Annotated in this window: 51 protein-coding genes (2 of these 51 running past the window's edge); 21 read left to right on the top strand and 30 right to left on the bottom strand. The window is 67.6% G+C overall.

Features of this window, described 5'->3' with window-relative positions:
- Positions 1 to 734, bottom strand: partial view of an electron transfer flavoprotein subunit alpha/FixB family protein gene (locus tag ABGB19_RS02460; RefSeq protein ID WP_347683620.1) — the 5' portion only. Its footprint begins 223 nt before the window's first position; only the first 734 of its 957 coding nucleotides appear in the window; its start codon is at positions 732 to 734; the stop codon falls past the left edge of the window.
- 29 nt (positions 735 to 763) lie between these two features.
- Positions 764 to 1,555 carry an electron transfer flavoprotein subunit beta/FixA family protein gene (locus ABGB19_RS02455; RefSeq protein ID WP_347683618.1) on the bottom strand — a complete coding sequence of 264 codons (792 nt, stop codon included), beginning with the start codon at positions 1,553 to 1,555 and terminating at the stop codon, positions 764 to 766.
- A gap of 196 nt (positions 1,556 to 1,751) precedes the next feature.
- Here ABGB19_RS02455 and ABGB19_RS02450 point away from each other — a divergent pair, with 196 nt between their 5' ends.
- From ABGB19_RS02450 to ABGB19_RS02440, 3 genes are all read left to right on the top strand, one after another.
- Positions 1,752 to 2,555: a class I SAM-dependent methyltransferase gene (locus ABGB19_RS02450; RefSeq protein WP_347683616.1), complete on the top strand. Its 804-nt coding sequence runs from the start codon at positions 1,752 to 1,754 to the stop codon at positions 2,553 to 2,555.
- Entirely contained in the window at positions 2,552 to 4,066 is a 1,515-nt protein-coding gene (locus ABGB19_RS02445; protein ID WP_347683614.1) for a glycoside hydrolase family 57 protein, read from the top strand. The genes ABGB19_RS02450 and ABGB19_RS02445 overlap by 4 nt, the downstream gene beginning before the upstream one ends.
- Positions 4,067 to 4,157: 91 nt before the next feature.
- Positions 4,158 to 5,399: a glycosyltransferase family 4 protein gene (locus tag ABGB19_RS02440; protein WP_347684674.1), complete on the top strand. Its 1,242-nt coding sequence runs from the start codon at positions 4,158 to 4,160 to the stop codon at positions 5,397 to 5,399.
- A gap of 68 nt (positions 5,400 to 5,467) precedes the next feature.
- Here the strand turns inward: ABGB19_RS02440 and ABGB19_RS02435 are convergent, their stop codons facing one another.
- Together ABGB19_RS02435 and ABGB19_RS02430 are read right to left on the bottom strand one after the other, a co-directional pair.
- Positions 5,468 to 6,445 carry an IniB N-terminal domain-containing protein gene (locus ABGB19_RS02435; protein ID WP_347683612.1) on the bottom strand — a complete coding sequence of 326 codons (978 nt, stop codon included), beginning with the start codon at positions 6,443 to 6,445 and terminating at the stop codon, positions 5,468 to 5,470.
- Between the two features lie 263 nt (positions 6,446 to 6,708).
- A complete protein-coding gene (locus tag ABGB19_RS02430; RefSeq protein ID WP_347683611.1) occupies positions 6,709 to 7,446 on the bottom strand; it encodes an acyltransferase in 738 nt (245 codons plus the stop codon).
- Between the two features lie 81 nt (positions 7,447 to 7,527).
- On the opposite strand from ABGB19_RS02430, the gene ABGB19_RS02425 reads away from it, so the two are divergent.
- On the top strand, positions 7,528 to 8,835 hold the full coding sequence (locus tag ABGB19_RS02425) for a PQQ-binding-like beta-propeller repeat protein (protein ID WP_347683609.1): 1,308 nt from the start codon (positions 7,528 to 7,530) through the stop codon (positions 8,833 to 8,835).
- On the opposite strand, the gene ABGB19_RS02420 is transcribed toward ABGB19_RS02425, so the two are convergent.
- The 7 genes from ABGB19_RS02420 to ABGB19_RS02390 form a co-directional block, all read right to left on the bottom strand.
- Positions 8,832 to 9,527 (bottom strand): esterase, encoded by a 696-nt coding sequence (locus tag ABGB19_RS02420; RefSeq protein WP_347683607.1) that lies wholly within the window; start codon positions 9,525 to 9,527, stop codon positions 8,832 to 8,834. The genes ABGB19_RS02425 and ABGB19_RS02420 overlap by 4 nt on opposite strands.
- A 68-nt stretch (positions 9,528 to 9,595) precedes the next feature.
- The gene (locus tag ABGB19_RS02415; protein ID WP_347684672.1) at positions 9,596 to 10,834 is read right to left on the bottom strand and encodes a class I SAM-dependent methyltransferase; all 1,239 of its coding nucleotides are present in this window, start codon (positions 10,832 to 10,834) and stop codon (positions 9,596 to 9,598) included.
- Positions 10,762 to 11,766 carry a methyltransferase domain-containing protein gene (locus tag ABGB19_RS02410; protein WP_347683605.1) on the bottom strand — a complete coding sequence of 335 codons (1,005 nt, stop codon included), beginning with the start codon at positions 11,764 to 11,766 and terminating at the stop codon, positions 10,762 to 10,764. The genes ABGB19_RS02415 and ABGB19_RS02410 overlap by 73 nt, the downstream gene beginning before the upstream one ends.
- Positions 11,767 to 11,777: 11 nt before the next feature.
- The gene (locus ABGB19_RS02405; RefSeq protein ID WP_347683603.1) at positions 11,778 to 12,425 is read right to left on the bottom strand and encodes an enoyl-CoA hydratase; all 648 of its coding nucleotides are present in this window, start codon (positions 12,423 to 12,425) and stop codon (positions 11,778 to 11,780) included.
- Positions 12,422 to 13,273, bottom strand: a complete 852-nt coding sequence (locus ABGB19_RS02400) for an NUDIX hydrolase (RefSeq protein WP_347683600.1) — start codon at positions 13,271 to 13,273, stop codon at positions 12,422 to 12,424. The genes ABGB19_RS02405 and ABGB19_RS02400 overlap by 4 nt, the downstream gene beginning before the upstream one ends.
- Entirely contained in the window at positions 13,270 to 14,112 is an 843-nt protein-coding gene (locus tag ABGB19_RS02395; protein ID WP_347683597.1) for an ABC transporter ATP-binding protein, read from the bottom strand. Before ABGB19_RS02395 ends, ABGB19_RS02400 begins: the two co-directional genes overlap by 4 nt.
- Positions 14,113 to 14,181: 69 nt before the next feature.
- Positions 14,182 to 14,337 (bottom strand): hypothetical protein, encoded by a 156-nt coding sequence (locus ABGB19_RS02390; protein WP_347683595.1) that lies wholly within the window; start codon positions 14,335 to 14,337, stop codon positions 14,182 to 14,184.
- 63 nt (positions 14,338 to 14,400) lie between these two features.
- On the opposite strand from ABGB19_RS02390, the gene ABGB19_RS02385 reads away from it, so the two are divergent.
- On the top strand, positions 14,401 to 15,843 hold the full coding sequence (locus tag ABGB19_RS02385) for a PLP-dependent aminotransferase family protein (RefSeq protein ID WP_347683593.1): 1,443 nt from the start codon (positions 14,401 to 14,403) through the stop codon (positions 15,841 to 15,843).
- 11 nt (positions 15,844 to 15,854) lie between these two features.
- On the opposite strand, the gene serB is transcribed toward ABGB19_RS02385, so the two are convergent.
- Positions 15,855 to 17,090, bottom strand: a complete 1,236-nt coding sequence (gene serB, locus ABGB19_RS02380) for a phosphoserine phosphatase SerB (protein ID WP_347683591.1) — start codon at positions 17,088 to 17,090, stop codon at positions 15,855 to 15,857.
- 43 nt (positions 17,091 to 17,133) lie between these two features.
- Positions 17,134 to 18,864 (bottom strand): cytochrome c oxidase subunit I, encoded by a 1,731-nt coding sequence (gene ctaD, locus ABGB19_RS02375; protein WP_347683589.1) that lies wholly within the window; start codon positions 18,862 to 18,864, stop codon positions 17,134 to 17,136.
- A gap of 162 nt (positions 18,865 to 19,026) precedes the next feature.
- Between ctaD and ABGB19_RS02370 the strand changes: the two genes are divergently transcribed.
- From ABGB19_RS02370 to ABGB19_RS02360, 3 genes are all read left to right on the top strand, one after another.
- Entirely contained in the window at positions 19,027 to 20,121 is a 1,095-nt protein-coding gene (locus ABGB19_RS02370) for an iron-siderophore ABC transporter substrate-binding protein (protein WP_347683587.1), read from the top strand.
- 70 nt (positions 20,122 to 20,191) lie between these two features.
- Positions 20,192 to 20,467, top strand: a complete 276-nt coding sequence (locus tag ABGB19_RS02365; protein WP_347683585.1) for a YciI family protein — start codon at positions 20,192 to 20,194, stop codon at positions 20,465 to 20,467.
- 112 nt (positions 20,468 to 20,579) lie between these two features.
- Complete coding sequence (locus ABGB19_RS02360) at positions 20,580 to 21,629, top strand: NAD(P)-dependent alcohol dehydrogenase (protein ID WP_347683583.1); 1,050 nt, start codon at positions 20,580 to 20,582, stop codon at positions 21,627 to 21,629.
- Between the two features lie 4 nt (positions 21,630 to 21,633).
- On the opposite strand, the gene ABGB19_RS02355 is transcribed toward ABGB19_RS02360, so the two are convergent.
- Entirely contained in the window at positions 21,634 to 22,083 is a 450-nt protein-coding gene (locus ABGB19_RS02355) for a hypothetical protein (RefSeq protein WP_347683581.1), read from the bottom strand.
- Positions 22,084 to 23,907: 1,824 nt separating this feature from the next.
- Here ABGB19_RS02355 and ABGB19_RS02350 point away from each other — a divergent pair.
- Positions 23,908 to 27,936, top strand: coding sequence for an Ig-like domain-containing protein (locus ABGB19_RS02350; protein WP_347683579.1), 4,029 nt, complete (start codon positions 23,908 to 23,910; stop codon positions 27,934 to 27,936).
- A gap of 628 nt (positions 27,937 to 28,564) precedes the next feature.
- Here ABGB19_RS02350 and nrdF read toward each other — a convergent pair.
- The 3 genes from nrdF to ABGB19_RS02335 form a co-directional block, all read right to left on the bottom strand.
- Positions 28,565 to 29,539, bottom strand: coding sequence for a class 1b ribonucleoside-diphosphate reductase subunit beta (gene nrdF / locus ABGB19_RS02345; protein ID WP_347683577.1), 975 nt, complete (start codon positions 29,537 to 29,539; stop codon positions 28,565 to 28,567).
- A 188-nt stretch (positions 29,540 to 29,727) separates the two neighbouring features.
- Positions 29,728 to 31,269, bottom strand: a complete 1,542-nt coding sequence (locus ABGB19_RS02340; RefSeq protein WP_347683575.1) for an NAD(P)/FAD-dependent oxidoreductase — start codon at positions 31,267 to 31,269, stop codon at positions 29,728 to 29,730.
- A 103-nt stretch (positions 31,270 to 31,372) separates the two neighbouring features.
- Positions 31,373 to 32,110 carry a TetR/AcrR family transcriptional regulator gene (locus ABGB19_RS02335; protein WP_347683573.1) on the bottom strand — a complete coding sequence of 246 codons (738 nt, stop codon included), beginning with the start codon at positions 32,108 to 32,110 and terminating at the stop codon, positions 31,373 to 31,375.
- Positions 32,111 to 32,263: 153 nt separating this feature from the next.
- Between ABGB19_RS02335 and ABGB19_RS02330 the strand changes: the two genes are divergently transcribed.
- Positions 32,264 to 33,448 carry an NAD(P)/FAD-dependent oxidoreductase gene (locus tag ABGB19_RS02330; RefSeq protein WP_347683571.1) on the top strand — a complete coding sequence of 395 codons (1,185 nt, stop codon included), beginning with the start codon at positions 32,264 to 32,266 and terminating at the stop codon, positions 33,446 to 33,448.
- Positions 33,449 to 33,450: 2 nt separating this feature from the next.
- Here ABGB19_RS02330 and ABGB19_RS02325 read toward each other — a convergent pair whose 3' ends face one another.
- The gene (locus tag ABGB19_RS02325) at positions 33,451 to 33,792 is read right to left on the bottom strand and encodes a cupin (protein WP_347683569.1); all 342 of its coding nucleotides are present in this window, start codon (positions 33,790 to 33,792) and stop codon (positions 33,451 to 33,453) included.
- Between the two features lie 398 nt (positions 33,793 to 34,190).
- Between ABGB19_RS02325 and ABGB19_RS02320 the strand changes: the two genes are divergently transcribed.
- On the top strand, positions 34,191 to 34,481 hold the full coding sequence (locus ABGB19_RS02320; RefSeq protein WP_347683567.1) for a hypothetical protein: 291 nt from the start codon (positions 34,191 to 34,193) through the stop codon (positions 34,479 to 34,481).
- An 81-nt stretch (positions 34,482 to 34,562) separates the two neighbouring features.
- Here ABGB19_RS02320 and nrdE read toward each other — a convergent pair whose 3' ends face one another.
- From nrdE to ABGB19_RS02300, 4 genes are all read right to left on the bottom strand, one after another.
- Positions 34,563 to 36,740: a class 1b ribonucleoside-diphosphate reductase subunit alpha gene (nrdE, locus tag ABGB19_RS02315; protein WP_347683565.1), complete on the bottom strand. Its 2,178-nt coding sequence runs from the start codon at positions 36,738 to 36,740 to the stop codon at positions 34,563 to 34,565.
- The gene (gene nrdI, locus ABGB19_RS02310; RefSeq protein ID WP_347683563.1) at positions 36,707 to 37,159 is read right to left on the bottom strand and encodes a class Ib ribonucleoside-diphosphate reductase assembly flavoprotein NrdI; all 453 of its coding nucleotides are present in this window, start codon (positions 37,157 to 37,159) and stop codon (positions 36,707 to 36,709) included. The genes nrdE and nrdI overlap by 34 nt, the downstream gene beginning before the upstream one ends.
- Before the next feature lie 36 nt (positions 37,160 to 37,195).
- Positions 37,196 to 37,447 (bottom strand): redoxin NrdH, encoded by a 252-nt coding sequence (locus ABGB19_RS02305; RefSeq protein WP_347683561.1) that lies wholly within the window; start codon positions 37,445 to 37,447, stop codon positions 37,196 to 37,198.
- A 461-nt stretch (positions 37,448 to 37,908) separates the two neighbouring features.
- Positions 37,909 to 38,460, bottom strand: a complete 552-nt coding sequence (locus ABGB19_RS02300) for an NADPH-dependent FMN reductase (RefSeq protein ID WP_347683559.1) — start codon at positions 38,458 to 38,460, stop codon at positions 37,909 to 37,911.
- Positions 38,461 to 38,549: 89 nt separating this feature from the next.
- Between ABGB19_RS02300 and ABGB19_RS02295 the strand changes: the two genes are divergently transcribed.
- From ABGB19_RS02295 to ABGB19_RS02285, 3 genes are read left to right on the top strand one after another with little or no spacing between them, the layout of a single operon-like run.
- Positions 38,550 to 39,158: a helix-turn-helix domain-containing protein gene (locus ABGB19_RS02295; protein WP_347683557.1), complete on the top strand. Its 609-nt coding sequence runs from the start codon at positions 38,550 to 38,552 to the stop codon at positions 39,156 to 39,158.
- Positions 39,155 to 40,222: a DNA polymerase IV gene (locus ABGB19_RS02290; RefSeq protein WP_347683555.1), complete on the top strand. Its 1,068-nt coding sequence runs from the start codon at positions 39,155 to 39,157 to the stop codon at positions 40,220 to 40,222. The genes ABGB19_RS02295 and ABGB19_RS02290 overlap by 4 nt, the downstream gene beginning before the upstream one ends.
- 2 nt (positions 40,223 to 40,224) lie before the next feature.
- A complete protein-coding gene (locus ABGB19_RS02285; RefSeq protein ID WP_347683553.1) occupies positions 40,225 to 41,421 on the top strand; it encodes an AAA family ATPase in 1,197 nt (398 codons plus the stop codon).
- On the opposite strand, the gene ABGB19_RS02280 is transcribed toward ABGB19_RS02285, so the two are convergent.
- The gene (locus ABGB19_RS02280; protein ID WP_347683551.1) at positions 41,418 to 42,275 is read right to left on the bottom strand and encodes an SDR family oxidoreductase; all 858 of its coding nucleotides are present in this window, start codon (positions 42,273 to 42,275) and stop codon (positions 41,418 to 41,420) included. The genes ABGB19_RS02285 and ABGB19_RS02280 overlap by 4 nt on opposite strands.
- A 14-nt stretch (positions 42,276 to 42,289) precedes the next feature.
- Positions 42,290 to 42,922, bottom strand: a complete 633-nt coding sequence (locus ABGB19_RS02275; protein WP_347683549.1) for a TetR/AcrR family transcriptional regulator — start codon at positions 42,920 to 42,922, stop codon at positions 42,290 to 42,292.
- 118 nt (positions 42,923 to 43,040) lie between these two features.
- Between ABGB19_RS02275 and ABGB19_RS02270 the strand changes: the two genes are divergently transcribed.
- Positions 43,041 to 44,525: a cytochrome P450 gene (locus ABGB19_RS02270; protein WP_347683547.1), complete on the top strand. Its 1,485-nt coding sequence runs from the start codon at positions 43,041 to 43,043 to the stop codon at positions 44,523 to 44,525.
- 22 nt (positions 44,526 to 44,547) lie between these two features.
- On the opposite strand, the gene ABGB19_RS02265 is transcribed toward ABGB19_RS02270, so the two are convergent.
- Positions 44,548 to 45,045: a homocitrate synthase gene (locus tag ABGB19_RS02265; protein ID WP_347683545.1), complete on the bottom strand. Its 498-nt coding sequence runs from the start codon at positions 45,043 to 45,045 to the stop codon at positions 44,548 to 44,550.
- Between the two features lie 342 nt (positions 45,046 to 45,387).
- Between ABGB19_RS02265 and ABGB19_RS02260 the strand changes: the two genes are divergently transcribed.
- Positions 45,388 to 46,140 carry a sulfite exporter TauE/SafE family protein gene (locus ABGB19_RS02260; RefSeq protein ID WP_347683543.1) on the top strand — a complete coding sequence of 251 codons (753 nt, stop codon included), beginning with the start codon at positions 45,388 to 45,390 and terminating at the stop codon, positions 46,138 to 46,140.
- Here ABGB19_RS02260 and ABGB19_RS02255 read toward each other — a convergent pair.
- The 3 genes from ABGB19_RS02255 to ABGB19_RS02245 all read right to left on the bottom strand — a co-directional run bounded on the left by ABGB19_RS02255 (position 46,134) and on the right by ABGB19_RS02245 (position 48,508).
- Positions 46,134 to 47,201 (bottom strand): phosphotransferase family protein, encoded by a 1,068-nt coding sequence (locus ABGB19_RS02255; protein WP_347683541.1) that lies wholly within the window; start codon positions 47,199 to 47,201, stop codon positions 46,134 to 46,136. The genes ABGB19_RS02260 and ABGB19_RS02255 overlap by 7 nt on opposite strands.
- A 12-nt stretch (positions 47,202 to 47,213) precedes the next feature.
- Positions 47,214 to 48,041, bottom strand: coding sequence for a methyltransferase domain-containing protein (locus ABGB19_RS02250; protein WP_347683539.1), 828 nt, complete (start codon positions 48,039 to 48,041; stop codon positions 47,214 to 47,216).
- A gap of 86 nt (positions 48,042 to 48,127) precedes the next feature.
- A complete protein-coding gene (locus ABGB19_RS02245) occupies positions 48,128 to 48,508 on the bottom strand; it encodes a hypothetical protein (protein ID WP_347683537.1) in 381 nt (126 codons plus the stop codon).
- Between the two features lie 170 nt (positions 48,509 to 48,678).
- On the opposite strand from ABGB19_RS02245, the gene ABGB19_RS02240 reads away from it, so the two are divergent.
- Complete coding sequence (locus ABGB19_RS02240) at positions 48,679 to 49,353, top strand: winged helix-turn-helix transcriptional regulator (RefSeq protein WP_347683535.1); 675 nt, start codon at positions 48,679 to 48,681, stop codon at positions 49,351 to 49,353.
- Between the two features lie 26 nt (positions 49,354 to 49,379).
- Here ABGB19_RS02240 and ABGB19_RS02235 read toward each other — a convergent pair whose 3' ends face one another.
- Together ABGB19_RS02235 and ABGB19_RS02230 are read right to left on the bottom strand one after the other, a co-directional pair.
- Entirely contained in the window at positions 49,380 to 50,738 is a 1,359-nt protein-coding gene (locus ABGB19_RS02235) for a neutral zinc metallopeptidase (RefSeq protein WP_347683533.1), read from the bottom strand.
- 58 nt (positions 50,739 to 50,796) lie between these two features.
- A complete protein-coding gene (locus ABGB19_RS02230; RefSeq protein WP_347683531.1) occupies positions 50,797 to 51,564 on the bottom strand; it encodes an SDR family NAD(P)-dependent oxidoreductase in 768 nt (255 codons plus the stop codon).
- 98 nt (positions 51,565 to 51,662) lie between these two features.
- Between ABGB19_RS02230 and ABGB19_RS02225 the strand changes: the two genes are divergently transcribed.
- From ABGB19_RS02225 to ABGB19_RS02210, 4 genes are all read left to right on the top strand, one after another.
- The gene (locus tag ABGB19_RS02225) at positions 51,663 to 53,201 is read left to right on the top strand and encodes a molybdopterin-dependent oxidoreductase (protein ID WP_347683529.1); all 1,539 of its coding nucleotides are present in this window, start codon (positions 51,663 to 51,665) and stop codon (positions 53,199 to 53,201) included.
- A 96-nt stretch (positions 53,202 to 53,297) separates the two neighbouring features.
- Entirely contained in the window at positions 53,298 to 53,666 is a 369-nt protein-coding gene (locus ABGB19_RS02220) for a hypothetical protein (RefSeq protein WP_347683527.1), read from the top strand.
- Positions 53,667 to 53,687: 21 nt separating this feature from the next.
- Positions 53,688 to 55,235: an ATP-dependent DNA ligase gene (locus ABGB19_RS02215; RefSeq protein WP_347683525.1), complete on the top strand. Its 1,548-nt coding sequence runs from the start codon at positions 53,688 to 53,690 to the stop codon at positions 55,233 to 55,235.
- A gap of 48 nt (positions 55,236 to 55,283) precedes the next feature.
- On the top strand, positions 55,284 to 56,482 hold the 5' portion of the coding sequence (locus ABGB19_RS02210) for a carbon starvation CstA family protein (protein WP_347683523.1). Its footprint extends 1,093 nt past the window's final position; only the first 1,199 of its 2,292 coding nucleotides appear in the window; its start codon is at positions 55,284 to 55,286; its stop codon lies off the right edge, out of view.

The raw sequence follows: 56,482 nt of genomic DNA, 5'->3' as shown, positions 1-56,482 counted from the left end.
TGGAACTGACCCGGGTAGTAGCCCGAGTCGACCGCGGCACGCGACGCACCGACGGCGCCGTTCAGCGAATCCGCCAGTTCCTCGACCACGCTGAAGTTCTCGGCGCTGCCGACACCGCGACCCCCGGACACCACGACCGTCGCCTCGGTCAGCTCCGGACGGTCACCCTGCACCGCGGGCTCGCGCTTGGTGATCTTCGTCGCATTCTCGGCCTGACCGGGCACCTCGACGTTGACGACCTCGCCGGCACCGTCGGCGGGCTCGGCGTCGACCGCACCGGCGCGCAGCGTGATGACCGGCAGCTCGCCGGTCGACTCGGCCTCGACGGTGTAGGCACCGCCGAAGATCGAGTGGATGGCCTTGCCGCCGTCCTTGACCTCGACGACGTCGGTCAGCACGCCCGAGCCGGTGCGCGCCGCCAGGCGTCCGGCGATCTCCTTGCCGTCGGCGTTCGCCGCCAGCAGGACACCGGCGGGCGAGGCCGACTCCACCAGCGACGCCAGCACGTCGACCTGCGGGGTGATCAGGTAGCCCTCCGCGTCCGCGGACTCGGCAACGTAGATCTTGGCCGCGCCGGCTGCCTTGAGGCCATCGATGAGCGGTTCGGCGGTGCCGGGCGCACCGACGACGACGGCCGACGGCTCGCCCAGCTTGCGCGCCGCAGTGATCAGTTCCGAGGTGACCTTCTTCAGCGCACCTTCGGCATGCTCAACGAGCACGAGTACTTCAGCCATGAGTGTTCTCTCGTCCTTTGTGTCGTCGACTAGATGATCTTTTGGGCGACCAGGTACTCGGCGACCTTGGTGCCGCCGTCGCCCTCGTCGGTGACCTTCTCGCCCGCGGTCTTCGGCGGCTTCGGAGTCGACGAGAGCACCTTCGTGCCGGCGTTGGGGCCACCGACTTCGTCGCTCTCGACGCCGATCTCGGCGAGCGTGAGCTTGGTCACTTCCTTCTTCTTGGCGGCCATGATGCCCTTGAACGACGGGAAGCGTGGCTCGTTGATCTTCTCGTTGACGCTGACCACGGCGGGCAGCGGCGCCTCGACGAAGAACACGCCGTCGTCGGTCTCGCGCTCACCGCTGACCTTGCCGCCCTCGACGGTCACCTTGCGCAGGTGGGTCAGCTGCGGCAGGCCGAGGTACTCGGCGATGATCGCCGGCACCGCACCGCCGGTGCCGTCGGTCGCCTCGTTGCCCGCGATGACGAGCTCGGTGCCCTCGATGGTGCCCAGCGCACGGGCCAGAGCCCAGCCGGTCTGCACCATGTCGGATCCGTGCATGCCCTCGTCGACCAGGTGAACGGCCTTGTCGGCGCCCATCGACAGGGCTTTGCGGATGGCCTCGGTGGCGCGCTCGGGGCCGGCGGTCAGCACCGTCACGGTGCTGTCGCCGCCCTCGCGCTCCTTGATCAGCAGCGCTTCCTCGACGGCGCGCTCGTTGATCTCGTCGAGCACCGCGTCGGCGGCCTCGCGGTCGAGCGTGAAGTCGCCGTCGGACAACTTGCGCTCCGACCAGGTGTCAGGGACCTGTTTGATCAGGACCACGATGTTCGTCATGAGTTCGGTTCGTCCTCCTCGAAGAGGCCGGCCGGCCGGCCTGCCTTACCACGTCTGAAGCAACTACCACCATGTTACTCGTCGGTAACTTTCAGCGGTTCGCAGGAACACCATAGCTGGTCGAAGTTTGCGTTCTAGCAGCCCGTAGGCGGTGAACCGTTCGCCATGGGGCCGATCCGCGTTAGCCTGCCTTGCAATGAGCGCCTCCTTCGTTACCAACGGTCCGCTTGGGTCGGACGACGATGCCGCGTTGCCACTCACCGGCGAACGCACGGTCCCCGGGCTGGCGGAGGAGAACTACTGGTTCCGCCGCCATGAGGTCGTCTACGCGCGCCTGGCGGACCGCTGCGTGGGTCGCGACGTGCTCGAGGCGGGCTGCGGCGAGGGCTACGGCGCCGATCTGATCGCCCAGGTGGCGCGCCGGGTGATCGGCCTGGACTACGACGAGGCGACGGTCGCGCACGTGCGGGCCCGCTACCCGCGGGTCGAGATGCGGCACGGCAACCTCGCGGCGTTGCCGCTCGACGACGGCACGGTCGATGTCGTCGTCAACTTCCAGGTGATCGAACATCTGTGGGACCAAAGCCAGTTCGTCGGCGAGTGCCTGCGGGTGCTGCGGCCCGGCGGGGTGCTACTGATGTCGACGCCGAATCGGATCACCTTCTCCCCCGGCCGCGACACCCCGATCAACCCGTTCCACACCCGCGAGCTCAACGCCGTCGAGCTGACGGAACTGCTTGTCGAGGAGGGGTTTTCGGTGGTGGCGATGCTCGGCGTCTTTCATGGGCCACGACTTGCCGAACTGGACGCTCGCCACGGCGGCTCGCTCATCGACGCCCAGATCGCGCGTGCGCTGGCCGACGCGCCGTGGCCGCAGGACCTGCTCGCCGACGTGGCGTCGGTGACGACCGACGACTTCGACCTGGTGGACGCGGCGGACCGCGACAGCCGGGACATCAATGACAGCCTGGACCTGGTGGCGATCGCGGTGCGCCCGTGACTTCCGTTCCCGGGCTCTTCACGCTCGTCCTGCACACGCACCTGCCGTGGCTGGCGCACCACGGTCGCTGGCCGGTCGGCGAAGAGTGGCTCTACCAGTCGTGGGCCGCGTCGTACCTGCCGCTGATGCGGGTCTTGCGCACGCTGGCCGCCGAGGACCGTCACCATCTGCTGACGCTCGGCATGACGCCGGTGGTCACCGCGCAGCTCGACGACCCGTACTGCCTGTCCGGCATGCACCACTGGCTGGCCAACTGGCAACTGCGCGCACTCGAGGCGACGACGCTGGCAGAGCCGTTGCGGCAGTTCGGCGTTCGCGAACACGCCGAGGCCGGCCAGGCGCTCGACGACTTCGCGACACTGTGGGCGCACGGCGCGAGCCCGCTGCTGCGGCAGCTGATCGACGCCGACACCATCGGACTGCTCGGCGGGCCGCTGGCGCATCCCTTCCAGCCGCTGCTGCATCCGCGGTTGCGAGAGTTCGCTCTGCGCGAGGGACTGGCCGACGCGCGGGCACGGTTCGCGCATGCGCCCACGGGCGTCTGGGCGCCGGAGTGCGCCTACGCGCCGGGGATGGAAAGCGACTATGCCGCAGCGGGTGTGGGGCATTTCATGGTCGACGGTCCGTCCCTGCACGGCGACACTGCCCTGGGACGGCCGGTCGCGTCGTCCGACGTCGTCGCATTCGGCCGCGACCTGCAGGTCAGCTATCGCGTGTGGTCGCCGAAGTCGGGCTATCCCGGCCACGCCGCATACCGCGACTTCCACACCTACGACCACACCACCGGCCTCAAACCCGCCCGCGTCACCGGCCGCAACGTGCCGTCGGATGCCAAGGTGCCGTACGACCCCGAACGTGCGGACCGCGCGATCGACGGGCATGTCGCCGACTTCGTCGGTGTGGTGCGCCAGCGGCTGTTCGACGAGAGCGCCCGCATCGGCAGGCCCGCACACGTCATCGCGGCCTTCGACACCGAATTGTTCGGGCACTGGTGGTACGAGGGGCCCGTGTGGCTCGAGCGGGTGCTGCGGGCGCTGCCGGAGGCCGGGGTGCGGGTCGGCACGCTGTCCGACGCCAAGGCCGACGGTTTCGTCGGCACCCCCGTCCAATTACCGCCCAGCTCTTGGGGTTCCGGTAAGGACTGGCAGGTGTGGGCCGGCGAGCAGGTCGCCGATCTCGTGCAGTTGAACAGCGAGGTCGTGGACACCGCGCTGACCACCGTCGACAAGGCGCTCGGCGAGACCGACGCCCCGCCCGCCCGCAACTTCGTCGCTGACCAGATCCTGCGCGAGACCTTGCTGACCGTGTCCAGCGACTGGCCGTTCATGGTCAGCAAGGATTCCGCGGCCGACTACGCGCGCTACCGCGCGCATCTGCATGCGCACGCCACCCGCGAGATCGCCGACGCGATGGCGTCGGGCCGTCACGAGCACGCCCGCCGGCTCGCCGACGGCTGGAACCGCGCCGACGGCCTGTTTGGCGCCCTCGACGCCCGGCGGTTACCGCGGTGAGCGTCCCCAATCACCGCGTGGGTGCGTGTTTGCAATCGACACGCCGCGGAATCACGGCACTTTGCGCACGCTCGGCGGTGGTGAAAGTGCATTGAAGGTACTGATGGTGTCGTGGGAATACCCGCCGGTGGTCGTCGGCGGGTTGGGACGACACGTCCATCACCTGGCCACCGCGCTGGCCGAGGCCGGCCACGAGGTCGTCGTGCTGAGCCGTCGGCCCACCAACACCGACCCGAGCACGCATCCGTCCACCGACGAGATCGCCGAGGGCGTGCGCGTCGTCGCGGCGGCGCAGGATCCGCACGAGTTCGACTTCGGCAGCGACATGATGGCCTGGACCCTGGCGATGGGTCACGCGATGGTCCGCGCCGGCCTGGGCATCCGGGGTCGACGCGACCGACCGTGGCGCCCGGACGTGGTGCACGCCCACGACTGGCTGGTCGCCCACCCCGCGATCACCCTCGCCGAATACTTCGATGTGCCACTGGTTTCCACCATCCACGCCACCGAGGCGGGCCGGCATTCCGGGTGGGTGTCGGGTCGCATCAGCCGGCAGGTGCACGCACTGGAGTCGTGGCTCGTTCACGAATCCGACTCGCTGATCGCGTGTTCGAGGTCGATGAGCGACGAGATCACCGAGCTGTTCGGCCCCGGCCTGGCCGAGACCCGCGTCATCCGCAACGGAATCGACGCCGCGCGTTGGCCGTTCGCCGAGCGCAGGCCCCGGTCGGGTCCCGCGCAGCTGCTGTACCTGGGTCGCCTCGAGTACGAGAAGGGCATCCACGACGCGATCGCGGCGCTGCCCCGCATCCGGCGTACGCATCCCGGGACGACGCTTACCGTCGCCGGTGAGGGCACCCAGCTGGACTGGCTCGTCGAGCAGGCGCGAAAGCACAAGGTGCTCAAGGCAACGTCGTTCGTCGGTCACCTCGATCACGACGCGCTGGTGCGCATGCTGCACTCCGCCGACGCCGCCGTGCTGCCAAGCCACTACGAGCCGTTCGGCATCGTCGCGCTCGAAGCCGCTGCGACGGGGATCCCGCTGGTGGTCGCCAACGTCGGCGGGCTCGGCGAGGCGGTGATCAACGGCCACACCGGCGTGTCGCATCCGCCCCGGGACGTGGCGGCGCTCGCGGCCGCCGTGCGTTCGGTGCTCGACGACCCGCAGGCTGCGGAACGGCGCGCCGCCGCCGCCCGTGAACGGCTGACGTCGGACTTCGAATGGCACTGCATCGCAGGCGAAACCGCGCAGGTGTACCTGGCGGCCAAGCGGGGCGAACGCGAACCGCACCGGCGGCGGGTCATCGTCGAGCACGCGCTGCCGGGTCGTTAGACGTGCGAACTGGCGGGGATCGAGTTTCGATCCCCGCCAGCTGCGCTGTTTTCGATGGTGCCCTCGGGTCAGAAGATGCCGACGTCGTTGGTGACGTTGACGTCGGTATCGACCGTCTGGGAGTTGTCCACCGAGTTGTCCTGGTTGGAGTTGTCCACCGAGTTGTCGACGGAGTTGTCGTCGTGGCTGGCGTCGACGCCGCCGGAGATGTCGCCGCCGCCGGTGTCGACGGTCGTGACGTCGCCCCCACCGGTGTTGGTGGTCTGGCTGTCGTTGTCGTTGATGACGATCCCGCCACCGGAGCCACCGGCGCCGCCGGTCGCGTTGCCGCCGTCGTTGCCGACCCCGATCAGGCCGCCGCCACCGGAACCACCGGCCGCGCCGCCACCGTTGCCGCCGCTCATGTCGACGTCGTTGATGACCGGGCCCTCGTTGTCGGAGATGATGTCGCCGCCGGCGGTCTGGTCGCCGCTGTCGTCGATCTCGTTGTCCTCGCCGATGTTGACGTTGGAGTCCTCGATGTCACCGGTGTTGACGTTCTCGTTGTCGTCGCCGACGACGTTGCCGTCACCCTCGACGTTGGTGGTGTCGATGTCGCCGGCGGTGCCGGTGTTGACCACGCCGCCGTCGGTCGCGGTGTTGGTGGTCTTGTCGCCGAAGGTGATGTCACCGAAGTCCAGGTCGAAGTTGCCGACGCCCTGCTGCTGATCCTCACCCGCGGAGTTGACGACGTTGGTCTCCGGGCTCAGCAGCCGGGTGTCGTTGTGGCTCAGCGTGTCGTTGTTCGACAGCAGGTCGGTCTGGCGCTGCGGCACGAAGGCGATGCCGTGGGTGTTGGCCACCGCCTGCTGCAGGCCCACGACCGGGTTACCGCCGCCATGCATGACCGCAGCCGGAGCCACCGCTGCCGCGGCCTGCTGCAGTTGCGCCGCCGGGACGTTCTGCACGCCGGCACTGCACATGGCGCGATCCGGATCGTCGAGGAAGGCCTGGGCCGAAACCTCGTCGCGGAACAGGTTCAGAATCCAGTCGATTACGTTCGTCATCTCTGTGGTCCTTTCGAATGTGTCGCTTGGCTGGTCGCCGGGCCGTCCGGCGGACTGACCGAAACGCTATGGACCCGCGAACTCCGCGGAAACGGGTCGCCGCCCCGTCTGTGCGGCGCACCTGTGCAGGCGTGACGACCTGTCCCCCTTAGGGGATTAGGGGGTCGTTACCGGCGGCGCCGGGGAGGGCGCGAAGGTGCGCAATCTGCCGTCGATTCCGCGGCGAGTCGTGTGCGAACACGCACGCTTGCGCGAAGCTGGACCTAGCGGGAGGCCTTCTTGCGCTCGATGTCGGCCAGCGCCGCGGCCAACTCCGCGCGCTGGGCCGCCGATGTCTCCCAAGCCAACTGGCGGTTCTTGACCACCTTCGCCGGCGCCCCGACCGCGATCGAGTAGTCCGGGATGTCGCCGCGCACCACCGCATGCGAGCCGAGCACGCAGCCCCGCCCGACCGTCGTGTCGCGCAGAACCGTCGCTTTAACGCCGACCCACGTATCCGGGCCGATCCGCACCGGGCCCTTGACGATGCCCTGGTCCTTGATCGGCAGGTTGATGTCGTCCATGCGATGGTCGAAATCGCAGATGTAACACCAGTCGGCCATCAACACCGAGTCGCCCAACTCGATGTCGAGATAGGTGTTGATGACGTTGTCGCGGCCGAGCACCACCTTGTCGCCGAATCGCAGCGACCCTTCGTGACAGCGGATCGTGTTCTTGTCGCCGATGTGCACCCAGCGACCGATCTCCATCGTCGACAGCTCCGGCGTCGCCTCGATCTCGACACCCTTGCCGAGGAACACCATGCCGCGGGTGATGATGTGCGGGTTGCGCAGCTTGAACTTCAGCAACCGCCAGTAGCGCACCAGGTACCACGGCGTGTAGGCGCGGTTCGCCAGCACCCACTTCAGCGAGGCCGGCGTCAGGAACTTCGCCTGCCGCGGATCGCGCAGTCGCGACCCCCGCCAGCGCTTGTGCAACGGTGCGCCCCACATCGTCGTCATGGCCGCAAAGCCTACGCGAGCCCGCGAGACTCGAGCGGTTACCCTCACGTGGACAAAAGACGAGGAACGGGAAAGGATCGCGTGTTCCGGCGATTGACCGTGCTGGTACTGACAGCACTGATCACGGCGTTGCTGGCGGGTTGCGGGAACACCGATTCATGGGTCCGGGCGCGTGCCGCCGACGGCTGGGCAGCCCAGTACGGCGACGCCGGCAACAGCAGCTACGAACCGACAGCCGGCGCCGAGAAGCTGCGCCTCGAGTGGACCCGGTCGGTCAAGGGTGAGCTCGCCACCGCGGTCGCGCTGGGCTCCGGCAGCTACCTGGCCGTCAACGCGCAGACCGACGCCGGCTGCTCACTGATGGTGTGGGAGGCCGACAACAACGCCCGGCAGCGGTGGTGCACCCGGCTGGTGCAGGGTCCGGGACCTGGAGGCCCGTTGTCCAGCGCCCTTTTCGATGGCTTCGACAACCTCTACATCGGCCAGCCCGGCGCCATGCTGTCGTTCCCGCCGACGCAGTGGATCCGCTGGCGCCGACCGGTGATCGGGATGCCGACCACCCCGCGCATCCTCGACCCCGGCCACCTGCTGGTCGTCACGCACCTGGGCCAGGTGCTGGTGTTCGACGCCCACCGCGGCGTGGTGGTGGGCAGTCCGCTGGACCTGGTCGCAGGCGTCGACCCCAGGGACTCCGAGCGGGGCCTCGCCGACTGCGGCCCCGCCCGGGCGCGCTGCCCGGTGGCCGCCGCACCGGCCTTCTCCGGCGCCACGGGCATCGTCGTGCTCAGCCTGTGGGAGCCGGACGCCGACGCGCCCATCCTGGTCGGGTTGCGCTACAAACCCGGCCAGACGCCGCTGCTCACCCGCGAGTGGACCAGCGACGCGGTCGGCGGCGGGCCGCTGGCGAGCCCGGTGCTGTCTGCCGACGGGGCCACGGTGTACGTCAACGGCCGCGACGACCGGCTGTGGGCACTCAACACCGCCGACGGCACCGCGAAGTGGTCGGTTCCGCTGGACTACCTCGCGCAGACCCCGCCGTCGGTCTCGCCGGACGGGCTGATCATGGCGGGCGGCGGGCCCGGCGCGAAACTGGTCGGCGTGAAGGACAACGGCGACGACGGCGAGGTGCTGTGGACCCGTGACGACGTCACCCCGTTGTCCACCTCGAGCCAGTCCGGCGCCGACGTCGCCTACACCGTCACCCGCGACGGCACCGGGGAGAACGCAGGCCAGGCGCTACTCGTCTTCGATCCCGCCGACGGGCGCACGGTCAACTCCTATCCCCTGCCCCGGGCGACGGGCTGGCCCGTCGGCGTCTCCATCGGCCACGACCGCCGCGTCGTGACCGCTACCAGCGACGGCCTGGTCTACGGATTCGCGCCGGCTTAGAGCGCCAGCAGCGGGGCCACCGCCGCACGCGGCACCGTCGCCTGGACCGGCCCTGCGGCTCCGGCGAACAGCTCGCCCTGGCTGAAGAAGAAGATCAGCGAGTCGTCGGTCAAGGCGAAGTTCTGGTAGTTGGCCGGATCGAGGCCGACGCCCTTGGGCACCGGGTCAGCCAACCCCCGCTCCTTCTGCAGGTAGCTGTTGACCTCGGGATAGATCACGTCGAGCGGCTTGGTACCCGGCCGAAACAGCGTGTCGAAGGTGATCGGGGCCTTCTTGCCGACATTCCAGTTGAACGCTTGGTAGAAGGTCTGCGGGCGCGCCCCGCCGACGTTCTGCCACACCGTGAACACCACGCTGCGGGTGCCGCCCGCCGGTGGCCCGGAACGGTATCCGACGCCGTCGGCGTCGAGTTCGTAGGGCACGTTGTAGGCGTCGGGATCCTGCGCGACGTTGACGAAGCCGTCGCGGGCCTGGGTCAGGTAGGCGACCACCGGCTGCGGGTCGGGATAGTCGTTGGGAAAGCTCATGTCCATGGTGTACGTCGCGTTCTGCACCTGCACCCGGCAGATCCCGTCGGGTTCGACGACGCCCTGCAGGTCCAGGCATGCCGTCTGCGCCGCGGCCACCGGAGTGCCGGTCGAGCCGGCGACTACGGCGGCTGCCAGCAGAGCAGCCCACCGGAGAATGCGCACGTCGAACGTCCTCACTGCCCGCACCGGTTTCCGATACCGGCGCGCCACCGCCAAGCGTACGTGGCCGGTTAGCGCGACGGGTGGCAAATGAATGCCGTTGCCTTGCTTGCCGCCCCGGCTCCGATGCGTGCGACGACCACCGACGCCCGCTGCGATCCACGCAGCCGCAGCCGCGGCCGCAACACATCCGGATCCACGGCCACACCGCGCACCAGGATCTCGACGCTGCCGACGTCACGGGCCGAAAGCGCCTGCCGCAACCGGCGTTCGCTGTAGGGGAGCTGCTCGAGCACCTCGAAACCGCGCACGCCGTCGGGCAGGCGGTCCCCCGACAGGTAGGCGATGTCGCGGTCGAGCTGCCACATGCCGTGGCGGGCGGCGTACTGGCGCACCAGGCCCGCGCGCACGACGGCACCGTCGGGGTCGACGATCCACCGGCCGGCCGGCGCCACAGGGCACTCGCCGGGCTCGGCGTCGGTTATGGCCTCGCCGGTGTCGAGCACCGTGGCACGGCGGCGCACACCACGGTCGGCGAGGCCGGCCGACCACAGACACGCCTCCCGGACGCTGCCGCCCAGCGACGTGATCTCGATCTCGCCGGTGAAGCCGAGCCGAGTCACGGCATCGAAATCGATTCCTGGAGCCGACTTCACGACCACATCGCGGTCCCGGTACACCTCGAGCAGGGCGTCGAGCGCCGGGGTGTAGTCCCGCGGGTCGAACCGGCGCCGCCCGCCGCTGCGCCGCGCCGGGTCCAGCACGACGACGGCGTCGCGGGTGACCGGACGCAGCGCATCGGCCCGGCAGACATCCACGCCGGCGACGTTGTGTCGGGCCATCGCCAGCCGGACGGGATCCACGTCGCTACCCACCAGGAGTTCGACCGAATCACGAAGGCTCGCAAGCTCGGTGCCGATCGAGCACGTCGCATCGTGTACACGGGCGCCGGCCAACCGCCGGGCCCGGTGGCGCGCAACCGGTTCTGCGCTGGCCTGCTGCAACGCCTCGTCGGTGAACAGCCAGCCGTCGGCACGCGGCAACTTCGCCGACGCCTTGCGGCGCAGCACTGTCGTCTCCACCAGCACGGCGGCCCGATCACCGAATCGCGCACGCGCCCAGCCGATATCGGCCACCAGGCTGGCGTCGGTCAGCCCGAGCGCGGCGGCTTCGCGCAACGCGTGCGCGCCGGCCTCGCTCCGCAGATAGCCGACGTCGTCGACGGAGAAGGCAAGGGTCATCTCCCGGCCGGCTTGACCCCCGTCACCATCACGTTGTAGAACCAGCCCTTCGGCACGACCTGCCGCCAGATGTTGTGGTCCACCCACGACAACGCGATCCAGCTGTTGAACGCGAACTTCGCCCAGCCCCAACCCAACCGGCCCGGCGGCACCGCCGCCTCGAACGTGCGCAACGGCCACCCGAGCATCGCGGCGGTGAACTCGGTGGTGGCGGTCGAGACCTCGACGGCGCCGGCGTTGGTCGCCATGCGCTCGAGATCGCCCGGCGAGAAGGTGTGCAGGTCGACGATCGCCTCCAGCGCCGCGGCCCGAGACGACTCGTCGAGTTCGGCCTGCGGGCGGCGCCAACCCGACAGGCCCGGCAGTCGTGTCACGTTCGTCACCGCCCGCCACGTCCAGGTCGACAGCGGGCGGGCGTAGTTCTCACCGGCGTTCGTCGGCTCGCCGGCGAAGATGAACCGTCCGCCGGGCTTGAGCACGCGCACCACTTCGCGCAGCGAAAGTTCGACGTCGGGAATGTGGTGCAGCACCGCGTGCCCGACCACCAGGTCGAAGGTGTCGTCGTCGTACGGGATGCCCTCGGCGTCGGCCACCCGGCCGTCGACCTGCAGACCCAGGTTCTCGCCGTTGCGGACGGCAACCTTCACCATGCCCGGAGACAGGTCGGTGACCGAACCGCGCCGCGCGACACCGGCCTGGATCAGGTTCAGCAGGAAGAAGCCGCTGCCGCAGCCCAACTCCAGCGCCCGGTCGTAGGGCAGGTTGCGTTGTTCGTCGAACGGCACCGTCGCGTCGAAGAGGTCGCGGGCGTAGTCGACGCAGCGCTTGTCGTAGGAGATCGACCACTTCTCGTCGTAGCTTTCGGCCTCCCAGTCGTGGTACAGCACCTGGGCGAGCTTGGAATCGTGGCGGGCCGCCTCCACCTGTTCCGCGGTGGCGTGGGGGTTGGGAGCCGGCTCGCCGACGACATCGGACACCGCGCCGGGTTCCTTCAAATCCATAACAGGGCAGCCTAGAGGTCGAAGGTGGCCTTGGCGGCAGCCAGTACCTGCGGCGGATGCTCGACGAATCGCCGCGCCCAGGCCACCGCCGCGTCGTACACCGCGTCGGGCGCCACCATCTCGTCGATCAGGCCGAGCGCCAGCGCCTCCTTCGCGTCGACGAACCGGCCACTGAACACCAGGTCCTTGGCTCTGCTCGGGCCGACGGCGCCCGCCAGCCGCGACGTCCCGCCCACGGGCACGAGCCCGGCGAGAATCTCGGTCACGCCGAACTTGACGTTGTCGCCGGACACCCGCCAGTCGGCCGCCAAGGCCAACGTCAAGCCGCCACCCAGCGCATAGCCGGTGAGGGCGGCGACGGTCGGCCTGGGAATGGCGGCGACGGCGCCGATCGCCTCGCGGGCGTCCCGTGCGGCCGCGGCGGCCTCGGCGGCGTTCAGCGTGCGCAGTTCGGGAACGTCGTCGCCGGCGCAGAAGATCTCGTGCCCACCGAACACGATCACCGCATGGATGTCGTCGCGACCGCCGAGCGAGGCCGCAGCGCCGGCCAGCTCGCGGTACACCTGCCGGGTCAGCGCGTTGGTCGGCGGTCGCGACAGCAGCAGCGTGGCGATGCCGGGCTGCTCATCGCTGGTGTGGACGGAGACGAACTCGCTCATGCCTGACGCGCGTCGGGTCCGTAGCCCTCGGGTGCGCGGCGGTTGCGGGCGGCGTTGTACAGGTCGCTGTTGAAGAACTCGATCTCCCAGTTTCCGGTGTCCTTGTTCGCTGCCAGATGCGGTTCGACCGCGACGATCCGGCGTTCCACCGCGAGCACTTCGGCGACGGTGCGGCCGTTGAGCGAGTCGAGTTGCGTCCATGTGGGCGGCAGCAGGAAGGTGCGCCCGTCGGCGAAGTCGTCGAGGCCCTGCTGCGGGGTGATCCAATCGGCCTTGTCGGTCTCGGTGTTGTCGCCGTCGGCCCGTTGGCCCTCCGGCAGCGCACCGACGAAGAAGTAGGTGTCGTAGCGGCGGGTGCGCTCCTCCTTCGGCGTCACCCAATTCGCCCACGGCCGCAACAGATCCGCGCGCAGTAACAGGTTCTCGCGACGCAGGAAGTCGGCGAACGACAGCGACCGGTTGACCAGCGCAGCGCGTGCCTCGTGATAGACGGCGGCGTCGTCGACCAGCACATCGGGGTCGTCGGCAGCGCCGGCGAACAGCACTCCGCACTCCTCGAACGTCTCGCGCGCCGCGGCGCACACCAGCGCCTGGGCCAGATCGGGCTCGACACCGAAACGTTCCGCCCACCATGCCGGTTCGGGACCGAACCAGGCGATGTCGGCGTTGCGGTCGCGGTCGTCGACGCCACCACCGGGAAACACCATCACCCCGGCGACGAACTCCATCGCCGAGTGCCGCCGCATCAGGAACACTTCGAGCCCGGGGTGCTTGTCGCGGATCAGCATCACGGTCGCGGCGGGCCGCGGCGTCAACGGCTCCTCGGCCGGTTCCTCGGAATTGCTCATGCTCGCCTCCTGTGCGCAGCCCTGCTCCTGGCCCGCCGCGCGAAGTAGCGGCCGTCGGAGACCTCGAGCGTGATCGCCTGACCGAAAGCCTTCGACAGGTTCTCGGCGGTCAACACGTCCGGCAGCAGACCGGAGTCGACGGCCTTGCCCTCGGAGAGGATCAGCGCGTGCGAGAAGCCGCGCGGGATCTCCTCGACGTGGTGGGTGACCAACACCATCGCCGGCGAATCCGCGTCGGCGGCCAGGTCCTCCAGCCGCGCCAGCAGTTCCTCGCGACCGCCGAGGTCCAGGCCCGCGGCGGGTTCGTCGAGCAGCAGCAGTTCGGGGTCGGTCATCATCGACCGCGCGATCAGCACCCGCTTGCGCTCACCCTCGGACAGGGTGCCGTAGGTGCGCTCGGCCAGATGCTCGGCGCCGACGCTTTCCAGCATGTCGATGGCCTGCTCGTAGTCGACGTCGTCGTACCGCTCGCGCCAGCGGCCCAATACGGCGTAACCGGCGGAGACCACCAGGTCGCGCACCACCTCGCCGTCGGGGACCCGCTGCGACAGCGCCGAGCTGCTCAGCCCCACCCGTGCGCGCAGTTCGGACATGTCGGTGCGGCCGAGCCGCTCGCCCAGCACGTACGCGGTTCCCGACGACGGATACTCGAGCGCCGCGGCGATGCGCAGCAGTGACGTCTTGCCCGCACCGTTGGGTCCGATCACCACCCAGCGCTCGTCGAGTTCCACCGACCAGGTGATGGGGCCGACGAGGGTCTGTCCGCCGCGCCGCAGGGACACCCTGGCGAAGTCGATCAGCAGGTCGGGGTCGACTGCATCTCCTTCGGCGACGGGCACCCGCCCATCGTAGCCAGGCGATTTCGGGGCGCCTGCGGTCGCCCGGCGACTGTTCGGGCACCCGAGTCACTACGCGTGGTGCGGGAACCGCATCCGGATCAGATCCAGTTCCCGGGCCATGCGTTCGGCGTCGCGGTCTAGGCAGTCGATGTAGGCGTCCGGCGCCTGCCAGGTGAACAGCCGGCTCAGACGGCGGCTCAGGCGAGGTATCCAGTTCGTGCTCATGGCATCGATCGTGGCCCCTGACTGGCTTGCTCCTCAATAGCCAGTTAGCGCATACTGGCTTCAATGACCATCGACACCGCGGCCCGAGCACTCGATGTGGACCTTTTGGCTCGGGAGCTGGGCAACTGGCGAACGTCCAGTCGCACCGGTCCGGCATACCAGGGTTTGGCCGACGCGATCCGACTGCTGATCGTCGACGGTCGCCTGCCGGTCGGTGCCCGACTGCCCAGCGAGCGCGCACTCGCCGACGTGCTGCGGGTGTCGCGGACCACTGTCACCGCCGCCTACACCCAGTTGCGCGAGGACGGTTACCTCAACGCCCGCCGCGGTGCGCGCAGCACCACGGCGTTGCCGATTGCACCCACGCTGCACCCGGACTCCGCGCCTGCGTCGGTGAGCCTGGCCGCCGCGGCGCTGTCCGCACCCGCGGCCGCGGTGATGGAAGCGTTCGGCGAAGCGACCCAGGACCTGACGCCCTATCTGCACGCCCCCGGCCATGAACTCGTCGGGGTGCCGGCGCTGCGCCAGGCGATCGCGCAAAGGTATTGCGAGCGCGGCCTTCCCACCGAGGCCGACGAGGTGATGGTGACGACGGGCGCGCTGCACGCCGTCGGATTGATCCTCGCCACCTACGTGCAGGCCGGCGATCGGGTCCTGGTCGAGCAACCGACGTATCACGGTGCGCTGTCCGCGATCACGACCTGTGGCGCGCGGCCGGTTCCCGTGGCGATGACCGAGGACGGCTGGGATCTCGACGCGCTGCAGGCCGCGGTGCACCAGCTGTCGCCGAGCCTGGCGTACCTGATCCCCGACAACCAGAACCCCACCGGGATGACGATGCCCGCGCAGGACCGGAAACGGTTGGCGCGCATCATCTCCGACACCCGCACGCGCACCATCGTCGACGAGACGATCCTCGACATGTGGCTCGACGGACCCATGCCCGGACCCGTCGCCGCAGAGGTCGCGTCGCGGCGCGACCTCGTGCTGACGGTCGGATCCATGTCGAAGTCGTTCTGGGGCGGCCTGCGCGTCGGGTGGATCCGCGCCGAGCGCGCGACGATCGCGACCATCGCCGCGCTGCGCCCGTCCATAGACATGGGTACGGCAGTGCTCGAACAGTATGCTGCCGCAAGGCTTCTCGCCCGCCGCGACGAGCTGCTGCCCGAGCGGCGCGAGATTCTGCGCGACCGTCGTGCCCATCTGCAGTCACTGCTGAGCGAACATCTGCCCGACTGGCAGCCCGGGCCCGGCGTCGGCGGGATGTCGTTGTGGGTGCGGCTACCCGCACCGATGAGCACGGCGCTGTCGGCGGCCGCCTCCCGGCTCGGACTGGATCTTCCCGCCGGTCCGCGCTTCGGCGTGGACGGCACCCTCGAGCGATTCGTCCGGGTGCCCTACGCCCTACCCGAGGACCAGTTGACCGAAGCGGTGGAACTGCTGGCGCGGGCCTGGCACAACGTCACCGGCTCGTCGGCGCCGGAACCGACGACGGTGGTGGTCTAGTCCAGCTCGCCCTAGTCGGGGATCTCGACGCGGCGCACCACACCGTCGACGGCGTCGGCCGCCTCGATCTCGCCGCGGGTGATGCCCAGCAGGAACAGCACCGTGTCCAGATACGGGTGGCTCAGTGACGCATCGGCGACCTCGCGCAGCGCCGGCTTGGCGTTGAACGCGACCCCGAGGCCCGCCGCGGCGAGCATGTCGATGTCGTTGGCGCCGTCACCCACCGCGACGGTCTGCTCCATGGGCACGCCCGCCTGTTGCGCGAAGTCGCGCAGCGCCTTGGCTTTTCCGGGCCGGTCGATGACGTCGCCGATCACCCGGCCGGTCAGCTTCCCGTCCACGATCTCCAACTCGTTGGCCGCGACGAAATCCATCATCAGCTCGTGTGCGAGCGGCTCGATGACCTGGCGGAAGCCGCCGGAGACGATGCCGCAGTGATAGCCCAGCCGGCGCAGTGTGCGCAGCGTGGTGCGGGCGCCGGCGGTCAGCTCGATCTGCTCGGCGACGTCGTCGAGCACCGACGCCGGCAATCCCGCCAGTGTCGCCACCCGGCGGTGCAGCGATTCTGCGAAGTCCAGCTCGCCGCGCATCGCCGCCTCGGTGATGGCGGCCACCGAGGCTTCCATGCCGACCCGCTTGGCCAGCATCTCGATCACCTCGCCCTGGATCAACGTCGAGTCGACGTCGAACACGATGAGCCGCTTCGCCCGTCGCGACAGGCTGTAGTCCTCGAGCGCGATGTCGATCTCCTCGGCCACCGCGACGCGGGCCAGCGTCTTCTGCAGCTGCTCGTAGTCGGCGCCGGCCGGCACGGACACCCGCAGTTCCAATCCCGTTACCGGATAGTCGGATACGCCGCGGATGGTGTCGATGTTCACGCCCAGTTCGGCGACCTCGTGGGCCACCACCCCGAACGCCTCGGCGGTGATCGGGCGGCCCAGCACGACGATCGTGTGCGTGGACGGCTCGCGCAGCACCGGCATGCGGTCGCTGGGCTCGATCGTCACGTCGAGGCCGACGCTGTTGATGGCCGCAGTGACCTCGTCGCGCAGCTCGGCGCCACCCGCGACCTCCGCCGGGCCGGCGACCAGGACACCCAGTGTCAGCCGGCCGCGGATCACGACCTGTTCGACGTTGAGCAGTTCGACCTTGTGCCGCGACAGCACCTCGAACAACGCCGAGGTGACACCCGGCTGGTCCCGCCCGGTGACCGTGATCAGCAGCGACGAACGGTCCCGCGAGGTCATGCCGACACCTTCGGCATGTTCACCCCCCGTCGGCCGCCGACCGTCAGCTGGACTGGTCGACGGGCTGGGCTTCCGCCGTGTCATGTTTGCGTCCGACGTGCGCCTCGACGCGCATCCGATCGATCATGTGCGGGTAATGCAGCTCGAATGCCGGCCGCTCCGAACGGATCCGGGGCAGCTCGGTGAAGTTGTGCCGCGGCGGCGGGCAGGATGTCGCCCACTCCAGCGAGTTGCCATAACCCCACGGGTCGTCGACGGTGACCGGCTCGCCGTAGCGCCAACTCTTGAACACGTTCCACACGAACGGAATCGTCGAAATGCCCAGGATGAAGGCACCGATCGTCGAGACGATGTTCAGTGTGGTGAACCCGTCGGAGGCCAGGTAGTCGGCGTAGCGGCGCGGCATGCCCTCGTCGCCGACCCAGTGCTGCACCAGGAACGTGGTGTGGAAGCCGATGAAGGTCAGCCAGAAGTGCAGCTTGCCCAGCCGCTCGTCGAGCAGTCGGCCCGTCATCTTCGGGAACCAGAAGTAGATGCCCGCATACGTGGCGAACACGATCGTGCCGAACAGCACGTAGTGGAAGTGCGCGATGACGAAGTAGCTGTCGGTGACGTGGAAGTCCAGCGGCGGGCTGGCCAACAGCACGCCGGACAGGCCACCCAAAAGGAACGTCAACAGGAAGCCCACCGAGAACAACATCGGTGTCTCGAAGGTCAACTGCCCCTTCCACATCGTGCCGATCCAGTTGAAGAACTTGATCCCGGTCGGCACCGCGATCAGGAACGTCATGAAGGAGAAGAACGGAAGCAGCACCGCGCCGGTGGCGTACATGTGGTGCGCCCACACCGCCACCGACAGCGCGGCGATTGCCAGCGTCGCGTAGATCAGCGTGGTGTAGCCGAAGATCGGCTTGCGCGAGAACACCGGGAAGATCTCGGACACGATGCCGAAGAACGGCAGCGCGATGATGTAGACCTCGGGGTGGCCGAAGAACCAGAACAGGTGCTGCCACAGCAGCACGCCCCCGTTGGCCGGGTCGTAGATGTGCGCGCCGAGGTGGCGGTCGGCGGCCAGGCCGAACAGCGCGGCGGTCAGCAGCGGGAAGGCCAGCAGCACCAGGATCGAGGTCACCAGGATGTTCCAGGTGAAGATCGGCATCCGGAACATCGTCATGCCGGGCGCGCGCATGCACACCACGGTGGTGATCATGTTGACCCCGCCCAGGATGGTGCCCAGGCCGCCTACGGCCAGGCCCATGATCCACAGGTCACCACCGGCGCCGGGCGAATGGATCGCGTCGGTCAGCGGCGTGTAGGCCGTCCAGCCGAAGTCGGCGGCACCGCCGGGGGTGATGAAGCCGCCGATCGCGATCAGCGCGCCGAACAGGAACAGCCAGAAGGAGAACGCGTTCAGCCGCGGGAAGGCGACGTCGGGCGCGCCGATCTGCAGCGGCAGCACCAGGTTGGCGAATCCGAACACGATCGGGGTGGCGTAGAACAGCAGCATCACCGTGCCGTGCATGGTGAACAGCTGGTTGTACTGCTCGTTGGAGAGGAACTGCAGGCCCGGCAGCGCCAGCTCGGTGCGCATGAACAGCGCCATCAGCCCGCCGATGAAGAAGAAGATGAAGCAGGCGACGCAGTACATGATGCCGATCAGCTTGTGATCGGTGGTGGTGATGAGCTTGTAGACCAGGTTGCCCTTGGGGCCGAGCCGGGCCGGGAACGGACGCCGTGCCTCGAGTTCTCCGATCGGGGGCGCTTCGGCTACCAACAGGTCCTCCAAACATCCAGTCGGGACATCCCGGCAAGTCTTCTCCACGAATCCTAGCCTTCGTAGTACTCGGGAGTCGTTGGCGGTCCTACAAACGGTCGTATTGGCGTCGCTGGTGCGGGCTGACCGGCTCGGAGCTGGCCGGATGTTACCGTCGGCGGCGTGCTGACCAGCGGACCGCGGAGGCGTCTCGCCGCCGCCCTGGCCGCCGTCGTGACCGCCGTGGTGGTGACCGTGCTCAGCGGCTGCGGCTCCCTCGGCGAAGACCCGCCGTCGGCTGACGGTTCGCAACCCGTCGTCACCAGCACGACGCGGATCGCCGGGGCCGGCGTGCTGGGCAATCAACGCCGCCCCGACGAGTCGTGTGCGCCCGAGCCGACTCCCGTCGACCCGGGTCCGCCGGAGCGGGCGGTCCGCCATGCCGCCGGTGAGACCCAGGTGCGTGCGGATCCGCAGCGCATCGTCGTGCTCTCCGGCGACCAGCTCGACGCGCTGTGCGCGCTCGGCCTGCAGTCGCGGATCGTGGCCGCCGCGCTGCCGGACGGTTCGGACGCCCAGCCGTCGTATCTGGGACGGGTGATCCATGAACTGCCCGCGGTCGGCACCCGCAGCGCACCGGATCTCGACGGGATCAGTCAGGCCGAGCCCGATCTGATCCTGGGTTCGCAGGCGTTGACGCCCGAGGAGTTCGGGCCGCTGTCAGAGATCGCGCCGACGGTGTTCACCGGCCCACCCGGTGCGGCGTGGCAGGACAACCTGCGCACCGTCGGGGCGGCGACCGGCCGGCTGGACGCCGCGAACGGTTTGATCGAGGGCTTCCGGGGCGCCGCGGACAAGACCGGCGCCGACAACGACGCCCCGCACTTCCAGGCGTCGGTCGTGCAGTTCACCGACACCACCGCCCGCGTCTACGGCGTCGACACCTTCCCCGGCAGCGTGCTTGCCGACGTCGGCGTGGATCGCCCTGCGGCGCAACGGTTTACCGACAAGCCCTACATCGAGATCGGTATCACCGATCTGGCCGACGCCGACTTGTCCGCCGCCGACGGCGACATCGTCTACCTGTCGTTCGACTCACCCGCTGCCAGGGATCGCGCCCCCGCGGTGTTGGAGAGCGATGCGTGGAAGAAGTTGAGCGCCACCCGCGACGGCCGCGTATTCGCGGTCAACAACGAGGTGTGGCAGAGCGGGGAAGGCATCGTCGCCGCCCGCGGCGTACTGGCCGACCTGCAGTGGATCAACGCACCGATCAACTAGCGCGATGGTCGGACTCCTCACCGCGGCTCGTCCCTCGCCGCTTGATCGTCGTCCAACTAGTCTCGGCCGGGTGTTCCACGTCCTCAAATCGACCTACCTGCAACCACCCGACGTCGTCAACGAGACCCGGCCCGCCCATCTGGAGTGGCTGCAGGGCGAGGTCGCGGCCGGGCGCATCGTGCTGGCCGGCCGTTTGGACGACGAGTCCGGGGCGGTGCTGCTGACCGGGGACATCGACGCGGACGAGGCGCAGGACATCGTCGACCGCGACCCCTACACGGCGGCCGGAGTGGCGCGATACGAACGGCTGTCGTTCAACGGTGCCTTCCGCGCGGCCGGCCTGTAGGACTCACGTCACACCCGGACCCGGGAAGACGGCCGCCGCACGTGCGGTTGACTGCGATGGGCCGCACCGTCGCGGCGATTCTCCGATTCCCGATGTGAAGTAGAAGGCCGTCGTGAGCACTGTCACCGCGTATGCCGCACCGTCGGCGACCGAACCCCTGGTCAAGACCACCATCACCCGCCGCGGCGTCGGGCCGCACGACGTCGCATTCGACATCCACTTCGCCGGCATCTGTCACTCCGACATCCACACCGTGCGCGACGAGTGGGGCAGGGCCAACTATCCGGTGGTGCCCGGGCACGAGATCGCCGGCATCGTGACCGAGGTCGGTTCTCAGGTGACGAAGTACAAGGTGGGCGACCGCGTCGGCGTCGGCTGTTTCGTCGACTCGTGCCGGGAGTGCGCCCAGTGCCGTGCCGGCGAGGAGCAGTACTGCACCAACTCCGGAATGGTCGGCACCTACAACGCCGTCGGTCGCGACGGGCAGCCCACGCAGGGCGGCTACAGCGGGGCCATCGTGGTCGACGAGAACTATGTGCTGCGCATTCCCGACAGCCTGCCGCTGGACGCGGCCGCGCCGCTGCTGTGTGCCGGGATCACGCTGTATTCGCCTCTGCGCCACTGGAATACGGGCCCGGGCACACGGGTCGCCGTGATCGGCCTCGGTGGGCTGGGCCACATGGGCGTCAAGCTCGCACACGCGATGGGCGCGCACGTGACGGTGCTGAGCCAGTCGCTGAAGAAGATGGAGGACGGCATTCGGCTCGGCGCCGACGAGTACTACGCCACGTCCGATCGGGAGACGTTCGCCAAGCTGACCGGCTCGTTCGACCTGATTCTCAACACCGTGTCGGCCAACGTGAACGTCGGCGCCTACCTGCAACTGCTCAGGCTCGACGGCACGCTCGTCGAACTCGGGATGCCGGAGAAGCCGATGTCGGTGCCCGCGGGCGCACTGATCTTCGGCCGCCGCCGTATCGCCGGCTCGCTGATCGGCGGCATCCGTGAGACCCAGGAGATGCTCGACTTCTGCGCCGAGCACGGGGTGCGCCCCGAGATCGAGGTCATCACACCCGACTACATCAACGAGGCCTACGAGCGGGTGCTGGCCAGCGATGTGCGCTACCGGTTCGTGATCGACACGAGAACGCTGCGCGGCTGACCGGTCAGAACTGGCGGACGTCACCCTCGGTGACGAAAATCCCGTGCCGGGTTGCGTCGTTGGTGATGCGGGTGCGGAAGCCGTCGTAGGTGGCCGTCCAGCCGTCGGCCTGGTAGGGCTGGCCTGCGGTCACCGCCAGTCCGCCGGCGGCGTTCGACGCGCTGATCGTGCCGCGTTCCCAGTACATCTCACCGGTTCCCCGAACGATCGCGAGGTTGAGGCGCTGGTTGTACTTCGACGTCTCCCACGGCGACATCCCCCAGGCCTGGCCGTTGGCCCGCTCGCACACCGCCATCGGTCCGCCGCCGCGGTCGACGTTGTCGGCGCTGAGCGCGCAGCGCACCGTGCCGCCCTGCAGTATCAGAACCCGGCCGTCGTCTGCCGCGGCGGGCGGGGCGAATAGCACAGCCAACAAAAGCATCAGCGCGGCCGAAGCGGCGGTCATCCGGGCCATGAGTCTCCTCACCTGCACGAAAACGAGTGAATGCGGGGATGCTCTCACGTCAGCGCACCCCAGTGACCGGTTTCGGTGAAGTGACCAACCTGCGCGCTGGATGTTCCGACACTTGCTTCGGTGTTGGCTTCGCCATGTCCGCCTGGCCCCAGTGCAGACTCGGCCGACCGGGGAGCGGGCGCCCTGCTTCGTGGCTGGTTTACCGAATCGACTCGAACGGGTCCGCATTTCCGACGCCCTTCACCGGCGGAAGCCGACGAGCCCCACTCACCGTCTGTGCGGCGATGACCCTCAAACGGTCGACATCGACGCCCGCCGGACAAAACCTGGAGCGTGCGCCACGTCGCGCGAGAGATGTCAACTTGCTTGGCAGAACGCGGCTCGTTCAGGACCGAAGCCATCGTGCATGGCAACCACTCGCGGTACGGCAGAAACGTTGCTGGGGTCGTACGCGGCGCGAGGGTGGCAGCTTGTCTAAGTGCAGCGCCTCAGAAAGCTGACGCAGCGAGCTTGTCGCAGACTGCGGGCATGTGGAGTGCAGGCGTCACCTTGCGAAAGGCTCGAGTCGTCCGCCGGTGGGCGGAGGTCAAGGATCGCGTTGCTCACAATGCTCGGGTTAAGGATGGAGCCACGGCGAGATCAGTGAACGGCCCTCCATCAGGTTCAGCGCGGCCGGCCCATCAGCCGCGCTTCTGATGGCGCTGAAGAAGCGACTCGTATAGGCAATAGGTCTTCCGTTTGCCGGTCGAAATAAGAGGTGCAAACAGCAAATACTTCCCCGGCAGCGCTCTTCCGGGAGTTCGCTCGACGACATCCGAACTCTTAAAATCCGCGCCGCATCGATATCAGCCGTTGTGGCTTTTGGTCCTTGACGAAAGGTAGTTAACCAGCGAAGAATCTATCAGGGGGTCAGGCGTAGACAGCAAACGGAAGAACGCCCGTATCCGGGCTACCGATGCCGCTTGTGAATGCGTAGGCCGATTAAGATCGATTCGTATCAGAAGGCCAGCCATGATGCCTGATTGCAGCTCAGCAAACGAATCAATATGCTTCGAGCACTCCTCGCGGCGCATCAGCGATGATTCGGGCCCGGCTAGGAAACAACAGGCTCGATATGCTAGGTACATCGGGCGGACGGGCGCTCTGGCAATCGTATTGGGAATAGGGACGGCGGCGGCTGTTCCCGGCTTGGCATTCGCCACGACGGAGACGCAGTCCGATACGACGCCAGCATCGGCAGACCCAACGCCAACTGACGTAGCAGGAACGGTCACAACGACGGACGTCGATGGAAGCTCCTTCACCGAGAATGGCGCCACAGCGATCCCTTCGGACGCAAGTACACCGCCGACGATCCAGGAAACGAGCTCGACGACTCGGACGGAGATCGTCGGCGCCAGTGGCTCACCGACTGTGGTTGTCAGTAGCTCCGGCGGCTCGTTGAAGTCCGCGACTGCCAGAGATCAGGAGCAGACAACGTTAACTGCTCCTCCCCCCACCCCCGGTTCGCCGGTCGCGACGACCCCATCCAAGAGATCCAGGGTGCAGCCCGAACTGCAGCAGCGCAAGCCGGCGCCGCAGAGCCTCGCCCGTGCGTCGACACCGACAGACAACGGAACGGCCACTATCCACGAGATGCCGTCGTCGGGCCTGTCGCAGATCGTCGCGCGACGTACGCGGAGCGCGCCGGAGGCGGGTGACTTACCGGAGCCAAAGTCGGCGCCCATGCAAACCCCGTCCAGCCGGTTGACGTTGCCGACAGGCAGACCGATTCCGGAGACAGCGACAGCCTTCGGCCACCCAACGGCGCCACTCAGGATGGTAGTGAACGCCCTGTCGCGGGTGCTGTCGATGGTGGGACTGGGCGCCATCGCCGGCGACATTCCGGCTGGCCCGGGGGAGTCGCCGCTGCTGCTCGCGCTATTGGGCTGGGCTCGTAAGCAGAGTGAATACAACCTTACCGAGGATGAGGCGACTGAATCGCCCTTAGCCGCAACCTCAACAGACGACATTGATGACGCCCCGACGACCTCGGCCGCCCTGGGCGCCGACTCGACCTTGGGTACCACGCCGATGGCGACCCCCGCCGCACCGGCTGAATCCCCTGGCGGCCCACTCGCGCCCGACGACACCACTGGCATGTACTCGGTCGCCTCAAATCAAGTCGCGGACGATGCGGGCATGTCGACAGCAGCCCTCGATCCAGAATCTTCGACCGCGGCCGTCAGCGACAGCCAAGTCGCCGCGACGGCGGTCTTCGAGACGGAATCATTCTTGCCGGCACCCAGTGCGAACCAGGCACCGGCGGTAGGGGATACGACGCTCAGCACGCCGAATCAAGCCACGGGTGTGATCACGGGCTCGGTGACCGCGACGGACCCGGACGGCGATTCGTTGACCTACACAGTGCCCACACAACCCTCCCTCGGCGTGGTGTCGGTGAATGCCGATGGCACGTTCACGTTCACGCCCACCGTGGCGGCGCGGTTAGCGGCAGCGCAAACCGTTGGGGCCGACACCGATTCGTTCACGGTGGCAGTCGGTGACGGCACAGCGATCACCACGACGACGGTGACGGTGGCGGTGTTGCCGGCCAATATCGGATCATCAATCGCTTCAGCGACAACCGGCACCACCCCGATGGGGGTCGCGGTGGTCGCCGATCGGGCCTATGTGGCCAACCAGGGTGCCTCGACCGTATCGGTGATCGACACCACCACCAACACGGTGGTCAAGACCATCGCCGTGGGAACACGGCCCACCGGGGTGACGGTCAGCCCGGACCAAACCAAAGTCTATGTGGCCAACAGCTGGTCGAATACCGTGTCGGTGATCGACACCACCACCAACGCGGTCACCGCCACCATCGCAGTCGGGTCGGGCCCGGTGGCACTCGCAGTGAGCCCCGACGGCACGCGGCTATATGTGGCCAACATCAGCGCCAACACGGTGTCGGTGGTCGATACCGCCACGCGCACCGTGATCAGCACGGTACGCGTTGGTTCATATCCGAATGGAGTTGCGGTCAGCCCCGACGGAACCCGGGTCTACGTCACCAACAAGTACTCCTACACGGTGTCGGTGATCGATACCTCCACCAACACAGTGGCGGCCACCGTGCGGGTCGGCTACACACCCTCAGCGGTAACCGTGGGCGCCACTCGCGCAGTGGTGACCAACCAGAGCGGCAACTCAATAACAGTAATCAACACCACCACTGCCACACCAACGGTGATCACCACGATCACCTTGCCCACTGGCGCAGCACCGACGTCGGTGGTGTTGAGCAAGGACAACACGCTCGCCTACGTAGCCAACAGCAACGACACCATCTCGGTAATCGACCTGACCACGGCCACCCCAAAAGTGGTACGCACCATCAAGACAGACCCAACCGCCGAAAACAGCTCCCACACCCTCACGCTCAGCCCCGACGGCACCCGCCTCTACCTCACCGACGCATACGACAAAACACTGCGATCACTGTCGCTGGTGCGCGGCAACACCCCGCCGGTTGCGGACGCACCGTCGCAGACCAGCGTGGATTCGGCTACCGGTGTCGTGACGGGTCGGCTGAATTTCACCGATACCGACGGGGATCCCCTGTCTTATACCGTTCTCACGCCGCTGACCAGCGGCACAGTTACGGTGAACCCGGCTACCGGCACCTATACGTTCACACCCACGGAGGCGGCCCGTGATGCGGCCGCGGCGACGCCGGGCACGGACTCGGTGACGTTCTCCGTGACAGCCAACGACGGCACCGCTACCTCGGTCCCGGTATCGGTGACCGCCCCGGTCACGCCCCTTCAACCGGGTGACAACCGTGCGCCTGTCGTGGGCACGCCGACAGTGACGTCACAGGATCCAATCACCGGTATGGTCACGGGCCTATTGAATTTCACTGACCCAAACGGGGATTCGCTGACCTACGCCGTGCTCACCCAACCCCCCAGCGGCTCAGTCACAGCGGACGACACCGCGGGCACGTTCACTTTCACACCGACTCAGGCCGCCCGTGACGCGGCTGCGGCGACACCAGGTACGGACTGGGTGACGTTCACAGTGGCTGCCAACGACGGCAAGGCTGCGCCGGTCACGCAGTCGATCACTACCCCGATTCTGCCGACACCGGGCGCCAATCAACCTCCGGAAGGTACGCCCTCGGTGACATCGCAGGATCTCATCACCGGTGTGGTCACAGGTCAATTGAACTTCACTGATCCGAACGGCGATTCGTTGACCTACACAGTGCCCACACAACCCTCCCTCGGCGTGGTGTCGGTGAATGCCGATGGCACGTTCACGTTCACGCCCACCGTGGCGGCGCGGTTAGCGGCAGCGCAAACCGTTGGGGCCGACACCGATTCGTTCACGGTGGCAGTCGGTGACGGCACAGCGATCACCACGACGACGGTGACGGTGGCGGTGTTGCCGGCCAATATCGGATCATCAATCGCTTCAGCGACAACCGGCACCACCCCGATGGGGGTCGCGGTGGTCGCCGATCGGGCCTATGTGGCCAACCAGGGTGCCTCGACCGTATCGGTGATCGACACCACCACCAACACGGTGGTCAAGACCATCGCCGTGGGAACACGGCCCACCGGGGTGACGGTCAGCCCGGACCAAACCAAAGTCTATGTGGCCAACAGCTGGTCGAATACCGTGTCGGTGATCGACACCACCACCAACGCGGTCACCGCCACCATCGCAGTCGGGTCGGGCCCGGTGGCACTCGCAGTGAGCCCCGACGGCACGCGGCTATATGTGGCCAACATCAGCGCCAACACGGTGTCGGTGGTCGATACCGCCACGCGCACCGTGATCAGCACGGTACGCGTTGGTTCATATCCGAATGGAGTTGCGGTCAGCCCCGACGGAACCCGGGTCTACGTCACCAACAAGTACTCCTACACGGTGTCGGTGATCGATACCCTCCACCAACACAGTGGCGGCCACCGTGCGGGTCGGCTACACACCCTCAGCGGTAACCGTGGGCGCCACTCGCGCAGTGGTGACCAACCAGAGCGGCAACTCAATAACAGTAATCAACACCACCACTGCCACACCAACGGTGATCACCACGATCACCTTGCCCACTGGCGCAGCACCGACGTCGGTGGTGTTGAGCAAGGACAACACGCTCGCCTACGTAGCCAACAGCAACGACACCATCTCGGTAATCGACCTGACCACGGCCACCCCAAAAGTGGTACGCACCATCAAGACAGACCCAACCGCCGAAAACAGCTCCCACACCCTCACGCTCAGCCCCGACGGCACCCGCCTCTACCTCACCGACGCATACGACAAAACACTGCGATCACTGTCGCTCACATCGACGGTGACAATCTCTCACGCTGCTCTTGTCATTCCGGGCGGCAACGGGTACACGGTCGACGCCACGTGGTACTTCCCGAATCAGACAGAACCTCCGGTGGGGTTGATCTACCTTCAGCACGGCTTCACTCGCACCAGCGCCAATGCGACTGCGTTGGCTCAGGATCTTGCCGAACGTACCAACAGCATTGTGGTGGCGCCGAATCTCTCGTCGACTTCCGGCGATCCCTATTACATTTGGAACACTTCAACGGCTCATGCGGTCGCGAGATTGTTCGAAGGCGACCGAGCAGAACTCACCGCCAGCGCAAGCGCGGCTGCCGGACAATCGATAGTGCTCCCTCAACAATTTGTGATGGGCGGAGGTTCCGCCGGAGGCAATCTCGTGGCGGCGGCCGCGGAGTACCTCGCAGACAACGGCGCGACCGGCAACCTGAAAGCCGTCATCCTGTTCGATACCACCAACGCCGACAGCGTCAATGCCGGCCTGGTCAAACTGAATGGCGCTGATCCCGTTCCGGTCATGCTGATCGCGGCGCCGCCGTGTTCCTGCAACAACTTCGGGCGCCACACGCAAAACGTCATCAACAACGCTCCTGAGCAGTTCATCGGCGTCATCCTTGACAACGGCAGCCATCTCGACGCAGAAGGCACCACCACGGACGCAGCGGTCGTGCGGGTCTGCGGGGGCCCCGTCCTACCGCAGAACGCGACGGCGGTGCAGGTGATCACCGCGGCATGGATCAACGACGTGTTCACCGGTTCCCGCAACGGCATCTATGGGCCGTACGGGGCAGTGATCTCGGTCGGCAGCGCGACCACCCGAGTCATTGGCGTGGGTGACCAGCCAATCTCTCTCTAGAGTACCGTGCTGCGCGATCCGTTCACTGGAGTTCGCAGCCACGCATTCCCCTGCTGTGCAGAACGAGGCGATCACCGAGTTCGTCCCGCGGGCATGGCAATTGATCATACCGAGATGCAAGTCGTCCTCGGCATGACGGAGCAACGAGAGTGCTCGGACCTCGTGCCTCACGGTAATTCAACCTCCGCGCTGTGGGCAGGATGGAGACACCGGGTGGCGGACCTCGAACCGCCGGGTCTGTCAAGCCGTCCAAGGCAGTTGGCTGTCGCGGCAGAACTAGAAGTCCCAGTCCTCGTCTTCGGTGTTGACGGCCTTGCCGATGACGTAGCTGGACCCCGAACCGGAGAAGAAGTCGTGGTTCTCGTCGGCATTCGGTGACAGCGCCGACAGGATCGCCGGGTTGACGTCGGTCTCGTCGCGCGGGAACAGCGCCTCGTAGCCGAGATTCATCAACGCCTTGTTGGCGTTGTACCGCAGGAACTTCTTGACGTCCTCGGTCAGCCCGACCCCGTCGTAGAGGTCCTGGGTGTACTCGACCTCGTTGTCGTAGAGCTCGAACAACAGCTCGTAGGTGTAGTCCTTGAGCTCGGCCTGCTTGGCGGGATCCTCGAGCGCGAGACCCTTCTGATACTTGTAACCGATGTAGTAGCCGTGCACGGCCTCGTCGCGGATGATCAGCCGGATCATGTCGGCGGTGTTGGTCAGCTTGGCCCGGCTGCTCCAGTACATCGGCAGGTAGAAGCCGGAGTAGAACAGGAAGCTCTCCAGGAGCGTGGAGGCCACCTTGCGCTTGAGCGGCTCGTCACCCTTGTAGTACTGCATGACGATCTCGGCCTTGCGCTGCAAGTTCGGGTTCTCCTCCGACCAGCGGAACGCGTCGTCGATCTCGGCGGTCGAGCACAGCGTGGAGAATATGTTGCTGTAGCTGCGCGCGTGCACCGACTCCATGAACGCGATGTTCGTGTAGACGGCTTCCTCGTGCGGGGTCAGCGCGTCGGGGATCAGGCTGACCGCGCCGACAGTGCCCTGAATGGTGTCGAGCAGCGTCAGGCCGGTGAACACCCGCATCGTCAGCTGCTTCTCGTGGTCGTTGAGCGTGCCCCACGACGGGATGTCGTTGGACACCGGCACCTTCTCCGGCAACCAGAAGTTGCCGGTGAGCCGGTCCCACACCTCGGCGTCCTTCTCGTCCTGGAGACGATTCCAGTTGATGGCCGACACACGGTCGATCAGCTTGATGCCATCACTCACGAGAACCCCATTTCACCTGGTCATTTAGGTCGGAGCTATAGGGCAGCTATAGCGCTTCCAACACTACAACTGGGGTCCGACTTTCGACTGCAACACAACATCATGTGTTGGAGCGTGTCGGCCGCCTAGTGCGCAACCGGATCGCAGAACCGTCCGAAATTCGCGCGAATCGCCGAACTCAGCGCACACTAGGCGGCGTTGCGCCGCGTGTCGCGCTTCCCGCCGAGGAACCGGTACTCGGAGGCGTCGAATCGGCGGGTCGCCAGCCAGTACTGCCACGTCATCCCGCTCCACAGCGTCCGGTTCACGCCGTGCTCGTCGAGATACCAGCTCTGGCAACCTCCGGTGCTCCACACCGTGCCCGCCAGCTCGCGCTGCAACTCGTCGTTGTAGCGGTCCTGCGCCTCGCGGGTCGGCGCCAGCGCCTCGGCCCCCTGCTTGTCGACCGCGGCGATCGCCTGGGCGGCGTAGCGGATCTGGGACTCGATCATGAACACCACCGAGTTGTGGCCGAGCGCCGTGTTCGGTCCGAGCAGGAAGAACAGGTTCGGCATATCGGCGACGGTGATGCCGCGCAGCGCCGCGATGCCCTCGCGGTTCCACCGGTCCACCAGGTCCTCGCCCTTCGGGCCCTTGATGTGGACGTAGGTGTAGGAGTCGGTGACGTGGAACCCGGTCGCGAATACGACGACGTCTGCTTCTCTTTCAATCTGACGACCGTGCTCGTCGGCGGTGACGATCCCGGTCGGGGTGAACCGCGCGATCCGGTCGGTGACCACCTCGGCCTTCGGGTTCGCGATCCCCTTGTAGTAGGTGTCGGAGTTCAGGATGCGCTTGCAGCCGGCGCGGTAGTCCGGGGTGAGCTTGCGCCGCAGCTCGGCGTCCTTGATCGACCGGTGGATGTTCCACTTGCCCAGCAGCTCACCGATTTTCAGCAGGCGGGGCTGGCGCGTCATCGCGAAGCCGACGCCTTCGTGGATCCAGTAGATGCCCGCGCGCATCAGCGCCCGCGTGCCCGGCACGGTGGTGAACACGTTGCGCATCCACTCCGGGATCGGATTGTTGGGCCGCGGCATCACCCACGCCGGCGTGCGCTGGTAGAGCTGCAGCGCGGCGACGTCATCGACGATCTCCGGCACGATCTGGATCGCGCTGGCGCCGGTGCCGATCACCGCGACCTTCTTGCCGGTCAGGTCGACGCTGTGGTCCCACTCCGCGGAATGGAATGCGGCGCCGCGAAATTCGTCGAGCCCGTCGAACTCGGGGACGAGCGGGATGTGCAGGCCGCCCGCACCCGAGATGACGAACTGCGCGACGAACTCGCGGCCATCCTTGGTGAAGACGTGCCAGCGGCTCTCGTCGTCGTCCCAGTGCGCGCGGTCGACGTGAGAGCCGAAGCGGATATAGCGCCGCAGCCCGTACTTCGCCGTGACGCCCAGCAAATAGTCCTGGATCTCCGGCTGGAACGACCACATGTGCGTCCAGTCGGCCTTCGGCTCGAACGAGAACGAGTACATGTGCGACGGGATGTCGCAGGCACAACCCGGATAGGTGTTGTCGCGCCAGGTGCCGCCGATCTCGTCCGCCTTCTCCAGGATCAGGAAGTCGACGTTTTGTCGCTGCAGCGCGATCGCCATGCCCAGGCCCGAGAAGCCCGTGCCGATGATGAGCGCACGGATGTGCACGGGTTGTTGGGCAGCGGTGTCTGCCGTCTGCTCGGCAACGGTCATGACCGGGGTCTCCCCTAACTTCGTTGCGGCCCCATCCTGGGAACGCCGGTACCGGGTACCTGAGCCCAGTCTCCGGAACGGAGGGGAAGGTGTCAACGCGCCGTCAGGCGACGGGCTGCTGCTTGCGCACCGCGGTGTGGATCGGCTTGTCGGCGTCGATCTGGATGCCGAGCAGCTCGGCGGTGCCGTTGATGGCGCCCACCATGATCGTCGTCATGTGCGCGATGAATTGGTCGGCGGGCATCCGGCGGGGACTGTCGTCGCCCCCCAGCCACCAGTCGGTGGCCGACGCGGCGGTCCCGAAGATCGCGTACGCCGCCAGTTCGAACGCCGCAGGTTCCGACGCCAGGTCCTCGAGCTGCGTGCTGATCATGTCGGCAACGGCCAGGGTGATCTCGCTGCCCTTGTTGACGGCCGTCATCGCTGCCGCCGACTGGTCGGCGAAGCGGCCCTGTAGCAGGAACCGCACCACGTTGGGATGCTGCTCGACGAGTTCGACGTAGTGCTCCACGCCTCGGCCGACGATCTGGCGCGCGGAGTCGTTCTCCACGTCGATCGACGGAATGATCGCCGCCCACAACATGTCCCGCATCCGCTGGCCGATCTCGGCGAACATGTCGGACTTGTCGGTGAAGTGACGGTAGATCTTGGGTTTGGCGGTGCCGGCCTCCTCGGCGATCTCCCGCACGCTGACGTTGGGCCCGAGCCGGTCGATCGCACGGAAGGCGGCGTCGACGATCTCGGCGCGCACCTTCTTACGGTGCTCGCGCCAGCGCTCGCTGCGGGCGTCCACCTTGACGCCCGCCTCGCCACCCGAGCGTGGCCTGGACCCTCGTCGCACCCGGATCACTCTACCGCTGGGACACTTCTGACCTGCTCAGACCATGCCGTGGCGCGTCCCGCAGGGCAACGGCCAGCAACTCCGTCCGGGAGGAAACGCGGTCGCGGCCCGGGTAGGATCGCTGCGACATCGCCAATTGACGAGACGAGTTTCATGACGCAGCGATACGACCTGGTCATCGCGGGTGGCGGGCCTTCCGGCTCGGCCGCGGCGTGGCAGGCCGCCCAGACTGGCGCCAAGGTAGTTGTCCTGGACAAGGCCGAATTCCCACGGGCCAAGCCCTGCGGCGACGGGCTCACCGCCCGCGCCGTGAGCTATCTGCAGAAGATGGGCCTGGCCGACGAGGTCGCCACGTACCACCGGGTGAACCGCGTGACGGTCTTCAGCCCGAGCGAGTGGGAGCTGTCGTTTCCCAAGCGCCCCGGCATGCCCGACCACGGTCACACAGTCAGCCGCGAGCACCTCGACACCGTCCTGCTCAAGCACGCCGAGTCCGCGGGGGCCGAGGTGCGCCAGGGCGCCGAGGTGAGCGGGCCGATCCTCGAGAACGGCCGCGTGGTCGGCGTGACACTCAAGAGCGGCGAGAAGGTCTTCGGCGACGCGGTCATCGCCGCCGACGGGGCCTACTCGCCGATCAAGCGCGCGCTGAAGATCGACTCGGAGTACAACGGCTACTCCGCGATCGCGATCCGCTCGGAGATGCCCGCCAACCGGCCGGACTCCGACAGCCTGGACATCTACCTCAAGCTCGTCTTCCAGGGCGACCAGCTGCCCGGCTACGGGTGGGTGTTCCCGATGGGCAACGGCATGTTCAACATCGGGCTGGGCTACGTCAACAGCTACAAGAACTGGCAGTCCATCAACGCCACGCAGTTCCTCGGCGACTTCCTGCGCACGCTGCCGCCGGACTGGGAGCTGCCGCCCATCGAGGAGCTCAAGAAGAACCGCAGCGTGCGGGCCTGGCGACTGCCGATGGGCTTCACCGCGTGGCCGCCGTGGCGACCGGGTGTGTTGTTCACCGGCGACTCGCTGGGCGCGGGTAAGCCGGCGTCGGGCGCGGGGATCTCCAAGGCGCTGGAATCCGGTCTCGCCGCGGGCGAGTGCGCGATCGCCGCGCTGCAGAACGGCGGACCCGACGACTTCACCAACTACGCGCAGCGGATGGAAGCGGCGTGGGGCCGGGAGTACAAGCGCGGCCGCTACTTCCACAAGCTGCTCGGCTACCCGCGCGTCGCCAACGCCGGCATCAAGCTGATCGACAACGCCGCGTTCCGCGATCGCATGCTCAAGGCGCTGTACAAGAAGGCTCAGGGCCCGCAGCACACGATCAAGAAGTAGGCCTAAGATCCGGCGACAACCGTCAACAGCACCGCGGAGTCTTCGAGGGCTGAAAGGCTGTGCCGTTCGTTCGGTATTGGCAGGTAATCGCCCCTGACGCCCTCGACGGCGCCGCTCGCCGCACTCAGCCGGACCCGGCCTCGCAATACCAGAAGTGTTGCCTCGCCGGGGCTTTCGTGCTCGTCGAGCCCGTGCCCGGCGGTCAGCGCCAGCACGGCCTGACGCAGCGCGCTGCCGCGGCCGCCGCACACCGTGTGCGCAGCGCGACCGGAAGTGCCTGCCTTGGCAGCGGCGAGCTGTTCGTCAATCACCGTCGACAACGACAGCGCGGTTGAAGCAGTCACGGGTGTTCCCTTCTGGTCCCCCGGTCACCGGCCGGGACGTAGTACGAGCGCGATCTCGCACGCGCCACCTCGGGGGTCGGGCGCCACCGAGACCTGGTATCGGGCTCCGATCGCGTCGGCTCTTGGATAAGGCAAGCCTTACCTTGTGCCGTGGACCCTAGGCCCCGAATGGTCGATGCCGAGTCCGGCTCAATGCACGTGGCCAAACGTCTCGCGTTCGACATCGCGGCGGGCCGAGTGGCCAGTTGTCCGACACGTGGGCGTCTTTCGCGGCGATAACGGGCCACTCGCCCCCTAATCCCCTACAGCCGACGATGCCGCCTTCCCCGGACCAGCCGGGACAAATGACGGCGCCGACCCCGTTTTCGCGACGACGTCCAGCGGACAGGCTTACCGCCATGAACACCTTCCTGACCGCCACCGCCATGGCGGTGGGCCTGAGCGTCGGACTCGCCGCGACCGCCGACGCGGCGCCGGTGAGCGACGACTTCTGGGAGTGCGCGGCCGAGCACTCCGATGACATCGGCGTGTGCTGCGTCTTCTACGGCGGCGACTACGACGAGCGCACCGGCGAATGCTGGATAGACCACGAGGCGATGCCAGAGGAGGCCGATCCCGGCCCCGGCGTTCCGCCCAAGCACCCGGTCCTGACGCGGGTGGATCGCTTACCCGTCTACGGGGTGCGCTGACGGCCTGACTGCCGAGTGTGGACTTTCTACACGGTCATTCCCGCATCCGCGTGTATCAAGTCCACACTCGTCGTCGAAGTCCTACAGCATGCAGGACACGCAGCCCTCGACCTCGGTGCCCTCCAGCGCCATCTGGCGCAGCCGGATGTAGTACAGCGTCTTGATTCCCTTGCGCCAGGCGTAGATCTGCGCCTTGTTGACGTCACGCGTGGTGGCGGTGTCCTTGAAGAACAGCGTCAGGCTCAACCCCTGATCGACGTGCTGTGTCGCCGCGGCGTAGGTGTCGATTACCTTCTCGTAGCCGATCTCGTAGGCGTCCTGGAAGTACTCCAGGTTGTCGTTGGTCATGTAGGGCGCCGGGTAGTAGACCCGGCCGATCTTGCCCTCCTTGCGGATCTCGATCCGCGAGGCGATCGGGTGGATCGAGCTGGTCGAGTGGTTGATGTAGCTGATCGAGCCCGTCGGCGGCACCGCTTGCAGGTTCTGGTTGTAGATGCCGTGCGCCTGCACCGACTCCTTGAGCCGCCGCCAATCGTCCTGCGTCGGAATGCGAATGTCGGCATCGACGAACAGCTGGCGAACCTTCTCGGTCTTGGGCTCCCACGCCTGCTCGGTGTACTTGTCGAAGAACTCACCGCTGGCGTACTTGGACTTCTCGAAACCCTTGAAGTGCGTGCCGCGTTCGATCGCGATCCGGTTCGACGCCCGCAGCGCGTGGTACAGCACGCTGTAGAAGTAGATGTTGGTGAAGTCGATGCCCTCTTCGGACCCGTAGTGGATCCGCTCGCGCGCCAGGTACCCGTGCAGGTTCATCTGTCCCAGCCCGATGGCGTGGGAGTCGTTGTTGCCCTGCTCGATCGACGGCACCGACCAGATGTGGGTCTGATCGCTCACCGCAGTCAACGCCCGGATCGCTACCTCGACAGTCTGCGCGAAGTCCGGCGAGTCCATCGTCTTCGCGATGTTCAGCGAGCCGAGGTTGCACGAGATGTCCTTGCCCACCTGCGCGTACGACAGGTCCTCGTTGAACACCGACGGCGTCGACACCTGCAGGATCTCCGAGCACAGGTTGCTGTGGGTGATCTTGCCCTCGATGGGGTTGGCCCGGTTCACCGTGTCCTCGTACATGATGTACGGGTAGCCCGACTCGAACTGCAGCTCGGCCAGCGTCTGGAAGAACTCGCGCGCCTTGATCTTCGTCTTGCGGATCCGCGCGTCGTCGACCATCTCGTAGTACTTCTCGGTCACCGAGATGTCGGCGAACGGCGTGCCGTACACCCGCTCGACGTCGTACGGCGAGAACAGGTACATGTCCTCGTTCTTCTTGGCCAGCTCGAAGGTGATGTCCGGGATCACCACACCCAGGCTCAGCGTCTTGATCCGGATCTTCTCGTCGGCGTTCTCACGCTTGGTGTCGAGGAACCGGTAGATGTCGGGATGGTGCGCGTGCAGGTACACCGCACCGGCGCCCTGGCGCGCCCCGAGCTGGTTGGCGTAAGAGAACGAGTCCTCGAGCAGCTTCATGATCGGGATGACGCCCGAGCTCTGGTTCTCGATGTTCTTGATCGGTGCGCCGTGCTCGCGAATGTTGCTCAGCAGCAACGCCACCCCACCGCCGCGCTTGGACAGCTGCAGTGCCGAGTTGATCGAGCGGCCGATGGACTCCATGTTGTCCTCGATGCGCAGCAGGAAGCAGGACACCGGTTCGCCGCGCTGCTTCTTGCCCGAGTTGAGGAACGTCGGCGTGGCCGGCTGGAAGCGACCGTCGATGATCTCGTCGACCAGTTTCTCGGCCAGCATCGTGTCGCCGGCGGCCAGCGTCAGCGCCACCAACACCACACGATCCTCGAAGCGCTCCAGGTAGCGCTTACCGTCGAAGGTCTTGAGCGTGTAGGAGGTGTAGTACTTGAACGCGCCGACGAACGTCGGGAAGCGGAACTTCTTCGCATACGCCCGGTCGATCAGCGTCTTGACGAAGTTGCGGGAGTACTGGTCGAGCACCTCGCGCTCGTAGTAGTTCTCCTGGATCAGGTAGTCGAGCTTCTCGTCGTAATTGTGGAAGAAGACGGTGTTCTGGTTGACGTGCTGCAGGAAGTACTGGTGCGCGGCCTCGCGGTCTTTGTCGAACTGAATCTTGCCGTCGGCGTCGTACAGATTCAGCATCGCGTTCAGGGCGTGGTAGTCCGTTTCCCCCGGCAACGCGTGCGCGTGCGAGGTCGGTACGGCTACAGGCTCTGAAGCTGTGACGGTTGGTGGCACGTCTGGTCCTTCCAGAAATCGATGAGGCCTGCGCGAACCGCGAGCACGTCGTCGGTGGTGCCCATCAGTTCGAAGCGATAGAGGAACGGGACGCCGCACTTGCGAGAGACGACGACCCCGGCATAGCCGAATTCGGCACCGAAGTTGGTGTTGCCCGCGGCGATGACGCCGCGGATCAACGACCGGTTGTGTTCGTTGTTGAGGAACGCGATGACCTGCTTGGGAACGTAGCCACCACGGTCGGGATCGGGTCCGTTGGCGTGCCCACCCCCGTAGGTGGGCAGCACCAGCACGTAGGGCTCATCGACCTCGATGCGCCCGTGCAGCGGGATTCGGGTGGCGGGCAGGCCCAGCTTCTCGACGAAGCGGTGGGTGTTCTCCGAGACGCTCGAGAAGTAGACGAGGTTGCTCTTGGACATGCCGCGGCGTTCTCCTTCCACTCCTCCGATTACCCCTTACGCCGTGGCCGCGACCGCGCCGCCGAGCGCCTTGATGCGGTCGGGCCGGAACCCGGACCAGTGCTCGCTGCCGGCCACCACGACCGGTGCCTGCAGGTAGCCGAGCGCCATGACGTAGTCACGCGCCTCGCTGTCCAGACTGATGTCGACGGTCTGGTAGTCGATGCCCTGCTTGTCCAGCGCCTTGTAGGTGGCGTTGCACTGCACGCAAGCGGGCTTGGTGTACACGGTGATCGAAGGCTGAGTCATCTGAGGTACGGCTCCTCTGCACACGGGGACTGGCAACTGCTCGGGTACTGCGTTTCGCCGAAGCTCACTACCCTTCAGCGGCCCGGAGACCCGTGAAATTCCTGCCGTCCGGTGCCCTGGTCCGGGGTGGCGGGCAACCGACACGGCCGGGTTTCGGGGCTCCGGCCGACCCTTTCGAGCGTGGAAATCCTGGGGGCCTGTCGGTGTTCGAAACACTACACCTAGTGTCCGACATTGGGTACGGATACAAGATGTTCTGAATAACATTTTTGAAATTCCCAGGTCGTAAGCATTGCGGCGGCTTCCCATCCGGCGTGTCGCACGTCACACCTGCGGGTGTGTCGCGTGCCGCCCCTACATGTAGCAGGTTCCACCGACACCCCGCCGGGTCCGCGCCGCCAACAGCAAAGCCGCCGGCCGGGTCGGACGAGACCCGGCCGGCGGCCGTCGTGCCGAGCCGGTCAGCCGATCTCGGCGACCAGCTTGCCGACGATGTCAGCGAGGTTCTGAGCGACCTCGGCGTTCTCGCGGGGGTGCCTGCCGTCGAAGGTCGTCGTCTGCACCGACAACTTCAGGTCCTCGACCACCCGCGGACCGGCGACGCCGAATGACTTGCGGGTCTCATCGTGCGCCCACACGCCGCCGTACTGCCCCAACGCCGCGCCGATGACCGCCAGCGGCTTGTCCTTCAGCGCGCTGTCGCCGAACGGCCGCGACAGCCAGTCGATCGCGTTCTTCAGCACGCCGGGAATGCTGCCGTTGTACTCGGGGGTGATGACAAGCGCGGCGTCGGCGTGGGCGGCCGCCCGGCGCAACGCCACGACCGGCTCGGCGACACCGTCGTTGTCGATGTCCTCGTTGTAGAAGGGCAACTCGCCGAGCCGGTCGAACAGCTCGAGGCGCACGCCGTCCGGGGCGCTCTCGACCGCCAGCTCCGCCAGCTGCCGATTGACCGAAGCCGCCCGCAGGCTGCCCAGCAACACCAGCACCTTGATGTCCTTACTGTCCGACATCGTTCGTGTCCTTTCGTCGTCGGTGAAGTTCCTCGCACGACTCAACCGGACCACGGTCCGAATAATTCCCTCTCCACTAAACTGCTGACATGGCCGCACCTCGTCACCTCACCGAGTTGCCGGTGACCGACCGGGCGCCACATGAGCGGGGCGACGCCGCCCGCAACCGCACGCTCCTGCTGGACGCCGCCCGACGGCTGATCGCCGAGCGCGGAACCGACGCGGTCAGCACCGACGACATCGCGGCCGCCGCCGGCGTCGGCAAGGGCACGCTGTTCCGCCGGTTCGGCAGCCGCGCCGGCCTGATGATCGTGCTGCTCGACGAGGACGAGAAGGTCGAGCAGCAGGCGTTCCTGTTCGGGCCGCCCCCGCTCGGCCCCGGCGCCCCGCCACTGGAGCGACTCCTGGCCTACGGCCGAGAACGCCTCACGTTCGTCCACAGCCACCATGCCCTGCTGTCGGACGCCAACCGCGATCCGCAGATGCGCTTCAACGCCCCGGCCACCCTGCATCACCGGCACGTTCGCGTGCTGCTGGAGGACGCCGACACCAGCGGCGATCTCGACGCGCAGGCCGCCGCCCTGCTGGGCCTCTTGGACGCCGACTACGTGCACCACCAGCTGACCGAGCGCGGCCAGACGTTGGAGTCGCTCGGCGCCGCGTGGGAATCGGTGGCGCGCAAGCTCTGCGGCGCATGACCCGCTGGGTCCTGCACGTCGACCTCGACCAGTTCCAGGCGGCGGTCGAAGTGCGCAGGCGCCCCGAACTGGCTGGACTACCGATCATCGTCGGCGGCAACGGTGATCCGACGGAGCCGCGCAAGGTCGTCACCTGCGCGTCGTACCCCGCGCGCGACTACGGGGTGCACGCGGGGATGCCGTTGCGCAGCGCGGCCCGCAGATGCCCGGACGCCACGTTCCTGCCGCTCGACACCGATGCCTACGACGAGGCCTCCGCGGAGGTGATGAGCCTGCTGCGCGACTTCGGCCATCCCGTGGAAGTGTGGGGCTGGGACGAGGCGTACGTCGGGGCCGACCTCGACGACGAGAGCCCCTTCGAGTTCGCCGAGCGAATCCGCGAGGTGATCGCCGCCGAGACGGGCCTGACCTGTTCGGTCGGCATCAGCGACAACAAGCAGCGCGCCAAGGTGGCGACCGGCTTCGGCAAGCCGCGCATGCGTGAGCGGGAAGCATCCGGTGTCTTCGCACTGACCGAGGACAACTGGATGGCGGTGATGGGTGAGCGCGAGGTCGACGCGCTGTGGGGGGTCGGCCCGAAGACGTCGAAAAGGCTTGCGGCGATGGGCATCACCACGGTCGCCGACCTCGCCGCCACCGACGCGGCACTGCTCACGTCGACGTTCGGCCCGACGACGGGGCTGTGGATCCTGCTGCTCGCCAAGGGCGGCGGCGACGCCACGGTCAGCGCCGAGCCGTGGGTACCCCGCTCCCGCAGCCATGTCATCACGTTTCCGCGCGACCTGGTCGACCGTGCCGAGATCGACTCGGCCGTAGTCGAACTCGCCAACCAGACGCTCACCGAGATCGTCGGGCAGGGTCGGGTGGTCACCCGCGTCGCCGTCACGGTGCGCACCACGACGTTCTACACCCGGACCAAGATCCGCAAGCTGCCCGCGCCGACCGTCGACGCCGGGATCGTCACCGAGACGGCGCTCGATCTGCTCGGCCAATTCGAACTCGACCGTCCCATCCGGCTTCTGGGCGTCCGACTCGAACTCGCCCCGCCGGAAGGCGGCTACTGAGCATGCTTCAGACCGTCGCCATCCGCGGATATCGCTCGCTGCGCGACGTCGTCCTACCGCTGGCCGGGCTGACCGTCGTCACAGGCGCCAACGGCACCGGCAAGTCGTCGTTGTACCGCGCGCTTCGCCTGCTGGCGGACTGCGGCCGCGGTGAGGTGATCGGTTCGCTGGCCCGGGAGGGCGGCCTGGAGTCGGTGCTGTGGGCCGGCCCCGAGCAGTTGGGTGGGGCCCGCCGCACCGGACGCGTCGAGGGCACCACGCGGACCGCCCCGGTGTCGCTCGAAATGGGTTTCGCCTCGGACGATTTCGGCTACCTGGTGGACCTCGGCCTGCCGCAGATGGCCGGACACAACTCGCTGTTCGCCCGCGACCCGGAGATCAAACGCGAGGCGATCTTCGTCGGCCCCGTCATGCGCGCCAGCTCCACCCTGGTGCGCCGCACCCGCGACTACGCCGAAGCGAGCGCGGAATCGGGCCGGGGCTTCGACAAGCTGTCGCAGTCACTTCCGGCCTACCGCAGCGTGCTCGCCGAGTACGCCCATCCCGGCGCGCACCCCGAACTCGCGGCGGTGCGGGACCGGCTGCGCGACTGGCGCTTCTACGACGGGTTCCGTGTCGACGCGGCCGCGCCGTCGCGTCAGCGCAACGTCGGCACCAGGACGCCGGTGCTCTCCGACGACGGCAGCGATCTCGCGGCCGCCATCCAGACCATCATCGAAGCCGGCTTCGACGACCTGCAGCGTGCCGTCGCCGACGCCTTCGACGGCGCCACGCTGTCGGTGGCCGCGCACGACGGGCTGTTCGACCTTCAGCTGCACCAGCCGGGCATGCTGCGCGCGCTGCGCGCCGCCGAATTATCCGACGGCACACTGCGATTCCTGCTGTGGGCGGCAGCTCTGCTGAGCCCCCGGCCGCCGTCTCTCATGGTGCTCAACGAGCCCGAGACCTCGCTGCATCCGGACCTGGTGCGACCGCTGGCCTCGTTGATCCGCACCGCCGCCGACAACACCCAGGTCGTCGTCGTCACCCATTCCACGGCCCTGCTCGCCCACCTCGAGACGGTGCCGGTCGCCAGCCACGACGACCCGCGCGGCGGCGACCACGCCGTGGAGATCCGGCTGTACAAGGACCTTGGCGAGACCCGCGTCGAGGGCTTGGGCACGCTGACCGCGCCGGCGTGGGACTGGGGCAAGCGCTAGCCTCGCGGCGGAGGCCGCAACGCTCGGGTGAACAACACGCTCACCTGCCGCATCGCAACGCTGTAGGGCCACCATGCAACCCGCTTGAACATGTAGAGCGCCCGGATGTCGGCCGACGTGTAGATCAGAAAGCGGTTGCGCCGCACGCCGGTCAAAATCTTGTCGGCGACCGTCTCGGGCGACAGGGCGTGGCTGACGAACAGGTCGACCAAGCGGCTCACTCTCGGATGGTCACGGTCCACGCCCGCGATGTCCACGGTCCGCACCAGCTGCGTTTTCACTGCGCCTGGTACCACCACCGACACACCGATCCGGTGGCGGGCCAAGTCGAACCGCAACACCTCCGACAGGCCGCGCAACCCGTACTTGCTCGCGCTGTAGGCGGCATGCCACGGCAGCGCGACGAGCCCGGCCGCCGACGACACGTTGACCAGGTGCCCGCCCCTGCCCGCCAGCACCATCGGCGGCACGAACGACTCGATGACGTGGATGGGCCCCATCAGGTTGATGTCGACCATCGAGCGCCAGTGCTGATGCGTCAGCGTCGACACCGTGCCCCATGCCGAGACCCCCGCGATGTTCATCACGACGTCCATCGCGGGATGACTGGCGTGGACGTCGGCGGCGAACGCGGCCACCGCGTCGTAGTCGGCGATATCGAGAGCCCGGTGCGCGCTGACCACTGCGCCGAGTGAGCGCGCGTCCGAGACAGTCAGTTCCAGGCCGTCGGCATCGCGGTCGGTCAGGAACAGGTCGGCGCCCTCGGCGGCCAGTTTCAACGCCGTCGCGCGGCCGATGCCGCTGGCGGCCCCGGTGAGAAGACACCGCTTGCCCGCGAAGCCGCTCTGCGCCATGGCGGTGAGGATACCTACTCGCCGCGAACCGACGATGCACCCCAGATCGCCGCCACCCACAACCGCTCGAGCACGTCGACGGCGCGCGCCGGATCCTCGCCGCGGCCGACGAAGGTGCTGTCATGGGTCAGCGTCATCGTTGTCGTCGCCGCCAGCGTGCGCACCAGCGCCGGTAGGTCCCCGGAGATCGGAGTGGCGTCGGGATCGTGGGTCAGCAGCGTGATGAGCTTCTCGATGGTGCCGTCGTAGAAGTCGTCCATCATCTCGCGGATCTGCGGATCGGTGTTGCGGGCGACCGCGCACGCCGACAGCACCGGATCGTCGTTGGCGTAGACCGCCGCGGCGCTGGCGACCATCCGCTTGGCGAACGCCTCGGGCGTCTCACCGGGTTCGCGCGGGGCGAAGTGATGGGTCAGGCTGTCGAGGAGCTCGCTGGCGTCGGCGAGGATCACCGCGAGCACCGCGTACTTCGAGTCGAAGTAGAAGTAGAAGCCCGAGCGGGCGACGCCGGCCCGCTCGCTGATCGCGCTGACCGACAGGTCAGCGAACGAGCGCTCCTGCAGCAGGCCCCGCACGGCATTGACGATGGCGTCACGCTGCCGGTCGCCGCGGCTGCGACGCGCTTGCGGGGCGGGCTGGGCGGTCATCGAGTTAGACCTTCGCACCACGCCACGCCAGAACCAAACTTGACATGCGTCAAGTGTGCCATCCAGGATGAGGACAGGAGTGACAACGGCCACAGTCTTCTTGCCCAGGAGTTTGCGAATGACGGCGACCATCAGCACCAAGGACTATCTGCTCGACCAGGCGAAGCGGCGGTTCACCCCGTCGTTCAACAACTTTCCCGGCATGGGCTACCTGGAGCGCAGGCTGCTGAACACCGAGTTCCCGCAGAAGCCGATGGCCACGCCGCCGCCGGGCAGCGACCTCAAGCCGGTCATCGGCGATGCCGGCCTGCCCGTCCTCGGCCACATGATCGAGATGTTCCGCGGCGGGCCCGACTACCTGCTGCATGTCTACCGCAAGTACGGCCCGCTGTACTACGCCGACTCCCCCGCGCTGCCTGCGGTGGCGGCGCTGGGACCCGATGCCGCGCAGGCCGTTTACTCCAACCGCAACAAGGAGTTCTCCCAGCAGGGCTGGGTGCCGGTGATCGGGCCGTTCTTCCACCGCGGCCTGATGCTGCTCGACTTCGAGGAGCACATGTTCCACCGGCGGATCATGCAGGAGGCGTTCGTCCGCACCCGCCTGGTCGGCTACCAGGAGCAGGTCGACAAGGTCGTCTCGCAGGTGATCGCCAGCGACTGGGCGCCCAACGATTCGCGGTTCCTGATGTATCCCGCCATGAAGGAACTGACGCTCGACATCGCATCGATGGTGTTCATGGGCCACGAGCCCGGCTCCGACAAGGAGCTGGTCACCAAGGTCAACAAGGCCTTCACCACCACCACGCGTGCCGGCAACGCCATCATCCGCACCGGTGTGCCGCCGTTCACCTGGTGGCGCGGACTGCAGGCCCGCAAGCTGCTCGAGGACTACTTCTCCGAGCGGGTGAAGGAGCGGCGCGGCAAGGAGGGCTCGGACCTGCTGACGGTGCTGTGCCACACCGAGGACGAGGACGGCAACAAGTTCTCCGACTCCGACATCGTCAATCACATGATCTTCCTGATGATGGCCGCGCACGACACGTCGACGTCGACGGCGACCACGATGATCTACCACCTGGCCAGGCACCCCGAGTGGCAGGAACGCTGCCGCGACGAGTCCGACCGGCTCGGTGACGGTCCGGTCGACATCGAGTCGCTCGAGAAGCTGGAGTCGCTGGACCTGGTGATGAACGAGTCGATCCGGCTCGTCACCCCCGTGCAGTGGGCGATGCGCCAGACCGTGCGCGACACCGAACTGCTGGGCTACTACCTGCCCAAGGGCACCAACGTCATCGCCTACCCCGGCATGAACCACCGCCTCGAGGAGTTCTACCCCGAGCCGATGAAGTTCGACCCGGAGCGGTTCACCGAGCCGCGCAACGAGCACAAGCAGCACCGCTACGCGTTCAGCCCCTTCGGCGGGGGCGCGCACAAGTGCATCGGCATGACGTTCGGCCAGCTCGAGGTGAAGACGATTCTGCACCGCCTGCTGCGCAAGTACCGTCTCGAGCTGCCGCACCCGGATTACACCACCGAGTGGGATTACGGCGGCATGCCGGTGCCCAAGGACGGCATGCGCATCGTGCTGCGACCGCTGCACTGACAGCGCGCTTCGCCGGCGGAACTCAGACCTCGGCCAGCAGGCGGTTGGCGCACGCGATGATCGCGCCGAGCGCCGACTGCGTGGCATCGTCGGCGAGTCCCATCGCCCATTCGGCGCGAGCGCCGTCCGAGCCGCGGATGAACGTCGCGGTCCGCTCGCCGGCACGCACCTGGTGGAAGGCGGTCATCTCGACGGCGATACCCCGGTCGTGGAGCATCGCCGTCAGCGCGGCCACCGGGCCGGTGGCGGCGGCCGACGACGTGCAGATGCGGTCGCCGATCGCGAGGGTGGCCTGATAGGTGCGGGCCTGCGGACCGAGCCGGGTCGCGGGGCGGTCGCCGTCGGCGCAGCTCCAGTTTCGCAGCCGCACCGGCCCCGAGGTGGGCGCGTACCGGGCCAGGAAGGTTTCGAACGACATCGCGTCGGCCTCCTCGCGCAGGCCGCGGACCCGGGCGTCCACGTGGGCCGCGAACGGGAGCGGCGCTGCGCTGATTGCGGATTCTGTTGCGATCGAGATCATGTGCCGGTCTTTTCTGCAAAAAGTGAAGCGACCGACTACGTAGCGACGACCCACAGCGAGGGGTCGGTCAGGATCAGACCCCGCTGCGGGTTGCTACTACGAGTCGCCTCGGCACGTGTCCGATGCTAGACGTTCGGTGACGCGGTGCGCAAAGGGATTCCGGTTCGCAATGTGATCATCATCTGTTCGCAGGGCCGCGTGCACCCGGTGCTCGCAGGGCCTCTACGTCGATCTCAGCGATTCGGGGGACGCCCCGCCCGACGGGACCACGCCACCACGTAACCTTTACGCGATGTCTGCTCGCACGGTATTGCCAAGGCGCGAGCCGACATTGGACCACCGATGAACTGGGCGCTGCTGTTCGGCGCCGGAGTGCTGGGCGGGCTCACGGGCAGCATCGCCGGGCTCGCGTCGGTGGCCACCTATCCCGCTCTGCTGCTCGCCGGACTGCCGCCGGTGACCGCCAACGTCACCAACACCGTCGCGTTGGTGTTCAACGGCATCGGATCGGTGTTGGGTTCGCGTCCCGAGCTGGCTGGGCAGGGCCACTGGCTCAAGCGGATCGTTCCGGTCGCGGCTCTCGGCGGTGTGGCGGGCGCGGTCCTGCTGCTCTCGACGCCGGCGGAGGGGTTCGAGAAGGTCGTCCCGATCCTGCTCGGCCTGGCATCGGTTGCGATCCTGTTCCCTCGCCGCCCGCCCGGCGATGCGGAGATCGCCAACCACCAGAGGCATCGCGCCCGGATGCTCGTCGAGGCGGCGGCGATCTTCGGCATCTGCGTCTATGGCGGCTATTTCGGTGCCGCGGCGGGCGTGCTGCTGCTCGCGCTGCTGCTGCGCGCCGGTCATGCCTCGCTCGCGCACGCCAACGCGGGCAAGAACGTGATCCTCGGCGTGGCGAACGCCGTCGCCGCCGTCATCTTCGCCGTCGCCGCGCCGGTGCAGTGGTGGGCCGTGCTGTTCCTCGGCCTCGGCTGCCTGCTCGGGTCGCGGCTGGGCCCGATCGTGGTGCGGCACGCCCCGGCCGGTCCGCTGCGGGTGGTGATCGGTGCGGCGGGCGTGGCGCTGGCGGTCAGGCTCGCGATCGACGCCTACTGAAGCACAAAGGGACTGTCGCCCTTGGCGACCCGGGTCCCCAGATCGATCAGGTTCTGGGCGTTGGCGTGCAGCCGCTCCCCCGCGTCCCGGCTGGCCTGACCGACGAGGAACCGGGACCACGTCCCCTCGATGACGACGCCGAGCTTGAAGCAGGCCATCGCGACATACCAGTCGAGCCTTGAGGTTTCGCGCCCACCCGCACCGAGGTAGGCCTCGAGGAGCTCGCGGCGGCTCGCCAGCCCGCCGAGGGCGGCCAGCTGAGCGCCCGCGGTGATGGTATTGGTCTCCAGCGGCCAGCAGATCAGCATCCAGCCGAGGTCCAGCAGCGGGTCGCCGATCGTGCACATCTCCCAGTCGACGAACGCCGCCAGTTCGGGTTCGTCGCGGCGCAGCAGCACGTTGCTCAAATGCGGGTCACCGTGCAGGATTCCGGGTCTGCCGTCCGGCGGGAGGTTGGTTTGCAGCCAGTCCGCCAGTTCGGCGACCGCCAGCGACTCGGGGTCGTAGCGCTCGTGCCGATAGCTTTCGAGCAGCCGAAGGAATTGCGGAACCTGGCGCTCCAGAAAGGAACCCGGCCGCTTGAGCTCGGCGAGCGGACTACCCTCCCACTCGACGTTGCCCAACTGCGCCAAGCTTGCGGCGTAGGACAAACCGACCTGATGGCGCATGGCGGGGTCGCGCACGTAGGCCTCGGACATCGAGTCGCCGGGGTTGAAGCCGTCGACCTCTTCCATCAGGTAGAACACCACGCCGAGGACGCTGAGATCGTCGCAGCCGGCGATGAACTCGGGATGCGGCACGGGTGTGCCGGCCAGCGTGCGCAGTGCGGCGATCTCGCGCAGCATCGTCTTGTCACTCGTCGGCCGGGGGTGCACCGGCGGCCTGCGCAGCACCATGGGCCGGTCGTCGACGGTGAGTCGCACGACGATGTTCTGCGTTCCGCCGGTCAGGGGCGCGACGTCACCGACCGTCGACCCCAGGCCCTGCCGCCGCACCCACTGCTGCAGGGCGGCCTGGGCCTCGTCGGTCAGGGTCGGAAGCTGCTGCGCGTCGTCGGGCATGCAGACATCGTGTCAGGCCCGACGCGCCGTCAGCAGAAGGTATTCCCATTCCATGGCCGAGTCGCCGCTCAGGACGCTGTCGCCTACTTGCGCGATGGCCGCGTCGAGCTCAGCCACGCGGTTCCCGTCGCGCTCGATGTTGCGGTACACCGCGATCGTCGGCCCGTAGGTGGCCTTGAAGTAATCACGGAACGCGGCGCCGTCGGCGAAGTGGTCAACGGTCAGGGTGCGTCGCTCGGTGACAACGTCGGTGACGCGGTCGCCGAGCAGCTCGCGGACGTGATCCTCCTGCCCCCAGAGCGGTGGCGGCTGCGCACCGGACGGTGGGGTCGGAGCGTATGGCTTCATCGTCGCCCACAGCCGCCCGATATGCCCCTCGGGCGTCCAACTGATCAGGCCGATCCGCCCGCCCGACTTGCAGACTCGTGTCAATTCGTCGGCGGCCCGCTGATGGAACGGTGCGAACATCACACCGATACACGACATCACGACATCGAATTCGTCGTCGCCGAACGGTAATTGGTGCGCGTTGGCCTCGCGCCATTCGAGTTCGACGCCGCGCTCGGCGGCCAGTCGGGCGCCGGCGTCCAACAAGTCCGGGCACAGATCACTGGCGACGACGCTCGCACCGGCTTCCGCGGCGGGGATCGCGGCGTTCCCGGTGCCTGCCGCCACGTCGAGTACCCGGTCGCCCGGACCGATTCCGGTGGCTTCCACCAGCACAGGCCCGAGCGGCGAAACGAGTTCTGCGGCGAGTCTCGGGTAGTCGCCCGACGCCCACATGGCGCGGTGTTTGGTCGCCACCGCCTGATCGTCAACGGTCGATGATGGGTTGCTCATGGTCTGCTCCTGACGCGAGTTTGTTATCTGACATCGTGCGCGTGGCGGCGTCCGGGTGGCTAGTGGCGAATCTGTACCGCCCGAGCTCACGAGACCCCATCCGGCGCGGGAGCGACGACCGGTCCCCGGCCCGGCAGCGGCAACGGCTGGATGACATGAGTCGGCGCATCGCTGGGCAGTGGGTTGCGGCCGGCCTGCTCGGCCGGCGGGGCTTTGCAGGCGGTCCCGTTGCCGTCGGGTTTCCAATCGCCGCCGGTCTTCCAGCAGCACTCCCGGAGCGCGTCGTCGCCATATTCACCCAGCAGCACATCGTCAGGAATGTTCCGCACGCAGCTGTCCCAAGCGACGACGTCCCACACCTGTTCGGCGTTGGCGATGGCGGGCGATCCGATCACCAGACCTAGTACGAGCACGGGGCCCGTGAGGTAGCGGGTGAAACGTCTGCTGGTTGGTGTGGTGGTGGTCATGTCCGTGTCCTTTGGCTTGTAGTTCGCTTGAAGACGATGCTCGCCGAGGGGACATGCGCGCTCTAGTCACCGATCTGTAGTGACCGCGGTCCCGATTCTGTACTAGTCAGCGTGACGATGATGCGGTCTACTTGGACAAGCGTTTGCTGACTTGGGGAGGAGGGGGACAGATGTCGGGTTACGGTCAGTTCTGTCCGGTGGCCAAGGCCATGGAATTGCTCGATGAGCGGTGGACCGTGCTGGTGGTTCGCGAGTTGCTGGCGGGAAGTACGCACTTCAACGATCTCCGTCGGGGCGTGCCGAAGATGTCGCCGACGCTGTTGTCCAAGCGGCTGCAAACCTTGACTCGCGCCGGCGTGGTGGAACGGTCGGAGATCGACGGCCGCACGATCTACACCCTGACCGACTGCGGCCGGGAACTGGTCGGCGTGGTTGAAGCGCTCGGGACGTGGAGTGTTCGGTGGATGAGTGACCTCGCCGAAAAGGATCTCGACCCCAGCGTGTTGATGTGGGACATCCGCCGCACGATCAGCCTCGAGCAGTGGCCGCGGGCGCGGACCGTGGTGGCATTCCGGTTGTCGGGTGCGCCCCCGAAAGCATCGTCGTGGTGGCTGATGGTCGCGAACGGTGGAGCAGAAGTTTGCGATTTCGATCCCGGATACGAAGTCACAGCAACGGTTTCGACCAGCTTGCGCACGCTGAGCCAGATCTGGCGCGGTGACCAGTCCTGGCAGCGGGCACTGATGAGCGGGTCGGTTTCCATCGAAGCCCCTCGCGACGTGCGTCAGGAAGTGCCTCTCTGGATAGGTCAATCGAGCCTGGCGGCGGTGCCGCGGCCGGCGTGAACAATCGGCCTGACCAGACCGCCGTATCAGGCCTCGTACTTCAGGCAGGATTGTGCACCGTTGATGACGCCCTCACGGAACGCCTTGACCCGGGCCCAGCCCGCGCCCTGCCGCTCGACATCGCCCTCACCGCGGAACACCAGCAGCGCCTTGATCGCCTCGTCGAGGTCACCCGGCGAGATGTGGTAGGTGCTGGTCTCCGGCCGGTTGTAAAGGATGACGCTTGCCGTGTACCCGCCGGCCAGGCAGTCCCCGCGCAGCGTCGACGTCTTCTCGTCGGACTCGTCGCCCAACCGCGACAGCGCCGCCAGGCCCCACTGCGTGGCCAGCAGCGCGGCGACGGCGTAGTCACCGCCCTGCTCGTACACCCGCGGCATGCCGGCGACGTTATCCCAGGCGACGTAATCGTCTGGGATGCAATAGAACAGCACATAGCCCTCGGCGGGCGTGCCACCACAGACGGGTGGACTCTGCGGGGCGAACGGCTCGATGCTGCGCAGCGGCGGCCACTGCTGTCCCCCGGTCAGCTCGGGATAGACCTGCGTGAAGTAGTCCTCGATGTCGTAGGGCACACCGTTGACGATCGAGTCGTACGGCGCGTTGCCCTCCCGTGCTGCGTCCTCGACGTCGTTGAACGGCAGATCCAGCACCATCGGCTCGTCGTCGCGGAAATCCTTGCAGCGGCTGAGCCCGTTGTCGTAGCCGTCCTGGAATGCGGCGACCCGGTCGAAGCCGCTGCCGTGGGCGTTCGGATCCCGCGTCGGCGTGCCGGGGTTGTCGCGGAGGTCGAGCACACCCGCGAGCGCGGTGTCCAGATCGGCGGCGGTCACGTCGAAGACGTCGTCGTCCTTGGCGTGGCGTGCCCACGCGCCCGCGAAGCAGTCCGCCTGCAGCTCGCGGGTGATGGTGCGGGCGGTGAAGTTCGAGCGTTCCTGCACGGCGTGGCCGAACTCGTGCGCCATCACCACCGGGATGACGAAGTCGCCGAACCGGGACTGCAGGTCGGGCAGCAGGTCCTGGGCGTCCCATGCCATCACGTCCTCGGTCGAGCAGTAGAACGCGTTGCCCGCGACCTCCGCGGCTTCGGTGGTGCACGGCGGCGGGTCGCTGGTCTCCGTGACGGCGAAGTAGCCACCGGAGATCTGCTTGAAGTCCTCGCCGTAGAGCTCGGGGTAGTTTTGCGCCCAGTACTGCTCGAGGTCCGCGATGGCCTGCATCGCGATCTTGTTCACCGGATCCGAGGCGTCACCGGAGATGGTGACGTCACTGGAGTCCGGCGGCGCACCGTAGTTCTTCTGCGCCTGCGACGGGATCTCCGGCTTGGGGCCACCGCACGCCGCGACCATGAGCACCGCAGCGGCAACGGCCCACACCCTGAGTTGCATGGGCGAACATTAGCGGGCGGTTTCGCATTGTGGATAGCAACCGCTCACCCTGAAGCGACTACTTGGGGGCGAAGCGCTGGCCCGCATCGAGGCGCAGGCACTGGCCGTTGAGCATCGGGTTCTCGACGATCGCGGCCACCAGCTTGGCGTACTCCTCGGGCTTGCCCAGACGCTTGGGGAACGCGGCGTCCTTGGTCAGCGCCTTGGCGAACTCGTCGGGGATACCCTCGGTCAGTCCGGTGGCGAACAGGCTCGGCGCGATGGCCAGCGCCCGGATGCCCAGGCTGCCCATGTCGCGGGCCATGGTCAGGCACATGCCGGCGATCGCGGCCTTCGACGCGGTGTAGGCGACCTGGCCGATCTGGCCCTCGAAGGCGGCGATCGAGGCGGTGTTGATGATGACGCCGCGCTCTTCCTGCTCGTCGTCGACGAGGTCCTGCTGGCTCATCTGCCAGCCCGCCAGCCTGCTGATGTTGAACGTGGCGATGAGGTTGAGGTCGACGCACTTGCGGAAGGACTCCAGGCTGTGCGGGCCGTCCTTCTTCACCGTGCGCTCGGCGGCGCCGCCACCGGCGGTGGTGACGATGATGTGCAGCCCGCCGAGCGAGTCGATGGCCTGCTTGAGCACTTTTTCCGTGCCGTCGAAGTCGGTGACGTCCACCTCGAAGAAGGAGCCCCCGATCGCATCCGCGACGTCCTTGCCCTTCGACTGCGGGCGGTCCAGCACCGCAACGCTCGCGCCCCGCTTGGCCAGCAGTTCGGCGGTCGCCTTGCCGAAGCCCGACGCCCCGCCGACGATGATGGCCTTCTTGCCCTCGATCTCCATCCAGCTGCCTTTCCAGAAAATGGTCGAATCGTAAAGCAACTTAGCCGACGTCATCGTTCCTTAAGGCCGTCGGGTCGATTGCTGAGTAGTTTGGCGGCATGACCGCACGCGGCACCAGAGCGATGGGCGGCGTCGCGGCCGCCGCTGTCGCACTCGGTGTGACGCAACTACTCGCCGTTTTCATCGGGCCGCTGGCCGACGCGCGCACCGCTGTCGGTTCGGCGGTCATCGACCTGACGCCCGGGTCGGTCAAGGAGTGGGCGATCCAGACCTTCGGGATGGCCGACAAACTGGTGCTGACCGTGATGGTGCTGGCGGTGATCGCCGGCCTCGCCGCGGTGACCGCACAGTTCGAGACGCGTGAGCGCCCGGTCGGGAGTATCGCGATCGCCGTGGCCGGCGCCGGGGGCTGCGCGGCGGTGCTCTCCCGTGCCGGCGCCACGCCCGTCGACATCATCCCGACCGTGGTCGGCGCCGCATGCGGAATCGGAGTGCTGCGCCTGCTGGTCTCCGGCAGGTTCACCGACGCCCCGCAGGGCCCCGACGACGGTCCCGACCGCGGCAGGCGGCTGTCGCTGGTGACGCTGGGGTTCCTCGCCGCAGGTGCGGTCACCGGCGTCGGCGGTGTGGTGCTGGGCCGGTCCCGGTCGTCGGTGTCGGGTGACCGCAACGCCTTCGCGCTGCCGAAGGTCGACGTCGCCGCGCCCCCGGTGCCTCCGACAGTGCAGCCCAAAGGCGTTGCGCTGCCGTCGTTCCTGACCGGCAACGCCGACTTCTACCGCATCGACACCGCGTTGAGCGTGCCGCAGGTGAGCCGCGACGATTGGCAGCTGAAAATCCACGGCATGGTCGACCGGGAGGTCACCTACCGGTTCGCCGATCTCGAGCGGTTCGAAGTCGTCGAGAAACTCGTGACGCTGACGTGCGTGTCCAATCCGGTCGGCGGCGACCTGGTCGGCAACGCCTCGTGGACGGGGTATCGGGTCCGAGACCTGTTGGCCGAGGCGGGAGTTAATCCCGACGCCGACATGGTGCTGTCGATGTCGGTGGACGGCTTCACCGCGGGCACGCCCGTCGAGGTGCTCACCGACGACCGCGATGCGCTGTTGGCGGTCGGCATGAACGGTGAACCGCTACCCACCGACCACGGCTACCCCGCCCGCCTGGTGGCGCCGGGACTCTACGGGTACGTCTCGGCGACCAAGTGGGTCGTCGACCTGGAGGTGACGCGATTCGACCGCGCCGAGGCCTACTGGACCAAGCTCGGCTGGTCGGCGCGCGGCCCCATCAAGACGCAGTCCCGCATCGACGTACCCCGCAGCGGAGCGGAAGTCGCGGTCGGACCGGTGACGTTCGGCGGGGTCGCCTGGGCCCAGCATCGCGGCATCCGCGCCGTCGAGGTCCGCATCGATCCGCCCGGCGCACAGGGTGATTGGCGGCGCGCCGAACTCGGCGCGAGCTACTCCGAGGACACCTGGCGGCTGTGGAGCCACGACTGGCAGGCCACCGAGCCCGGCACGCACACCATCACCGTGCGCGCCACCGACAACTCCGGGGCCGTGCAGACCGCCGACCTCGCCGACCCGGTCCCCGACGGCGCCACCGGCTGGCACAGCGTGACCTTCAACGTCACCTAGTTCCGCGCGCGGGACCCCGTCTGTACACCGACACGCCGCAATTGGTGGGCATTAATGGGTCGCTCGCGGGCTGTGAACACCCTAGATTGGCCACCCGTGACCGCTGCCCAGACCTGGCGAACGACGCTGCGCGAAGCGCTGATGGCCGCCCGCAAGGACCGCGACCCCGTCCGCGTCGCGGCGCTTCGCTCTGCGCTGAGCGCGATCGACAACGCCGAAACCCCCGACGACGCCAGAATCGACGCCCCGTCGAGCCCGACCATTGCCGGCGGCGTGGCCGGTCTGGGCGCCGCCGAGGTGGCGCGGCGCGAACTCGACGACCCCCGGATTCGCGAGCTGATCCGGACCGAGGTGGCCGAACGGCGCGACGCGGCCGAGCAGATGGCCGCAGGCGGTCAGGCCGATCGCGCATCGCAACTGCGCGCCGAAGCGGCCGTCCTCACCGACCTGCTGGGAGATGTCTGACCGCCGTGCCAGGCTGGGCGTGTGCAGCTGCTCGACGTCGCCACCGCGTCCACCGAGGTGGGCGCCTCCTCATCGCGGCTGGCCAAGATCGCCAGGATCGCCGAGCTGCTACGCCGCGCCCGCGAGCAGGGCGATGCGAGGCAGGTCGCGGTCGTGGTGTCGTGGCTGTCCGGTGAACTGCCGCAACGACAGATCGGCGTCGGCTGGGCCGCGCTGCGCGCGTTGCCGCCCGCGGCCGCCGAACCGTCGCTGACGGTGCCCGAGGTCGACGTGCGGTTCAGCGAGATCCGGCAGGTCGGGGGCAAGGGCTCGCAGGCCCGGCGCGCCGCCTTGCTGGCCGAGCTGTTCGGTTCGGCGACCGACGTCGAGCAGACCTTCCTGCGCAGGCTGCTCGGCGGCGAGCTGCGCCAGGGCGCGCTCATCGGGGTGATGGCCGACGCGGTGGCCAAGGCGTCGGAGGTGCCCGCGGCAGCCGTGCGCCGCGCGGCGATGCTGGGTGGTGACCTGCCCGCCGTCGCGGCTGCCGCCCTGACCGACGGCGAGGCGGCGTTGGAGCAATTCACGCTCACCGTCGGTCAGCCGGTCGGCCCGATGCTGGCGCAGACCGCCGCCGGCGTGGCCGATGCACTCGAACGGCTGGGTGGCACAGCAGTTTTCGAGGCGAAATTGGACGGCGCGCGGGTGCAGGTGCACCGCGCCGGTGACACCGTGTCGATCTACACCCGCAGTCTCGACGACGTCACCAGCAGGCTGCCGGAGGTCGTCGACGCGGCACTCGCCCTCCCCGTCACGCACCTGATCGCCGACGCCGAGGCGATCGCCCTCAAAGACGACGGACGTCCGCACCGCTTCCAGGTGACCGCGTCGCGGTTCGGTCGCTCGGTCGACATCGCGGCGGCGGCGGCGACGCAGCCGTTGTCGGTCTTCGTCTTCGACGTGCTGCATGTGGACGGCACGGATCTGCTCGACAAGCCGGCCGACGAACGCGCGACGGTGCTGGATGCGATCGTCCCGGAGGTGCACCGCGTGGACCGCCTCGTGACCGGCGACGCCACGGCGGCCCAGGAGTTCCTGGACCTCACGCTTGCAGCCGGACACGAGGGCGTGATGGCGAAGTCGCTGCGCGCGCCCTACGAGGCCGGCCGTCGCGGCGCGGGCTGGTTGAAGGTCAAGCCCGTGCACACCCTCGACCTCGTGGTGCTCGCCGTCGAGTGGGGGTCGGGGCGGCGCACCGGCAAACTGTCCAACATCCACCTCGGCGCCCGCGATCCGCAGTCCGGCGAATTCGTCATGCTGGGCAAGACATTCAAGGGCATGACCGACGCGATGCTCGACTGGCAGACCGAGCGGTTCCTCGGACTGGCCGACGGTCCCACCGACGGTTACATCGTCAGGGTGCGGCCCGAGCAGGTCGTCGAGATCGCGTTCGACGGCGTGCAAACGTCGTCGCGCTATCCCGGCGGCATGGCCCTGCGCTTCGCCCGGGTGCTGCGCTACCGCGACGACAAGAGCCCCGCCGAAGCCGACACCATCGACACGGTGCGCGCCTTCTACCAGCGCGGCGGTTAAAGCCGCCGTTTTGGCGCGTGCTCATGGCGGCGGTGAAAAGATCGCCCCATGGCATCTCCCACCGCGGCCTCAGAACGGATCGAGGAAACCGAAGGCGACGTCACCTACATCCGCACCGACAGGGATCTGCCCCCGGTCGCGATCATCGACCGCTCGCCGATCACGATGAAGCACCGGATCATCTTCGGGCTCATCGCGGTGCTCGGTGCGGTCGCGTGGGCCGTCATCGCGTTCTTCCGCGGGGAGACGGTCAACGCGGTGTGGTTCGTGATCGCCGCCATCTGCACCTACGTCATCGGGTTCCGCTTCTACGCGCGGCTCATCGAGATGAACATCGTCAAGCCCCGCGACGACAATGCCACTCCCGCCGAGATTTTCGAAAACGGCACCGACTACATGCCGACCGATCGCCGGGTGTTGTTCGGGCACCACTTCGCGGCGATCGCGGGCGCTGGCCCGCTCGTCGGGCCGGTGCTGGCCATGCAGATGGGCTACCTGCCCGGCACGATCTGGATCATCATCGGCGCGGTGTTCGCCGGGTGTGTGCAGGATTTCCTGGTGCTGTCGATCTCGACGCGCAGACGCGGGCGGTCGCTGGGACAGATGGCCCGCGACGAACTGGGCGCGGTCGGCGGGGCCGCCGCCATCGTCGGCGTGCTGACCATCATGGTGATCCTGCTGGCGGTGCTGGCGCTGGTGGTGGTCGGCGCCCTCGCCGAGAGCCCGTGGGGCGTCTTCTCGATCGCGATGACCATCCCTATCGCCATCTTCATGGGGATCTACCTGCGGTTCCTGCGACCGGGCCGGGTCTCCGAGGTGTCGGCGATCGGTGTCGTGCTGTTGTTGCTGGCGGTCGCCTCGGGTGGGTGGGTCGCCGAAACCGACTGGGGCGCTGACTGGTTCACCCTGTCGAAGGTGACGTTGTCCTGGTGCATCATCATCTACGGCCTGGCGGCGTCGGTGCTGCCGGTGTGGCTGCTGCTTGCTCCCCGCGACTACCTGTCGACGTTCATGAAGGTCGGCACCATCGCGTTGCTGGCCGTCGGCATTCTGCTTGCCCGGCCGATCATGGAAGCGCCCGCCATCTCGTCGTTCGCCGGCAGCGGCACGGGTCCGGTGTTCGCCGGTTCGCTGTTCCCGTTCCTGTTCATCACGATCGCGTGCGGCGCGCTGTCCGGCTTCCACTCCCTCATCTCGTCGGGAACCACGCCCAAGCTGCTGGAGAAGGAAAGCCAGATGCGGCTGAT

This window comes from Mycobacterium sp. B14F4, from assembly GCF_039871645.1.
In the GTDB taxonomy this organism is placed as follows: domain Bacteria; phylum Actinomycetota; class Actinomycetes; order Mycobacteriales; family Mycobacteriaceae; genus Mycobacterium.
The sequence above is the reverse complement of the archived record's forward strand: the minus strand, read 5'-3'. Positions and strand labels throughout refer to the sequence as shown.

What these genes read in the sequence shown, in the direction of transcription:
- ABGB19_RS02455 (WP_347683618.1), bottom strand. Translation starts at nt 1,555, where the DNA reads ATGACGAACATCGTGGTCCTGATCAAACAGGTCCCTGACACCTGGTCG.
- ABGB19_RS02450 (WP_347683616.1), top strand. Translation starts at nt 1,752, where the DNA reads ATGAGCGCCTCCTTCGTTACCAACGGTCCGCTTGGGTCGGACGACGAT.
- ABGB19_RS02435 (WP_347683612.1), bottom strand. Translation starts at nt 6,445, where the DNA reads ATGACGAACGTAATCGACTGGATTCTGAACCTGTTCCGCGACGAGGTT.
- ABGB19_RS02430 (WP_347683611.1), bottom strand. Translation starts at nt 7,446, where the DNA reads ATGACGACGATGTGGGGCGCACCGTTGCACAAGCGCTGGCGGGGGTCG.
- ABGB19_RS02410 (WP_347683605.1), bottom strand. Translation starts at nt 11,766, where the DNA reads ATGGATTTGAAGGAACCCGGCGCGGTGTCCGATGTCGTCGGCGAGCCG.
- ABGB19_RS02405 (WP_347683603.1), bottom strand. Translation starts at nt 12,425, where the DNA reads ATGAGCGAGTTCGTCTCCGTCCACACCAGCGATGAGCAGCCCGGCATC.
- ABGB19_RS02400 (WP_347683600.1), bottom strand. Translation starts at nt 13,273, where the DNA reads ATGAGCAATTCCGAGGAACCGGCCGAGGAGCCGTTGACGCCGCGGCCC.
- ABGB19_RS02390 (WP_347683595.1), bottom strand. Translation starts at nt 14,337, where the DNA reads ATGAGCACGAACTGGATACCTCGCCTGAGCCGCCGTCTGAGCCGGCTG.
- ABGB19_RS02385 (WP_347683593.1), top strand. Translation starts at nt 14,401, where the DNA reads ATGACCATCGACACCGCGGCCCGAGCACTCGATGTGGACCTTTTGGCT.
- serB (WP_347683591.1), bottom strand. Translation starts at nt 17,090, where the DNA reads ATGACCTCGCGGGACCGTTCGTCGCTGCTGATCACGGTCACCGGGCGG.
- ABGB19_RS02355 (WP_347683581.1), bottom strand. Translation starts at nt 22,083, where the DNA reads ATGGCCCGGATGACCGCCGCTTCGGCCGCGCTGATGCTTTTGTTGGCT.
- ABGB19_RS02340 (WP_347683575.1), bottom strand. Translation starts at nt 31,269, where the DNA reads ATGACCGTTGCCGAGCAGACGGCAGACACCGCTGCCCAACAACCCGTG.
- ABGB19_RS02330 (WP_347683571.1), top strand. Translation starts at nt 32,264, where the DNA reads ATGACGCAGCGATACGACCTGGTCATCGCGGGTGGCGGGCCTTCCGGC.
- ABGB19_RS02320 (WP_347683567.1), top strand. Translation starts at nt 34,191, where the DNA reads ATGAACACCTTCCTGACCGCCACCGCCATGGCGGTGGGCCTGAGCGTC.
- nrdI (WP_347683563.1), bottom strand. Translation starts at nt 37,159, where the DNA reads ATGTCCAAGAGCAACCTCGTCTACTTCTCGAGCGTCTCGGAGAACACC.
- ABGB19_RS02305 (WP_347683561.1), bottom strand. Translation starts at nt 37,447, where the DNA reads ATGACTCAGCCTTCGATCACCGTGTACACCAAGCCCGCTTGCGTGCAG.
- ABGB19_RS02300 (WP_347683559.1), bottom strand. Translation starts at nt 38,460, where the DNA reads ATGTCGGACAGTAAGGACATCAAGGTGCTGGTGTTGCTGGGCAGCCTG.
- ABGB19_RS02295 (WP_347683557.1), top strand. Translation starts at nt 38,550, where the DNA reads ATGGCCGCACCTCGTCACCTCACCGAGTTGCCGGTGACCGACCGGGCG.
- ABGB19_RS02290 (WP_347683555.1), top strand. Translation starts at nt 39,155, where the DNA reads ATGACCCGCTGGGTCCTGCACGTCGACCTCGACCAGTTCCAGGCGGCG.
- ABGB19_RS02285 (WP_347683553.1), top strand. Translation starts at nt 40,225, where the DNA reads ATGCTTCAGACCGTCGCCATCCGCGGATATCGCTCGCTGCGCGACGTC.
- ABGB19_RS02280 (WP_347683551.1), bottom strand. Translation starts at nt 42,275, where the DNA reads ATGGCGCAGAGCGGCTTCGCGGGCAAGCGGTGTCTTCTCACCGGGGCC.
- ABGB19_RS02275 (WP_347683549.1), bottom strand. Translation starts at nt 42,922, where the DNA reads ATGACCGCCCAGCCCGCCCCGCAAGCGCGTCGCAGCCGCGGCGACCGG.
- ABGB19_RS02270 (WP_347683547.1), top strand. Translation starts at nt 43,041, where the DNA reads ATGACGGCGACCATCAGCACCAAGGACTATCTGCTCGACCAGGCGAAG.
- ABGB19_RS02265 (WP_347683545.1), bottom strand. Translation starts at nt 45,045, where the DNA reads ATGATCTCGATCGCAACAGAATCCGCAATCAGCGCAGCGCCGCTCCCG.
- ABGB19_RS02260 (WP_347683543.1), top strand. Translation starts at nt 45,388, where the DNA reads ATGAACTGGGCGCTGCTGTTCGGCGCCGGAGTGCTGGGCGGGCTCACG.
- ABGB19_RS02255 (WP_347683541.1), bottom strand. Translation starts at nt 47,201, where the DNA reads ATGCCCGACGACGCGCAGCAGCTTCCGACCCTGACCGACGAGGCCCAG.
- ABGB19_RS02250 (WP_347683539.1), bottom strand. Translation starts at nt 48,041, where the DNA reads ATGAGCAACCCATCATCGACCGTTGACGATCAGGCGGTGGCGACCAAA.
- ABGB19_RS02245 (WP_347683537.1), bottom strand. Translation starts at nt 48,508, where the DNA reads ATGACCACCACCACACCAACCAGCAGACGTTTCACCCGCTACCTCACG.
- ABGB19_RS02240 (WP_347683535.1), top strand. Translation starts at nt 48,679, where the DNA reads ATGTCGGGTTACGGTCAGTTCTGTCCGGTGGCCAAGGCCATGGAATTG.
- ABGB19_RS02235 (WP_347683533.1), bottom strand. Translation starts at nt 50,738, where the DNA reads ATGCAACTCAGGGTGTGGGCCGTTGCCGCTGCGGTGCTCATGGTCGCG.
- ABGB19_RS02230 (WP_347683531.1), bottom strand. Translation starts at nt 51,564, where the DNA reads ATGGAGATCGAGGGCAAGAAGGCCATCATCGTCGGCGGGGCGTCGGGC.
- ABGB19_RS02225 (WP_347683529.1), top strand. Translation starts at nt 51,663, where the DNA reads ATGACCGCACGCGGCACCAGAGCGATGGGCGGCGTCGCGGCCGCCGCT.